The organism is Lentzea sp. NPDC051838 (assembly GCF_040681245.1).
GTDB lineage: Bacteria > Actinomycetota > Actinomycetes > Mycobacteriales > Pseudonocardiaceae > Lentzea.
Genome location: NZ_JBFAYI010000001.1, coordinates 742351 through 800021, shown reverse-complemented (window position 1 = coordinate 800021; position 57671 = coordinate 742351). Strand labels below are relative to the sequence as shown.

Below are 57671 nucleotides of genomic sequence, written 5' to 3'. Positions count from 1 at the left end.
GCCGCACGTGTCGAAGCTCGCCGACGACGTGGTGATCCGCACCGCGCTCGGCTGCTCGTCACCCCCGACGAGCGGGCTCGACCTGTCGTGGAACGGGCTGGGCGCGGTCGAGTGCAGCCGGGAGGAGTTCCTGGCGATGAAATCCCCGCCGTACGCGCCGCGCCTGACCTTCAACTGGAGCGGGGAGATCACCGAGATCGCCGGCCGCTATCACCCGTAACGGAAAAGAACGCGCTTTCCGGACTACTGCCGTGCCACGGTCGCCACATGGAAGATGAGCTGGACGAGATCGCCCGTGCCAACGACTTCACCGGTGTGGTCCGGGTGGAGGAGGACGGGCAGCTCTTCGAGAAGGCGTACGGGCTCGCGCACCGCGGCTACAACATCGCGAACACCGTCGACACCAGGTTCGCGATCGCCAGTGGCGGCAAGGGTTTCACCGCGCTGGCCGTGGTGAGCCTGATCGAGGACGGCACCCTGGACTACGACACGAAGGTGCGTTCGCTGCTCGGCGACGACCTGCCGTTGATCGACGACGAGGTCACCGTCGGGCACCTCCTCGCGCACAGGTCCGGTATCGGTGACTACTACGACGAAGAGGTCTTCACCGACCTCAACGACTACTTCCTGTCGATCCCCGCGCAGAACCTGCTCGACGTCGAGCAGTACCTGCCGATCCTCGGCGGTTTCCCGCAGAAGTTCGCGCCCGGCACCCGGTGGGCGTACAACAACGGCGGCTACGTCGTGCTGTCGATCATCGCGCAACGGGCGAGCGGTGTGCCGTACCAGGACCTGGTGCTGGAGCGGGTCTGCAAGCCGGCGGGCCTGAAGGACACCGACTTCCTGCGGTCCGACTCGCTCGGCGAACGCACCGCCATCGGCTACCTGCCGAAGGACGGCGAGTGGCGCACCAACGTGTTCCACCTGCCGATCCGCGGTGGCGGTGACGGCGGCATCTACACGACGGCGGCCGACGTCAGCGCGCTCTGGAAGGCGTTCTTCGACGGACGGATCGTGTCGGAGAAGTGGGTCGCGGAGATGGTCAGGCCGCACAGCGAGATCCCCGAGGACAAGCTCCGCTACGGCCTCGGCTTCTGGCTGCACGGGTCGAGGCACCAGGTCCAGTTGGTCGGGCAGGACGCCGGGGTGTCGTTCAAGACGGTGCACGAGCCCGACTCGGGCATCACTCGCACGGTGATCGGGAACACCTCGGACGGAGTGTGGCTGGTCGCACGGTTCCTCAACAACCGAGGGTGATCCGGTATCCATGACCGCATGGATCTCACGGCGGTTCCGCTGGTGTCGTTGCGGGTGTTCCAGGAGGTGGCCGAGCGCGGGACGCTGAGCTCGGCGGCCTCCGCGCTGGGTTACACGCAGTCCGCGGTGTCCCGGCAGATCGCCGCTCTCGAACGGGTCGTGCGCGCGCCGTTGCTCGACCGTCAGCGCGATGGCGTGCAACTGACCGATACCGGTCACGTGCTGCTGCGCCACGCGGGTTTGGTGCTCGCACAGCTCGACGCGGCCAGCCGGGAGTTGTCCGGACTCCCGGCCACCGCGGGCACCGTGCGGCTCGGCTGGTTCGCGAGCGCGGGCGGCTCCCTCGTTCCGTCGGCATTAGCCGCGTTGAGGCGCAGTCATCCGGCGTTGACCGTCACCACGCGCGAGGGCACCACTGCCTCTCTCACGCGCGCCTTGCGAGCCAGAACCGTTGATCTCGCGGTGCTCGCCTCTCCGTCCCCGCTCGACGACGAGACGCCCGCACTGCGGGTCAAGGTGCTCGACGAACAAGAGCTGCTGCTCGCCGTGCCGTCAACGCATCCGTTGGCACACAGGGACTTTGTCGACGTGGCAGATCTGCGCGACTGGGCGTGGATAGCGTCGCCACCACCTGGCCTCGGGGTGTGGCCGGGCCTGGACGAACGCCAGGCCGTCGCGCACATGGCCCGCGACTGGATGGCCAAGCTTCAGCTCGTGGCGTCCGGCGCCGGCATCACGACGTTGCCGGAGTCTCTCGCAGCGCCCGTTCCTCAGGGCGTGCGAACTCTACGAGTGCGTCCGCGGCAGAAGCATTGCGTCGTCGTCGCGTGGCTGAACCTCTCCGAACCGGCGTCCGTGGTGGTGGACGCGCTCGTCAGTGGTACTCACCCGTGAGCATCGCCGTGGCCAGCTCCACCCGTGACCGATAGCCGGTGCGCTGGAACAACCGCGTCAGCTTCGCCTCGACGCTCTTCTCCGTCGTCCTCAGCACCCCCGCCAGCTCGCGGTTCGTCAGCCCTTCCGCGACCAGGCACGCGAGCAGCCGTTCCTGCTCGGCCGTCGTCGCCGACCGCCCCGGCACCGCGACGCCATGCTCGCGCATCATGTGCCGCAGCAGCGCGCGAGGCAGCAACGCGTCCATGATCCCGAACAGCTCGTAGGCCTCGCGGAGCGTCCGCGCGTCACCGAGCCCGTGCGACGCCAACGCGGTCAACGTCAGCGCGATCTCGTGCGGCTGATCCCGTTCGGTGACGATCCTGCGCACCTCGGCGGCCGCCTGCTTGTCGTGCCACGTCACCGCGCGGGCAAGCAGGTGGTTGCGGTGCGCACGGCCGGTGTCCATGGTCTCGGCGATGTCCGCCAGCCGTTCGACGCGGAACTCGGCGTCCTCGCGATCGCCGTCCTCCAGCGACATCACGGCGAGCCGCATCTCCAGCTCGTCGGTGCCGATCACGATTGCGTACTGAGAGGCGAACGCGAGCCCGCGCTGCAACGCACGGCGGCTCTTGTCGCGCGCGCCCAGCACCAGTTCGAGATCGGACTCCGGTACGTCGAGCAGGTGCGGCAGGACGTTCTGGCCCGCGCGCGCGTCAGCGATGACCTCGCGCGCACGGGCGAGCTTCGCCCGTGTGACGAGCATGGTGGCGAGGTCGTGCGCCAGCGCTGTGTGTGCCGCGACCTGGCCGAGCGTCGAACCGGTGACCAAGGCCTTGCGCGCGTGGCCGAGCGCTTCGTCCCACCGGCCGTCCGCGGCTTGCAGCAGCGCGAGGTCGGCGGCTTCGAGCTTCTGGCCGACGAGCATCCGTTGCGCTCGCTTCATCTCCCCCGCGAGCATCAGGCAGCGTGCCATCGCGGCCTGCAGTGCCGGCCGGTTCCGGTCGGCAGCGAACAGCGGGCACAGACCAGGATCGCTCACGACGCGTTCGAAGTCGGCCATCCGCCCGGACATCAGCGCCGCGCTCATGCCGAACAACTCGCCGAACGTCACCGTCGCCGCGTTGCCGAGCCGCCACATGCCACGCGTGCTGGCGAGCAACGTCGCCGCTTCGTCCCATCGGTCTGTGTAGCACATGGCCACCGCACGGCCGATGAACCGCGCGGCCGTGCCACCGGGCAGAGAACGCCAACTGCCGTCAGCGACCTTGCGCAGTGCGGCCCTGTCCCCCGCCGCACACATGCCCACGAGCCGGATGAGGTGCATCTCCTGCATCTGGTCCGGCGTGAACTCGTCCGGCAGCTCCAGCGCCGCCTCGACGCTCGCCATCGCGCTCACGAAGTCGTTGTGCGACGCACAGGCGACGGCGTGCATGAACAACGCCTCGGCCTGCTGCGTCGGGGTCGTGGCCCGATCGGCGGCGGCGCGCAGCCAACGTCGTGCCGACGGGTCGTGCAGGACCACGGCTTTGCCCGCGGCGAGGAGCTGGTTGCAGGCCTTCTCCGCGTCGGCGAACCCACCCGCGTCGATCAGCCGGTCCGGAAGGTAGCTGGGGTTCGCGCAGAACGCCCTGCCCTCCCAGATCGCGCTCACCGCACGCCATCCGAGGTCGTGCCGCTCGTACGGGCCGAGGCTGGCCGCCAGCGCATGGGCGAGCACGGGCGCACGGAACCGATAGCCGTCGTCGTGCCTGGTCAGCACGCCTTCGGCCTCCAGTTCGGGCAGCCCGCGGGTGTCGCCGAGGAGTTGTTCGGCGGCCGGTCCGAGCGGGTGCAGGATCGCCATGGCCTTGGCGGTCTGCCACGCGGCCTCACCGAGCAGCCGGATCCGTTCGACGGCGGGATGACGGTGGCCGGTGCCGCGCGGTTCGTCGACCAGGTAGGCGGTGCGGTCGATGATCCGCAGCGCGCCGCCGCGCAGGTAGCCGTCGACGGCGAGATCGACCAGACCGGGCACGCCGCGGCTGTCCTTGTGCAGCCGGCGTGCGAGGTCCGGGTCCGCGGACACGTTGAGCAGGCCGGTGAACATGAGGCTGACCTCGGACCTGTTCAACGGCGTGAGAGGCACGATCTCGGTGAGCGCGCTGGTTTTCAGCGCGTCGGCGAGATCGGTGTGTTCGAGACGCACGGGCGTGCGGTAGCTACCGACGACACACGTTGCCAGTTGGGGCAACGCGTCGAGGAGCGCGCGCAGCACGTCGTGGTTGAGGCGATGAAGGTCGTCGAGGAACAGCACCGGCGGCCGTGACCACCGTGCGAGTTCCTCACGCACACGGGCGACCACAGCCTGGGGGCGGTTGCGGTCGGCGCGCAGCAGTGGCACGTCTGCTGTGCGCACACGCTGATGTTCGAGCGTGTCCCGGACCTCGTTGAGGAGCGCGGTGCGGCCGATGCCCGCGGGCCCGGTGACCAGCACCAGCCGCGTGGTCCCCGACAACAGCGGCCACACCACGCTCGTGTGTGCGTCATCTCTGGCGATCAGGTTCGAAGTGGGGGTGTCGGTGTGGTCCAGAGTTCCCGTCATCCGGTGGCTCCTCGATCATCGAGCCTGCCTGCGAGGCTCGCGGCGGCCAGTTCCACGCGCGACCGGACGCCGGTGCGCAGGAACAGGCGGGTCAGGTGGTGCTCGACGGCCTTCTCGCTCGTCTCGAGCTCCGTGGCGATCTGGCGGTTCGTCTGCCCGGCGCGCACCAGTTCGACGATGCGCAGTTCGACGCCGGTGAGCTCGCCTGGGCTCTGCTTGGTGCGCGGTGCGGCGACGCCGAACCTGCGCATCAGCGCGGAAACCCTGGCGGGCAGCAGGAAGGACGATCCGCCCTCTCTCTCGATGGCGTGCAGCTCCCGCACGACCAGGCGCGGGTCGTCGCAGAACTGGGCGAGGATGTGGCACGCCCACAACAGGTCCGGGCGGTGTCCTCTGCTCCTCACGACGTCGGCGCCTCTGGCCGCCTCCGCCGGGTCGTTGTGGAGAAGTCCCTTGGCCAGCAACAGGACCTGCAGCGTGCAGCGGCAGTCGCCCCACCGGTGCAGCTCGGTGATCTCGGTCATCACCGCGCGCGCGATGTCGAGGTCGTTGTTCCTCATCGCGATCTGCAGTGCCTGCAGCATCAACCGGCTGGTGCCCGTCCGCACGCCCGCCTGCTTGACGCGCTGAAGCGTGCGCCAGGCGAGGTTGACCGCGGTCTGGGAGTCGCCCGCGCGGTGCAACAGGCTGCACTCGACCATGGCGCGCGTCGGCGCGTAGCGCACCGCTCGGCTGACCTTCGCGAGCCAGGCGAACGCCTGGCGGTGCTCGCCGCGCGCGGAATGCATTGCGGCGGCGAGGATCCGGCCGTGGTGGTGGGCGGGCATCGGTCGTTTCGTGAGCTCCAGCTGGCGCACGGTCTGCAGCGCGGACGTGAAGTCCGCTTTGGCGTAGTCGCGGACCATGCGTTGGTAGAGCCTCAACGGGCCGTGGTCCGGAGTGCGGTAGCGCGAACCCAGAACGAGTTCCAGGACCGTCGCGACGTCTCCGGCCGTGCTCGCTTCGATGATGTCGTCGAAGCGTTCCCGCGCTTGCTCGTCGCGGACGAACCTCAGCGCCGTGCGGCAGGCCTGCACGTCCGAGCGCAACGCGTGGTAGATCGCGTTCAGCTCGGCGTTGGTGACGACGGCTTCGTCGTCGCTCGTCCTCATCGGCAGCGGCGTCCAGTCCGGAGGTCCGCCGATCCACCACCGGGCGAGCGCCACGGCCGGCCCACCCCTGGTGTCGTCGTCTTCTCCGTTGAGCAGCAACAACATCCGGACGGCGTCGGTGTTCGCGTCCTCGGTGGTGCACTCGGCGAGGACGGTGCGCATCAGCTCGTCCTGGCCGGTGGCGACGAGGACGGAGAGCGCGCGGAAGTAGAGGCGTCCGCACGGGCGTTCCTGGGTCATCCTGACCGCGGCGGCGAGCCAGCGACCGGCGCGTTCCGGGTCGGTGGCCTGGATGTCGAACGCGCGGTCTGCGAGCCAGCGGGCCTTGCGGGGCGCGTCGGGCAGATCCGGGCCGGCCAGTGCGACGAGGTCCGGGTCGGCGGTGTCGGCGGCGAGGGCGACGTGCATGCGGCGCACCTCGTCCTCGCCGCTCTGGTCGATGATCGCGTTGGCGAGCGCCGGGCAGAGAACCTTGAGGTCTTTGGTGAGCAAGCCCCGTTCGACGAGGTCGTCCAGCGCTCGGCCGCAGTCCTGGAGGTTTTCCTTGAGCAGCTTGAGATCCGTGACCTCGATGCCCTGACGGACGACGCACAGCAGCGCGACCTTGTGGGCGAGCCCCTGGACGTGCTCCAGCAGCCGGTGGTGCTTCGGCAGGCTGATCCGGTCGCCGGCGACGAAGAGGCGGTCGCCGACCCACGTCAGGTTGAGCTCGTTCAGCGTCGAGAGGACGGTGCCGGGGTTGCCGTAGAGCGGTCCGAGCGCGGTCCTGAGCGCTTCGACGACGCTGTGGTCGAGCGGGTCGCGGGTCGTGATCAGCTCGGTGACGACGTCGGGTGACAACGTTGGCAGGTCGATGACGACGTCCGCGAGCTCGGCCAGTTCCGCGTGGTCCTCGCACACCGCGACCACGAGGCAGCCGGGCATGCGCATGACGGACGTCGTGAGGACGGGATCGGGCAGCTGGTCCGCGTCGTCGATCAGCACGACCGCGCGCGATCTGGGGCGGTGGCTGACGACGGTCACGCCCTCCGCGCGCCACATCAGCGCGGCCTGCCTCAGCAGTTCGGAGCGTCCGCTCCCCGGCTCGCCGCGCACCACCGCGAGCCGTCCGCGGGAGGCCGAGGCCTCGAACGCGGCGCGCAGTGCGGCAAGCTCCCCATGGCGTCCGCGCAGCTGTTCCTGCACGTGACGACTCCCCTCGCTTGGACGGGGTTCGGCGGGCCCCTGCCACCCGCCGAACCCCGGAGGTGGCCGCGCCCGGCATGGGCGGCGGCGAAGCTGGACCGGGTCGGCCACTGGAACGAGATTATGTGAGAGCGCGACCGTCGCGAGTGGACGCGGGGAAACCCCTCAGATGGCGCGCATGACATCTGTCATGGGTTTCTGGTGTGTCCTCGCACTGCTCTTCGCCGGTGTTTGCCGAGATCCTGGGCTTGTGACAGCGATCTCGGTGCGGGGACTAACGCGTCGGTACAGCGGCGGATTCGAGGCTGTACGGGGCGTCTCATTTGATGTGGAGCGGGGCGAAATGTTCGCTTTGCTCGGTACGAACGGGGCGGGGAAGACGTCCACGGTCGAAGTTGTGGAAGGGCTCTCACGTCCTGCGTCGGGAACTGTGTCGGTTCTGGGGCACGATCCGTTTCGGGAGCGCTCTCTCGTTCGGCCTCGAGTCGGCGTGATGCTGCAGGAAGGCGGCTTTCCGCCCGATTTGACTGTGACCGAGGCCACAAAGATGTGGGCGGGGACTTTGACTTCGCCGCGCCCTTTTGACGAGGCGTTATCTCTCGTTGACCTGACGCATCGGGCGTCGGTGCGGGTGAAGCAGCTGTCCGGCGGCGAGCGCCGTCGGCTGGACCTGGCGCTGGCGTTGCTGGGACGGCCCGAGGTGCTGTTCCTCGACGAGCCGACGACGGGGCTGGATCCTGAGTCGCGGCGCAACACGTGGGAGCTGATTCGTTCGTTGCTGCGCGAGGGCGTGACCGTGCTGCTGACGACGCACTACCTGGAGGAGGCGCAGGCGTTGGCGGACCGGTTGGCGATCATGCACCGAGGCCGGATCGTGGTGCAGGGAACGGTTTCCGAGGTGGTGGACGCGTATCCGTCTCGCATTTCGTTCGTGCCGCCTCTGGGGGTTTCGTTGCCTTTCGTCGCGGATCCGGATGGCGGCCGAGTCACCGTGCGAACGAACAATCTGCAGGAGACCCTGCACGAGCTTCTTGCGTGGGCTCATGTCAACTCGGTGGAACTGTCCGGTTTGGACGCTCGGTCGGCGTCGCTGGAAGAGGCGTTCCTGGCAATCGCGGAGGAGGCGGCATGAGGGCCGTGGCTGTGGGGCAGGCCGAGCTGAGGTTGTTCTGGCGCAACAGGATGGCGCTGTTCAACTCTCTCGTGATGCCGTTGCTGATCGCGCCGGCGTTGATGGCCGCGGACGCTGACGGCGTGCCGCTGGTCATCGGTCTCGTCGGCTTCGTGCTGCTGATGGCGGTCTACTACAACCTCGTCACCACGTTCGTCGCACGCCGCGAAGAGCTTGTTCTGAAACGGCTTCGCGTTGGTGAGCTGACGGATCCGGAGATCCTGCTCGGCGCGTCCCTGCCGTCCGTCGTGGTGGCGCTGGGACAGATGGCGTTGTTCGCGATGATCGTCGGGGTGCTGACCGGGATCTCGTTGCCGTCCCAGCCCTGGTTCCTGGTGCTCGGCGTCGTGGGCGGTGTCTGCGTGTTCGTGTTGTTGGCGGCAGCGTCGTCGGCGTTCACGCGCACGGTCGAGATGGCGCAGATCACGTCGTTGCCGGTCTTGGTCGCGTGTCTGCTCGGGTCGGGGCTGTTCTTCCCGCTGTCGGTGCTGCCCTCCGGTGTGGCCTCGGTGGTGCGCCTGCTGCCGTTGACCCCGGTGCTGGACCTGCTGCGGGCGGGCTGGAACGGCGGCGCGGTGGTGCAGCCGATGATCGTTCTGGCGGTGTGGATCGGGCTCGGGATCTACGCTGTACGACGCTGGTTCCGCTGGGACCCTCGGAGGTGAGCTTGCTCGGCTGGTGGCGGTCCCGTGGCAACGCGGCGCGGTTCGACTTCTACGTCCGCGTCACGTTCTACGGCAGTTTCGCCGCCTTTCCCCCGTTGCTGCTCATCAGCTTGTCCGCCGAGGTCAGCACTTTGGCCCTGGTCGTGATCACCGGCGTCACCGCGGTGCACACGGCGCTGAGCATCCGGCTGGTCCACTTCGGCATCGAGCACCACCTGGGCAGGGGGCCGTTCCCCCGCCGCCTGCTGACGATCCTCGTGGTGCTGACCGGTTGTGTGCTGGTCGCGGGCCTGCTCGCGTACCCGCACCCGACCCCGGACCACCAGGACGGTCCCGCCGCGGGCATCGCCGTGCTGTTCCTGGTCCTGACGATCACAGCCCTGTCCGGCGTCGTCCGCCCCCGCACCGTCGTCCTGGCGGCCGCGGTGGGCGGAGCGTTCGTGTTCCTCACCTCGCCGTCGGGCTACGCGCTCTTCATCCTGTTGTCGTTGCAGTTCGTGGCTTTCGCCTTCCGCACCACCCTGTGGATGCTGGGCCTCGTCTGGGAGCTCGACCAGTCGCGCGAAGTCCGCGCATCGCTGGCCGTGGCCGAAGAACGCCTCCGCTTCGCCCGCGACCTGCACGACGTGGTGGGCCGCAACCTCTCCGCCGTGGCTCTGAAGGCCGACCTCGCCGCGCAGTTGGCGCGCCGGGGCCGTTCCGAGGCGGTGTCCGAAATGCTCGAGGTCCGCCGAATCGCGCACGACTCGTTGGACGAACTCCGTGCCGTGGTCAGTGGTTACCGAACCGCTGACCTCTCCGTGGAACTGGCGGGCGCGCGCTCTCTGCTGGCCTCGGCGGGCATCGACTGCCGCGTGATCGGCGAAGTCAGCATCTCCGGCGAGCCCGCGGGCGCGTTGGGATGGGCGGTGCGCGAGGGCGTCACCAACGTCCTGCGGCACAGCTCGGCCAGCTCGTGCACGATCACGTTGCGCGGCAACGTACTCACCATGTCCAACGACGGCGCTTCCTCTGGCGCCTTCCGCTTCGGCAGCGGCCTCACCGGCCTGCGCGAACGCATCTCAGCCCTGGGCGGCTCCGTCTCCGCAGTGCCCGAGCCGCCGAACCGTTTCGTGCTGACCGTGGAGCTCCCGTGATCCGCATCCTCCTGGCCGACGACGAGCACCTGATCCGCGGCGCCATGGCCGCCCTGCTCTCGTTGGAAGACGACCTGGAAGTGGTAGCGCAAGCAGCCACCGGCGCCGAAGCCCTGGCCACCGCCCGCGTGGTCCGCCCCGACGTGGCCGTGATCGACCTGCAGATGCCAGACCTCGACGGCGTCTCCGTGGCCCAAGCCCTGTCGTCCGAACTCCCGTCCTGCTCCACGATGATCGTCACCAGCCACGGCCGCCCAGGCCACCTGAAACGCGCTCTGGCAGCCGGCGTCCGAGGCTTCCTCCCCAAAACGGTGTCCTCCGACGTCCTCGCCACCGTCGTCCGCACCGTCTTCTCCGGCGGGCGCTACGTAGACCCAGCCCTGGCCGCCGAAGCCATCAGCGCAGGCGACAACCCTCTGACCCCACGCGAAGCCGACGTCCTGGAACTGGCCCTGGAGGGCGCCCCGGTAGACGAAATAGCCCGCCGCGCCTCCCTCTCCCCAGGCACAGTCCGCAACTACCTGTCCTCAGCAGTGGGCAAAACCGGCGCGTCCAACCGCCACGAAGCAGCCCGCTTCGCCCGCGCCCGAGGCTGGATCTAACCCCACCACTCCAACACCCTCATGGCATAGAACGTCAACCACTTCGACGGCTCCCCCGCCTCGACATCGGTCTCGAACCACACCTCGCCGGGATGCCTCCCCGCCTGCAACCACGTCCCATCAGCCTGCCTGGCCGCCCGAATCATCTCGATCGCCTCGGCCATCCGCGGATCCTTCCTATCGGCGTCCCGGAAGTAGTCGGCCGCGTTCAGCACGCTGTACCCCCACCGAACCGGCGACCGGAACTGCCCAACCCACTCAGCAACAGGTTCTTTGGTGGACAGCCGCTGGTAAAGCCTCCGCTCCAGCAGGTACTCCTCACCAGCTTCTCTAACGCCGCTCGACTTTCCCGTCGCCCGCTCGTAAATCAACAACCCTTTGAGCGCGTTCAACGTCGAGTGAAACGACGACCGCGTCGACCCCTCAACCCACTCACAATTCCACCCACCATCCCCAAGCTGGTGCTCGACGAACCACCCGGCGATCCCGTCGACATCAGCCCCCAGCCACACCCCGTTGGCCAACGTCCACGAGTTGATACAGACATCAACCTCACCACCCCAATAGGGCAGGTCCTCGTACTCCCACCTCGAGTTGGCCGCAAGCAGCTCAACCGTCCCGTCGAGCACGGTCGCGTCAAGCCCCCACTCCCTGAGCGAGTTGAGCGACCACGTAGTAGCCGTCCAAGGCTGCCCGGGCCCCTTCCCCTGATACCCCGCAGGAAAGAACGCCCCGCCACCCCACATCCCGTCGGCCCCTTGCTCAGCCAGCAGCCGCGCCCCAAACCCCTCCTCAGCAACCCGCCGGCGCGTAGCCTCCCAAACCCCCTTCGGCTGCTTGACGATGTCCCGCTCAACCTGCCACCGCAGGGCCGGATCCGAGTCGAGCAACCACCCAGTCAGCTCACTCATCCGCCGACTCTAACCCGGCCCACCCGACCAACCCGCGGCGTGCAACCCGCACGGCACCCCAACCCCACCAAGCGCCAAGCCGTCCTAGCCCTGACCGGCACCATCACCGCATGCGGCGACCACCTCAACGACCTACCGATCTTCACCGTGGCATCCCACAAACCTGATCCCAGCCAACGCCCACCCCAACAGTCCTGGCCACAGCCCCCACGATCACCGCCCCAACACCACAGCCGGCGTGATCCGCCACATCCGAGCCCACCACGTCTGACCAGCCAAAACCTTCCGCCATCACCCCGATTTTGGCCCACAGCGACGATCATGTAATCTATGCACACACCACGGCGCGAGCCGAGGCAGAACTAAATACGTCCGGGTGGCGGAATGGCAGACGCGCTAGCTTGAGGTGCTAGTCCCCGAAAGGGGGTGGGGGTTCAAGTCCCCCCTCGGACATTCTCTTACCCCACGGGATCGACCACAGTCCCGTGGGGTATTTCATTTATTGCCAGCCATCTTCCTTCCGCTCCAATCCAACGCGAGCGTCGGCTGTACTCGGCGGCGAGCAGACTCCGCAGCTTTTACAACCGGCGGTGCGGATCGCAGGCGCAATCGCTGGTCGCCGTATTCGATTTGCAAGCCTTGCCCACGGACTTGATAGACCAGCTCCGCGCACATGTCCTGCGTCACTGGTCCGGTGGGGTGTTCGAGTAGACCTGGCAAGGCTTCAAGCAGGTGATCCTCTCGGACGTAGAAGTTGCGCGGCGCCTTGTCAGGACGGCGCCTGGCGCTGGTGAAGCCATGCCGGCACCGGTAGCCCGCTCGCCCATGAACCCAATGCCCGTCCATCCGCCGACCACAAAGCCCACACACCACGAGCCCCGCCAACAGGTAATGCCGGACCTCACCGTCCTTCGCCGGCTGCGCCACCCGCATCCCCTGCACCGCGACGAACGTCTCGTCATCAACAAGCGGTTCATGCGCGATCCGCTCGGACACCTCCCATTCACTGACCGGATTCCATCGCGGCGCTCCCGAACCACGGCCACCGGCACGCCCGCCCGACCCGTGACCAGTAGTGCTGGTCCGGTTCCACACCTGCCGACCGGTATAGCGCGGATTTTCCAGGATCATCGCCACCGTTCGGACAATCCACCGATCCCCCGATCTGTGCTCATTCCGCTCGGGATCCGCACCCGACGGACACGCCACACCACGCTCATTGAGCTCCCGAGCCAATGACGCCACGGTGCGCCCACGAGCACGTTCGGAGAACATCCACCGCACCCATGGCGCCGTCATCGGATCCGGCGCCAGCACCTGCACCCGCCGGCCCCACCGACCGTGCACCGGATTCGGGTGCCTGCCACCGTCAACCAACCGATAGCCGTAGGGCGGACGGCCGCCCAGAAACCGGCCTTGCAGGCGAGTTTGCGCGCGCATCGCCGCCAGCACTCGCTGCCGCGCCCGTGCCACCTCACGTTGCGCCTGCGCACCGAGCAACACCATCAAGGCCTCATGCACCGGACTGCCCAGCTCTACCGGGCCACCGGCCTCCGGCAACCACACCGCAACACCCAACGCGTTCAGCCGAGAGAAGACCTCACGGAACTGATCACCGTGAAACGCCCGCTCGTACTCGCCCACCACGACGGCGTCGAACTCACGATCCGGCGCCGCGGCCGCCGCCAGCAACGACGCGGCTTCCGGACGGTCCTGCCACGACCACCGCCGCGACACCCCCACGTCGAAGTACTCCGAGACCACCGCGCCGACGCCCTCGATCAGCTCATCGGACACCGCACGCTGCCACGCACGCGACGTCTGCACATCCTGGAAGGTGCTCGTGGACATCCGGCCGTAGAACGCAAAGCGCAGTCCAGCATCCCCAGGTCGCACCGCAGGACCGCGATGTCCCGTCAGCGCAGCGAGCAGGTCCGCATTCGTCAGCATGGCCACGATCAGCTCCCTCGGTCACCATCCAGACCAGAGAACCGGACGCGCCATGACGGCAGCCCAAACGACCTCCACCCGAACAGCCCAACATCACTTTGAAGCCCTGCAAGTGCGCCACAGCGACTGCTTGCGGAAGGCGCCAGGCATCAACGTGTTCGTCGGCGCCGCCCCGTTCCTGCCACTCTCCTTCTCATCGGGCGGTGCACCGCTGTGCCGCAGAGCAGGTTCAGCGTCGCGAGCGCGACAAGATGCAGGTCGGGGACCACACCGTCCGATCGGCCGAACGCCGCGTCGCGCTGCGGCCCCAGCAGCTCGGTCGCACCGGCGGCAACAACTGGTACAGCCCGGCGAACGGGATCCTGGTCTCCGACTCCACTCCGGACGTGCCCAGCACACGCAGCCCTTGCTCGGCCGGCACCCGCCGTACCGCGGAGACAAGGCCATTCACCAGTGTCGTCTCCTCCGGTCGCCCGAACAGTTCGCACCTATTCCACAGGCGACAGGACCTCGGTCGAGTTGTGCTCACGGACGATTCGCCACCCGCCCGGCGTGCGGTGCCAGACCAGCGAAGACGTGGTCCGGATGTCCGTGACGCCCCCGAGCGTGACGATCCTGGCCAGAAACCGCAGAGTGGACGCGGCCAGGTCGTCACCAGCGATGACATGCGGGCCATCGTCGACAACGTGATGCGCGGACACCATGTCGCCGAAGGCGGGCTCCCAGATCGAGCCGTAGCCGGCGGCGGTCGTCGCTACCCGGTGTTCAGGGTCGAAGTCGTCGTAGAGCCGGACATCCGGTGAACTGAAGTCGTAGAACTCGCCGAAGGTGCCAGAGAAGTCGAACGGCGCGTCCCCTTCGCGGCGGTCCCAGCCGAACACCCACCGCGAGTGCAGATCCATGATCACCTGTTGGTCGTTCACGATCTCGACGCTAGGTCCGGCCATGCGCTTGCGGGAGGGTGCGTCACACCCTGGCAGCCCTCGCGGGACTCCGTGCTGCGGGGTGATCGAGACCGCTGGCCTGACGAAGCACCACGGCAATGTCGTCGCCGTGGACGAAGTGACGCTCCCGGTCCGGAGGCTGCTCTGCATGGTCAGGCCGACCCGAGGGACGGTTTCGGTGCTGGAACCAAGGTCCGGGCCGGTGAGCACGCGTTGTGGTCGCGGGTCGGGTTCTCGTCGAGACTCCGTCGGCCTATCCCGAGCTGACGGTGGCCGAGAACCTGCGCGTCGCCGCGCGGTTGCACCTCATCCGGAGCCGGCATCCAGTGGATGACGTGATCGGGTTGTCCGGGTTCTTGAAGACCGGCAGGGTGGTACGCAGCGCGGACAGCGGAAGCGGAAGCACGCCTTTGATCTGAGCGGCGTCGATCGCACGCGGTCGTCGGGTGCCACGAGGTCCGGGCGCGGTCAGCCTGAAAGCGCCCGGACCTCCTGGTCACTGAGCTCGAATGACAACGCTCCCACGTTCTCGGCCGCCTGCCTGCCGTTCTTCGCGCCGGGAATCGGGATCACTCCCGGTTGCTGGACGAGCCAGCGCAACGCGACCTGCGCTGGCGTCCTCTGATGGGTCTCGGCCAGACCGCGCAGCATGGAGTTGACCCGCCCCAGCTCAGCCAGCGCGGCCTTCCCCCGGAACGGCGCCCGGTATCGGCGCCAGCCCGCGGGCAGGTGGGTGGCGTCGTACTTGCCGGTGAGCGCGCCCGAGGCGAGCGGCATGTACGCGATGAGCGTGACCCCCAGCTCGCGGCACGCTGCCAGTACGCCGTCGGTCTCGGGCTCTCTGTGCAACAGCGAGTACTGGACCTGGTTGGAGGCCAACGGAATGCCGCGTTCGGCCAGCGCGGCGTGTGCGGCGCGCAGTTGGTCCGCGGAGTAGTTGCTGACCCCGACGGCCCGCACCTTGCCCGCCTCCACCGCGTCAGCCATCAGATTCATGAGGCGGGGAATCGCCATCCAGCGCACCGGGAAGTGGACCTGGTACAGGTCGATCACCTCGCGCCGCAGCCGGGTGAGGCTCGCGTCGAGAGTTTCGGGCAGGCTGTCGGCGCGCGAGAAGAACCTGCCGGGGAACTTGGTCGCCACGAGCACGCGGTCGTTGCCTTCGGCGAGCTCGCCGAGACGGCGCTCGGACACGCCGTCGCCGTACATGGCCGCAGTGTCGAAGAGGTTCACGCCCGCCGCGACACAGACCTCGTACGCGTCGCGCTGCTCGTCCAGACCGCTGGTGGGGCCGTAGGCGTTGCGGGCCGGGTTCATCCGCGGCGACTGCGTCATGTCGCCCCACACCATGACACCGACGCCCAGCGCCGGTACTCGCACGCCCGTATGTCCCAGCTCCCGGGCCGGGACCGGGCCGCTCTCGGTCATCAACACAGTGTGCGCCCCGGCAAGCGTCCTCGCCTCGCCGGCTTTCCCCAGGTGGTGAGCGGCTCGATACTCCGCCCCGTGCGCAAACCTGTCCTGCTACCGGCACGACGACTTGACGCAGCGGGCAACCCGGTCGGGATCGATCTCGTTCTTCTCGAGCAACCGTCGCACACCAGGATTGTCCAGCAGACACAGCAGGAGACGGCACGCGTCCAAGTCCCGTTGGGGCGTCGGCCGAGGATCGATCACGAGAGGTGGTGCCTCATCGCCCCGCGCCCACACCGCGAGGGTGCGCAGCTCCTCGCGCGTGAACGCCGTTCCTCGCAGATCCGAGCCCCACGCACGCACCAGGATTCGGTACACACCTGACGCAGCCGTAGGCACCACCGCGGTGAACACCCCCGGCTCGGCCTCACCGAGCTTCAGAACGCTTCGCGTGCCATCGGGTGCCGTGACGACGGCCTCAAGCGAAGCGCTGGACGACAACGGCACACCGCTGTCGGTCAGCACCGCGCGCAGCTCTCCCGGTGTTCCCGGCAGGCGAGACTTCTGGCTCACCGCGACGGTGAGTCGCAGCGCGCTGCGGGCTTGCACGGTGAGGCTGTACGGCACGCCGTGGCCCTTGATGCTGCGGAGGATCTGCTCGAAGAGGCGGTCCGTGCGCTTGTGGTCGGGCTTGCCCAGGCGCTCACGCAACCCGCGAATCCACAGGTCCAGCTCCCGCTTGTCGATGGACAGGACTGCACGCCACTCCCCCGCACCAGCGCCCGGCGCCAGCACGTCGGAGGGAACCACTCGCAGCACTCGGTAGGTGTCCGTCACGACTTCGACCGCACCGGCCCCACCGGTCAGGGATGTGCCGTCGGGGGCGATCAGCTCGACCTCGAAGACCCTCGCCATCTCGCCGAGGATCAGGACGTCGGCCCGGATGTCCGCTGTGGTGAGGCGGAAGGGGACGACCGCCTTGCCGCCCACCGGGACGAAGCCGTCCGGGTCGACGACGATCGCGGAGTTCGTGACGCCCGCGAGGACCTGCGCGAAGTACTTCTGCAGCAGGAGCTGGTCGTCGGGGCCGGAGTTGCCGGTGAGCAGCAGGTAGCCGCCCGTGCCGTTGGCGATGTCGGACAGCGCGCCGGGGTTGAGCTGGTCGGCCGTGCCCAGGCCGATGGCGAACACGCGGCTGTTCACCGAGGAGGCGGCCGCGGCGATGGTCTTGTCGGCGGTCTCGTGGCCGTCCGTGAAGACGATGGTCGCGGTGTTGTCGTAGTCGGCGGTGACAGGTGCGAGTTGGGCGGCGGCGCTTTCGAGCCCGTCGCCGATGGCGGTGAGCCCGCCGGGGTTGGTGAGGGTGTTGGTGATCGCGGTCGATGCGGCGAGGCGGCCTCCACCGCCGATCATCGGGCCGGCTTCCTGGACCGGTGCGGCTTCGGCGGCGTCGGTGTCGAACCGGACTACGCCGACGCCGTCGGTGTTGTCGAGCAGGGACACGAACAGCGGCGCTGAGTCGTGCAGAACGTCCATGCGGGCCTTCGAAGGCACGCCGGAGTCGAGGCTCATGCTGCCCGACTGGTCCAGCACGAGCGACGTGCCGACCGTCGGGTTGGGGACCACGGTCGCGGTGATGGGCACGTTGAACACATCACCGGTCTCGGCGATGGTGACCGCAAGGGTTCCAGACTCCGACGAACCTGCGGCGCCTGGCGTGAACAGCACCCACACCAGCAGCTCCGTCACCTCGAAGCCATCGGGCTCCGGTGAGGTGACCGAGGCCGAGAGCACCGTGAACGGCGCAGTCACCGTGGCGCCGGCGGTCACCGTCTGGCAGCCGCGGACGCGCAGCCGGAGCGCGCGGGCGGTCGGCAGGAACTCGACGACATCGAGGAACTGCAACGGATCACCAGGTGCCGGCGCGACCTGCTCGACGGTGAGCGGCAGCGTGTCGTAGCAGGGCGGCCGGACCACCGACGGGTGGCGGCAGTCCTTCGACTCGATCAACGGCGACGTGCCGACCCACGGCTCGATGGGTGCGCCGAACTCGACGGTGCCGTCCCACGGCTGCAACGGGTTCAGGATTCCAGCGTCGTTGGACTGATCGCCGTAGACTTGGGCCGGGTCGAGACGCCAGTCGTTTCCCTGCTGGGTCTGCCACATCGCGAAGAGACGATCCACGTTGCTGTGCAACAGGAACACGAACGGATCCTCGAACGCCTGGTGCAGCTGGCCGATGTCACCGCCGATGTAGCCGTGCGTGTCGTCATGGGCGCTTTCCAGGGCCTGCCGGAAGGCTGTCCACTGTTGGGCCTGCGGTTGAGCATCGCCGCTGGTGATGATCGTGGCATCGTCCGCGGCGGGTGGCGCTCCCGCGGATGCCGACCGCTGAACCGATTGTGGTGGATCTGCCGGATTCCCCGTGGCTTCGCGGCTTCCAGCGAGCACGCCGCCGTTGTGAAGGCCCGCGAGCGCGCCGTTCATCATCCCGTTCATCGTGCCGAACAGGGTCGTGTCCGAGAGGTCGACGGTGCCGCCCTGGCCGTCGGAGGCGGCGCGAGGGTCTTCGGTCCAGTCCCAGTAGTGCAGCGCGACGTCCGGATTGGACTGTTGGAGCAGCGCTTCGTAGCGGTTGACCAGTTCGCGGTGCCAGGGCACGAAGGAGTTGCCGCCGTGGTTGTGGGTGCTCTGGTGGATCTCGTCCTGCTTGTCCCAGTACGAGACCCCGTCGCTGAACGTGTGCAGGTCCGCCTGCAGCACCGCGTCGATGTAGGCCTGCCGCTCGGCTGCGGTGAGATGGGCGATGTTGCGTCTGACTGGTCCGGACATGGTTCGGCCCCCTTCGGCTCGATACTCCGAAGAGGGCCGAACACCGTCAGGAAATACCGGTTATCCGTTGTAGCGGAACACGTACAGACCGAAGTCGCGGTCACTGCCGAGCACGTACTTCTGCCCGTTCTCGTCCTTCCACACCTCGACGCCCCAGAAGTTGTTGCCTCCCTGGTCGATGAAGGCGCCGACTTCGCGGATTCCACCCGGTCCGTACTCGACCACGCGGAAACCGCCCGCGTAGTACGAGATGTAGGCGATCTTGCTGTCGTCCGGGTCCATCGCCACCTCGTGCACCGAGAGATCACCGAAACCGCGCGCGTATGCCGGGTCCTGGGCCTCTGGAATGGCATAGGTGTCGATCTGGCTGATCGAGCCGGCCTTGCCTGCCTGGTTCGGAATGTTCACGCCGAACAGCCGGACGTAGCCCCAGCCGTCGAAGACGGCCTGGATCGTGGTGGTCACCGGGACAACGGCTGATGCCGGTGTCGCTGTGGCGCAGGCGGTGGCGTCGGTGACACCGGCGACGCCGAGCAGCTTCAACCCGGTGCTGCGGTTGACGAACACGAACGGGATCGGACCGGCCGCGAGCATCGTCAGTTGCTCCAGGCAATCGGCCCGGACGTTCTGGAACACGATGCCGGACGTGTAGCCCTTGGCGATGATGTTGTCGAGCTTGACCTGGAACGTGCAGGTGCCGCGCTCGACGAGTGCGGTGCCGGTGCCCGCCGGGACAGCTGCCGCGTTGCAGGCGTCCCCGACGAAGGTGACAGGTCCGCTGATGGACGTGTTCTCGTCGATCCGCGGTGTGTCGCTGGCCTGCGTGGCGGTGTAGCTCGTGCCCGCGTACGGGCCGGAGTCGATCTTCGCGGTCACGCGGAACGGGTTGAAGTCCTCGTCGGTGCCGAGCAGGAACTTCTTGTTCGGCGAGAGCTCGGACTGGTGTGCGTTGCCCTCGGGTGAGATCTGCTGGCCGCGCGCGAGCCGTTCCTCGTCCAGCAGCGCGTAGTCGCTCTCCGCGATCAGCTTGACCTTGCCGGGCCGCGGGTCGGTGACGTCGAGCAGGACGTAGCCGCCGTCCCAGTAGTTCATGTTCATCACGTAGCGCTGGCCGACCTTCGTGATCATCATGTCGTGGCTGAAGATCGACGTCAGGTTCGACGGTGTGGCCTGGTCGACGCCGAACAGCTCGACCAGGTCGAGGCTGTCGTTGACCATCACCGGGTGGTACGGGTCGGTGATGTCCATGATGTCCACATCGGTCAGTTCCTCGTCGTCGACCAGCACGACGTAGGTGCGCTTGTCGAAGGAGTTCGTCCACATGCGCATGCTGTGCGTCTGGTTCGGTGAGGCTTCGAGAGCACCGTTCGGCGCGGTGAAGTCACCGGTGTGCAGCGCGACGGGCTGCGGGTGCCGTGGATCGGTGACGTTCCAGAGGGAGATGCCACCGAGGTTCGGAGCGGGCGGCGTCTCGCCGGGGCAGGTCTCGTTCTGGTGGGCGAGCAGGTCGCCCTTGAAGAAGGCGTTGTCGATGTGTTCGACCTGGATGCCCTCGCCGGCGTACGAACCGTCGCTGGTCGGGATGAACGCGCTGGTGACCTCGACCGGGTGCGCGGGATCGGAGATGTCCATGACGTGCACGCCGGTCCGCTCGCACGTCGGTTCCCGGAACGCGGTCAGATAGGCGTAGTCGCCGAACGCCGTGACGTCCGCGACGCGGCCGGTGTTGCCGTCGCCGGACGGGTTGGTCACCTGACCCTTGCCTACGAGGGTGACGTTGCGGTTCACCGGCGGGAGATGGCCCTCGTCGCCGTTGTGCTGTTTGTAGATGCCGTCGGCGACGCCTTCGCCGGGAAAGTCCTCGCGGCCGCCGCCGTGGTCGGGGTGGGCGGTCGCGAGCCCTGCGGTGAGCCCGCTGAGTACCAGCGCGGTCACGCTGAGCAGGGAAATGCGTCGTCTTCGTTGACTCCGCATGGGTGCCTCCGGGAGGTTTGGGCGGTCCCCCAGCGGGCGCACCCTACGTCCGGAATGCGGCATTCGGAAGATGCCGTTCGTCCTCATGCCCCGTTCGGCCGCGCCGGTTGGATGCCCGCGACGAGGTTGAAGGCTCCGGTCAGCAGGTTGAGGGACACGACTCCGACCACATCGGCGATGACTCGGTCGCTCCAGCCGTGCGCTCGCAGGCCGGCGACGTCGTCGTCCGAGATGCCGGATGGTTCCGCGAGCACTCGCACGGCGAATCCGATCAACGCCGCCTCGCGCGGATCGACGGCGGTTCCCTGGCGTGCGAGAACGATGTCGCTGTCGCTGACTCCGTTCGCGCGAGCGGCTTCGGTGTGCGCGGCCAGGCAGGTTCCGCAGCCGATCCATTCTTGTGCCGCAAGGGAAATCTTCTCGCTGAGCGCTCGTGGCAGCTTGACGCGCTTGAGGGCTCGGGAAAGGTCGAGGTAGCCCTGCAGCAGCGCGGGCGAATGCGCCATGGTGCTCACCATCGTCCCGGCCGAGCCGTTCCTGGCGATGATGTCGGTGAGCAGTTCGCGGGACTTCTCCGGCGCGTTTGCCGGTTCGAGGGCGGGAAGTCGCATCTCGAGCTCCTGAACGAACGGGGTGGCCACCCGCCATCGCGGGTGGCCACGGGACGGAAGGTCAGACGTTGACCGGTTCGCGCTCGGCGTCCGCAGCGGCCACGCGGCGGCCGCGCAACGTGCCACCTGCGATGAGCGCACCCACGACCGCGATGCCGGCGGCACCGATGAACGCGGCGGAGACGCCGCTGGTCAGGGCATTGACGTCACCGAGCTGGCCAGCGCCGTAAGAGGCCGCCAGAGCAGTCATCGCGGCCAGTCCGAGTGCGGACCCGATCTGGTAGCTCGTGTTGACGATGCCCGAGGCGAGCCCGCCCTCCTCAGGGCGTGCGCTGGAGATCGCGGTGCCCAGCGACGGGATGAACGCCAGGGCCATGCCGGTGGCGGCCACGAGCGACGCGGGCAGCACGTCCACCCAGTAGTTGCCGTCGGGACGCACCAGCGCCAGCCATCCGAGACCTGCGGCGAGCAGGACGAGCCCGCTGACCACCATCGCCTTCACCCCGAACCGCGCCGTCAGGCGAGGCGCGACGACCACCATCAGCAGCATGATCGCGGTGGTCATCGGCAGCAGCGCGGAACCGCTGGCGAAGGCACCGAGGCCCAGCACCTGCTGCAGGTAGAGGTTCAGGAAGAACCACATCGGGATCCACGCGCCACCGAGCAGCAGCTGCGCGATGTTCGCGGCCCCGAGCTGCGGGGTGCGGAAGATGCCGAGCCGCACGAGCGGAGCCTTCCGCTTGGCCTGGACCAGCAGGAATCCTCCGAGCAGCACCACGGCGGCAATCAGGCCGGCGACGGTCTCGGTCGAGGCCCATCCCGCTTCAGGGGCACGGACGACCGCGTAGACAGCCATTGCCAGGCCTGCCGTCATGGTGATCGCGCCGAGCAGATCGGTGGAGCCGCGCTGAGCGGCACCCGCGGGCATCAGCGTTCGGATGACGATCAGGGCGATCACTGCGATCGGCACGTTGATGTAGAAGACCCACGGCCAGCTCAGGTACTCGGTGATCACGCCGCCGAGGAAGACGCCGGCGGTGCCACCGGCCGGAGCCGCGGCGCCGTAGACCGCGAGCGCCTTGCCCAGCTGCGCGGGTTCGCTGCCGAACAGCATCATCAGCAGGGTCAGCGCCGAGGGAGCGATGAGCGCGGCTCCTGCGCCCTGCACCGCGCGGCCGAGCAGCTCGACCCAGATCTCCCCCGCGGCGCCGGCCACGACGGAGCCCACGAGGAGCACGAGCCAGCCGGTGGCGAACATGCGGCGAGCGCCGAGCAGGTCGGAGAGCCGGCCGCCGAGCAACAACAGGCCGCCGAAGGCGACGACGTAAGCGTTGAAGACCCAGGACAGGTTCTCCTGGGAGAAGCCGAGATCCGCCTGGATCCGCGGCAGGGCCACCCCGATGATCGAGGTGTCCATGATCACCATGAACTGGGCGGCGGCGATGAGGGCGAGCGCCCACCACCTGCGACGATTCCCCTGTTCCACACTGGACATTGGCATACTCCATACCGGTAGGAGGTATCAGCAAGACAAACGTGTGCCACGACTGCAATGCGCATACCCCAGCAAGACAGAAGAACTAGGAGGGTGGCCGCGAACTCCTCGCGGCCACCGTTCGCTCAGTGCTGGTGGTGGCCTTCGTGGCCCCCACCGTGGTACTGGTGCACCACCGCATGCCCCTTGCCACGCGAGATCAGCCAGCGGTTGACCGGGACCGTCACGACGAACGCCACGGCCAGTGAGAACGCGAGACTCGCCCAGAACAACCAGCTGGCCAGACCCGCCTCCATCGCACCGGGAACGAGGACCATCACGCCGTTGTCGACGATCTCCATGACGGCGATCGACACGGTGTCGGCGGCGAAGGCCACGCCGATCGCGGCCCGCAATGGCAGGCCCGACTTGAGCACCGGGCGGATGGTCAGCGAGTAGCCGAACACGAAGGCCAGCACGACCGCGAGCACGATGGTCGCGAGGTTGGACCAGCCGAGCGCGGTACCGATGATCATGCCGAGCACCTCACCGATGGCGCAGCCCGTGAGGCAGTGCAGCGTGGCCGAAATGGCCAGTTTGGTCAGACTCTGCTGTGCGCTGCCGTGCTCCATGACTTTCCCCTTAAGTCCTTGGTACCCCTAGGGGGTATCTCGGCGAGCACGTTACGCCCATACCCCCCAGGGGTGTCAACACCGATTTGTGCGTTCAGAGATGAACCGGCCGCGACAGTGACCCGTAAGCGTCGGTGATGGGATCTACTAGGTACGGTAGTGGCGTGAGCGGGAGCATGCAGCGGACAGCAGCCCAGTGGGCGCTGCTCTGCCTGCTCTTCCTCGGCGTGGTCGGGATGCACCACGTCAACGTGGGCACCGAGATGCCCGGTGGGCACGCGGTCATGTCCACCGCTGCCGACCTCCACCGCGACCACATGCCGGACGAACCAGAGCCCGCACCCGCGCACGACATGCTGCATCTCTGCATGGCGATCCTCTGCGCGGTGGTGCCCCTGCTCCTCGCAGTCCTGCTGCTGCGCGTGATGCGCCCGGACGAGGACGGTGCAGCCGCCACCCCCGCGTGGCCACGTGCGCCGGAGCTGCCACCCCCGTTGAGTGGCCGCAGATTGCTGAGCTCCGTGTGCGTGCTGCGGTTGTGATCGACACCGGTTTTCACGGTCGGTCACATTCACAGCACAGAAAGTTGCACATGATGAGGAAGTCCCTGATCGGTTTCGGTGTCGCGACCGTCGCGGTGGCCGCGCTCGTCGCAGGCTGCGGCAGCAACGACATGTCGGGCATGCAGCACAGCTCGTCCACCGCGCCGCCGGCCGCGGCGGGCCAGCAGGACGGTCACAACGAGCAGGACGTCAAGTTCGCGCAGGACATGATCGGACACCACCAGCAGGCGCTCGACATGGCCGCGATGGTGCCGGGCAAGAGCACGAACCCGAAGGTCACCGACCTCGGCAAGCGCATCGCGGCGGCGCAGGACCCCGAGATCAAGAAGATGACCGAGTGGCTGACGAAGTGGGGCGCCGCGCCGGCCTCGACGTCGATGCCGGGTATGGATCACGGCTCCGGCCACGGCTCGATGCCGGGCATGATGACGGCTGAGGAGATGACCAAGCTCAACGGTGCCACCGGTGCGGAGTTCGACCGCATGTGGCTGGACATGATGGTCAAGCACCACCAGGGCGCCGTCGAGATGGCCAAGACGCAGCAGCAGAAGGGCTCCAGTGCGGACGCCAAGAAACTGGCACAGGACATCATCACGGCCCAGCAGGCTGAGATCACCGAGATGCAGACCATGCTGAAGGGCTGAAGCCCGAGAACGCCGGACGGAGTCGCACTTTCCTCCGTTCGGCGCTTCTCGCCGACGCGGGGAACATCGGCGAGGCGACTGGGCTGGGGGTATCCAGTCGCGCCTACTATAGATCGTAGTAGGAAGTTTGTTGTTACGTGCCGTATCCTGGCCGCCCGGAGGGATGATGCACGGACTGGGCGAGTTGGAAGCCGCAGTGATGGACGTTCTGTGGTGCGAGCATCCGCTCAAAGTCCGCGACGTCCTCGAACGGCTCGAAACGCCGAAGAAGCTCGCTTACACCACCGTGATGACGGTGCTGGACAACCTGCACCGCAAAGGCTGGGTCAGGCGAGAACGCGACGGCAAGGCCTACGACTACGTGCCGGCCATGAGCCGCGCCGAAGCAGCCGCACGGGCTGTGCGGGACGTGCTCGCCTCGTCGGGCGACCCCCGATGCCGTGCTGATGCATTTCGCCAAGTCCGCCACACCCCGCGAGTCCGAACTGCTGCGCCGAGCGCTGCCTCGGCAGAAGCGGTCGCCGCCCTCATGACGGTCGCCATCTCGTTCCTGATCGGCGCCGCGCTCGTCGGGCAGTTCGCTCCAGGTTTTCTGGCCCGCCTGGTAGTAGGCGGAGCCGACCCGCTCGCGACCCTCGTGGCGTGGCTCGCTTCGGCCATCGCGGTCGTCCTGACCACCGCAGCGGGCGTCGTCGTGCTGCTGCTTCCCGACCACGGCCTCACCGCACTGCACGCGTGCTGGTCGTTGATCCAGCACGGGACCACACCCCGCATCGAGGCGGTTGGTGGCATCGCAGGCACGAGCATGGTGATCGCGCTGGCATACCGGCTGGTTGCCACCACCCTCCACACTGTCCGCCGACGAGCCCGCGCCCGCGCGGAACACCTCGAGACGCTGCGGATAGCGGCCCGCCGTGACGGTTCGACGTTGTGGCTCGCGCGCGAAGAGCCGCTGGCTTTCAGCCTGGCGGGCAAGCCCGGCGTCATCGTCGCCACCGAGGGCCTGACCGAACACCTCAGCCAGGCTCAGCTCAACGCGGTGTTCGCTCACGAACGCGCGCATCTGACCGGGCGGCATCACCTGCTCGTCGCGTTCGCCGACGCGTTGGCGCACGCTTTGCCGTTCGTGCCGCTGTTCAAGCTGTCTCCCGCTGTGCTGCGCGAACTGGTGGAGCTCGCCGCCGACTCCGCGGCCGCGCGGGCCTGCGGTCCCGACGCCGTGCGGGCGGCTCTGATCAAGGTCTCCCAGCACGGTGTACCCACAACCGCGCTCGGCATGAGCGGTTCCTCGATCGACCTGCGACTGGCCCGGCTGCGCACGGGCCGCTGTCCCGCGGGCCGCGCACGCCAGCTGCTGACGTGCACTTTCGCCGGAGCAACAGCGCTCGCCTTACCCGCTGGTGCCGTGCTGTCCGCGATCGCGCTCACCTGCCTTGCGTGAACCTACTATCCAGGTTCGTAGATATGCCATGCTGTCATCACGATGAAACAGCAGTTGCGTCAAAGGCCGACCAGAACGAGCGGCCAACCGCTCGTCGCACGCCTCAACCCGGTCGGCCACAGAACGAGACGGCCGACCACCAAACGACGCAGGCGGGACTGGTTGACCGCCGTGTTGGCGGTGCTCACACTCTGCGGCGTCAGCGCTTTCGCCGTGCGCGACGCGATGAAGCCTGAGGCAGCAGAGACACAGCAAACCGCAGACCCCTCCACCACGCCGCACGACGAGAGTGGACACTCGATCGGAAGCCGCACGCCACCCGCCCCCAACCCGGACCCCAAGACGTTCGGAGCGGCGACCGCCTCGGCCGAACTACCTCCCGGCGGCGAGTTCACCGCACAGGGAAACCGCAGGTGGACGGTCATACCCGGCGCCAGCGGGCCTGTCGGCGGACCTGACCGCGTCACCTACACCGTCGAAGTCGAAGACGGAATCGCGCTCGTCGGCGGACCTGCGGGATTCGCCTCCGACGTCAGCACGATCCTCGCCGACCCGCGCGGCTGGATCGGCGACGGCAAGCACGGCTTCCAGCGGATCGACGCCGGCAAGCCGGATCTGCGCATCCGGCTGACCTCGCAGCTGACCACGCGCGAAGTGTGCGGGTTCTCGATTCCCTTCGAGGGCTCGTGCGTCAGCGGCACGAACGTCACGATCAACGTCGCGCGGTGGGTGCGCGGCGCGGTGTCCTTTCAGGGCGCTCTGGTCGAGTACAAGCAGTACGTCGTCAACCACGAGGTCGGCCACGGGCTCGGGTACGACCACAAACCGTGCCAGGAGAACGGCGCTCTCGCCCCCGTGATGATGCAGCAGTCGTGGGGCGTGTCGAACGACTACCTGGCCGCTCTCGGCACCGATCGTGTTTCAGCAGACGGAAAAGTGTGCAAGCCCAACGCCTGGCCGTACCCGACCGGACACTGAGCGCGACGTCACAACAGATACCCCCCACCTGTATCGACCGAACCCTTGCTTACGGGTACCCCCCATGGGTATAAAAGCGGCAAGCGCCCGCCGTTCCCCCGGTCATCCACGACCGGCCGCGCGGCGGACCGATCGACAGGAGCGGTAGATGCACGGCTACACCGACAACAAGGAAGACCACCTGCGGCGCTTGCGGCGCATCGAGGGTCAGGTGCGCGGACTGCAGCGGATGATCGAGAACGACGACTACTGCATCGACGTCCTCACCCAGATCTCCGCCGCGACCAGGGCGTTGCAGTCGGTGTCGCTCAACCTGCTGGACGAGCATCTCAAGCACTGCGTCAGCCAGGCCATCACCGAGGGCGGCACGACCGCGGACGACAAGATCGCCGAGGCCAGCAACGCCATCGCCCGCCTGGTCCGCTCCTGAACCTCGACGTTTCGAACCACATCTGAGGAGCACCCGATGTCCGAGTCCGTCTTCACCGTCAGCGGCATGACCTGCGGGCACTGCGTCAGCTCGGTGACCGAGGAGATCAGCCAGATCGACGGCGTGCAGAACGTGGCCGTCGAGCTCGACAGCGGCAAGGTCACCGTCACCAGCGCCCAGCCGGTCACCGAGAACGACGTCCGGGCCGCCGTCACCGAGGCCGGCTACACGCTGGTCACCAGCTGAGGGAGAGCCTGATGAACACCGCCACGAAGGTGGCCGCCTACGCGGGCGCGCTGGCGATCGTCTTCGGCGGCGCTTGGGCTGCCGGCGCCGCCGTCGGACCGGTCGGCGGGGAGACCAAGCCGGACGCGATGGAGCACGGCGTCGAGCAGCCCGCCTCAGCCGCGAGCAAACTTCCACCAGGACTCTCCGTCGCGGACAACGGTTATGCGCTCAACCTGGCGCAGACCACCTTACCTGCGCAGACGCAGCAGAGCTTCAGCTTCAAGATCGGAACGGCTGCTGGCGGCACGGTGACCGAGTTCGCCGTGGAGCACGAGAAGAAACTCCACCTCGTGCTGGTGCGCCGCGACGGATCCGGGTTCCAGCACGTACACCCGGAGATGGCCGCGGACGGCACGTGGTCGGTCCCGCTCACCCTTCCGGCAGCCGGAAGCTACCGCGTGTTCGCGGACTTCAAGCCCGAGAACGGCGCGAAGACCACGCTGGGTGCGGACATCCAGGTCGCCGGAGCGTACGAACCGAAGCAGTTCGACGAGGACACCCGCGAATCCGCAGTGGACGGTTACGTCGTCCGGCTGGCCGGTGACCTCACCGCGGGCGCCGAGTCCTCCGTGACCGTCACGGTCACCAAGGACGGCAAGCCGGTGACCGACCTGCAGCCGTACCTCGGCGCGAACGGCCACCTGGTCGCATTGCGCGCAGCCGATCTCGCCTACCTCCACGTGCATCCGCAGGACGGCCCCGGCGCAGGCCCGGACGTGAAGTTCATGGTCGAGGTGCCGACGGCGGGCCGTTACCGGTTGTTCCTGGACTTCCAGCACGAGGGCAAGGTCCGCACCGCGGAGTTCACCATCGCCACGGCGGGCACGGCCGCACCGCAGCCCACCGGCACGACAACACCGAAGGAGGAGGACGGCCATGGCCACGGCGGCTGACGTCCACACGAGTCAGATCGAACTCTCGATCGGCGGCATGACCTGTGCCTCCTGCGCCGCGCGCATCGAGCGCAAGCTGAACAAGCTCGAAGGCGTCCAGGCGACCGTCAACTACGCCACCGAGAAGGCACGGGTCAGCTTCCCCGAGTCGCTGACCGCCGAGGACCTCGTCAAGGTCGTCGAGAACACCGGCTACACCGCCGAGCTCCCCGCTCCCCCGAAGGCCGACGTGGAGGTCGAGGAGGAGGACCCGACCCGACCGCTGCGCCAGCGGTTGATCACGTCCATCGTGCTGAGCGTGCCGGTGATCGCACTGGCGATGATTCCGGCGCTGCAGTTCACCTACTGGCAGTGGTTGTCGCTCACGCTCGCGGCTCCGGTCGTGGTGTGGGGCGCGTGGCCGTTCCACAAGGCGGCGTGGACCAACCTGCGGCACGGCGCCGCCACGATGGACACGCTGATCTCGCTCGGTGTCGGCGCGGCGTTCCTGTGGTCGCTGTACGCACTGTTCCTCGGCACGGCAGGCGTTCCGGGCATGACGCACGGCTTCGACCTGACCGTCCAGCGCATGTCGGGTGCGGGCAACATCTACCTCGAGGTCGCGGCAGGCGTCACGACCTTCATCCTCGCCGGCCGCTATTTCGAGGCACGCTCCAAGCGCCGCGCCGGCGCCGCTCTGCGCGCCCTGCTCGAACTCGGGGCCAAGGACGTCGGCGTCCTGCGGGACGGCGAGGAACAGCGCATCAGCGTGGACGACCTTCGGGTCGGCGACCGGTTCGTCGTCCGTCCCGGCGAGAAGATCGCCACCGATGGCGTCGTCGAAGAGGGCAGCTCCGCGGTCGACATGAGCATGATCACCGGCGAGTCCGTGCCGGTCGAGGTGACCACCGGGGACAGCGTCGTCGGCGCCACGGTCAACGCGGGCGGACGACTGGTCGTGCGGGCGACGAGGGTCGGCGCGGACACGCAGCTCGCGCAGATGGCCAAGCTCGTCGAGGACGCGCAGAACGGCAAGGCCGAGGTCCAACGCCTCGCCGACCGGATCTCCGCGGTCTTCGTGCCGATCGTCATCGCGCTGTCCGTCGGCACGCTGGCCTTCTGGCTCGGTGCCGGGACGGGTGCCTCGGCGGCCTTCACCGCGGCTGTGGCCGTGCTGATCATCGCTTGCCCGTGCGCGCTCGGTCTGGCCACGCCGACGGCGTTGCTGGTCGGCACCGGTCGCGGCGCCCAGCTGGGCATCCTGATCAAGGGTCCCGAGGTGCTGGAGTCGACCCGGCGCGTCGACACGGTCGTGCTCGACAAGACAGGCACGGTCACCACCGGCCAGATGAACCTGGTCGAGGTGCACGCTGCCGAAGGCGTCGACGAGGAGCAGGTGCTGCGCCTGGCAGGTGCCTTGGAGCACGCCTCCGAGCACCCGATCGCCAGGGCGATCGCCGCGGGGGCGGTGGAACGAGTCGGGGAACTGCCCGAGGTCGAAGGCTTCCAGAACCTCGAAGGCCTTGGTGTGCAGGGTGTCGTCGGCGAGAACGCCGTTCTGGTGGGCAGGGCCCGGTTGCTCGAGGAGTGGAGCGTCAAGCTCGGCGAGGACCTAACGACCGCGAAGAAGGAGGCCGAGGACAAGGGCCGCACCGCCGTGCTGGTGGCGTGGGACGGCGAAGCACGCGGCGTTCTCGTCGTGGCCGACACGGTCAAGCCCACCTCGGCCGAGGCGATCGCGGGACTCCGTGAGCTCGGGCTGCGGCCTGTGCTGCTGACCGGCGACAACGAAGCCGTCGCGAAGGCGGTGGCCGCCGAGGTCGGCATCGACGAGGTCGTCGCCGAGGTCCTGCCCAAGGACAAGGTCGAGGTGGTCAAGCGGCTGCAGGGCGAGGGACACGTGGTCGCGATGGTCGGCGACGGCGTGAACGACGCCGCCGCTCTCGCCCAGGCCGACCTCGGACTCGCGATGGGCACCGGTACGGACGTCGCCATCGAGGCCAGCGACCTGACGCTGGTGCGCGGTGACCCGCGTGCGGCCGTCGACGCCATCCGGTTGGCGCGCCGGACGCTCGGCACGATCAAGGGCAACCTGTTCTGGGCCTTCGCCTACAACGTGGCCGCCCTGCCGCTGGCCGCGCTCGGTCTGCTCAACCCGATGATCGCCGGGGCCGCGATGGCGTTCTCGTCAGTGTTCGTCGTGAGCAACAGCTTGCGCCTGCGAGGTTTCCGCAGCGCGAACAAGCAGACCGTCTGATCCGGTGGTCCGGCTCGCACCCGCGAGCCGGACCACGTCCACACTGAGGGGGCAGTGATGCAGGACAGGCATGTCACCAGGGCCGGCGCGCAGATCGCGTACGAGCTCACCGGATCCGGACCGACGCTCGGCTACGCGCACGGTGTCTTCCTCAGCCGCGCGGCCGTGCGGCGGCTTCATCTCCTCGACTTCGACGCTCTGGCGGCCGGGCGCCGGCTGCTGACCTACGACCAGCGCGGCCACGGCCATTCGACGGGCCGCCCGCTCGCCGACGACTACAGCTTCGAGAACTTCACCCTCGACCTGCTCTCCCTGCTGGACGAACTGGACCTCGACGAGCCGATCGACTTCATGGGCTCCTCGCTGGGCTGCGACGTCGCCTTGCGCGCCGCCATCACCGCACCCGAGCGCTTCCGCCGCCTCGTGCTCATCATCCCGCCGGTGGCGTGGGAGGAAGGGCCTGACCAGGCGCGGCAGTGGTACACCGACAGCGCCGAGGCCATCGAGTCACGTGGCGCCGCGCAGTGGCGAGAGGAATGGGCTCAGAAGCCGCCGCTGCCGATCTTCGCCGACTACCCGGCGTTCAACCTGGCCCCGGACATCCCGGACGAGCTGCTCGCTCCGATCCTGCGGGGCATCGGTGAGTCGGATCTCCCCGCTCAGGACGCGATCGCGGGTTTGCCGCATCCGTCGCTGATCCTCGCCTGGGACACCGACCCGCTGCACCCCGTGTCGACCGCGGAACAGCTCCACGAACTGCTGCCCGATTCAGTCCTGCACGTGTCGACCACCGTGGCCGACGTGCAGACCTGGACCGACCGCATCACGGACTTCCTGGCTCGCTAAGCAGGTAGCCAGAAGTTCTGTCCGCAACCGGTGCGACCGGCTGGTGCCGGTGCGTTCGCACACTGCGGGGCTCGTGTTGATCTTTATGAAGGGAACCTTCATCCACCACAGGTCGATGAAAGTTCCCTTCATCGACGACGACTCGATCGCGGGCACGCTCTCATCGGGCAGATCGGGCGGGCCGAGACACCCTTGCCGAGCCCTGCCTCTCGACGTCTATGAAGGTTCCCTTCATAGAGATCAACTCTCGGGAATGTGGCCCGCGGAACACCCCGCGAGTAACGGACACAACTTCTGCCCACGTGCTTAGGACGCGAGCTCGTCATCATCGCTCTTGGTTCGGTCGAGCACCTTGTCCGCGAGCTCGTCGGGCACCGCGACCCTGCCCGGCCCACCTGCGGCCACCCACTCGACCACGTGCCGCGTGGCTTCGTCACCGAGCACGCCACCGAACCAGACCGGCCTCGCACCGTCCGCCCTCGCGGAGGGCGACGGCCGCACCACCACGACGTTGGAGAAGTCACACGAGTCGAGGCAGTCGGCGACCTGTACCTGCTTCTCCCCCACCGCTTCACGCAACGCACGCAGCTGGCCTTCGTGGTCGAAGCCGGGGTGCTTCTTCTCCGTGCCACAACAGCATCCACGGCACACGGTCAGCCTGCTCGAGTCACTCACGTGCCCGGATCCTACAGGCACGAGATCTACTAACCCCGATAGTAGACATGCGCCACAGCGCTCCGTAACCTGGCCGCGAACTTCCAGTCTTGATGAAGGAGGAACACGCGACGTGGTGCCGGTCCCTTTGAGACGTACGGTGCGCGGAACCGTGGTGGCTGCGATCGCCGTGGCGGCGGCAACTCACGTGGCTCCGGCTGCGGCCGATCCACCACTGCCTCCGAACGCCTCAGAAGCGCTGAAGAAGTACACCGAGCTGGCCGGACAGGCGGAGAAGCTCAACGAAGAGCACCTGCGCGCGCAGGACGATCTCAAGGCCAAGGAGGCCGAGCTCGGCACCGCCAGGCAGGCGGAACAGTCGTTGCGCGGGCAGGTGGACGCGCTGACCGAGGCGACGTTCAAGGGTGCGACGTTCAACCAGCTGTCCGCACTGCTGGTCAGCGACTCGCAGCAGGACTTCCTGAACCGGATGTCCGCGCTGAACATCCTCGCGGCCGACAACGCGGAAGCACTCGGCAAGCTCGCCGAGGCGGTCGCTCAAGCCGACAACGCCGCGCGCCAGGCTCAGGAAGCCGTGGCGACCATCGCCGCGCGCAAGTCCGAACTGGACGGCCAGGTCACGTTGGCCCGGCAGCAGTACAACCAGCTCAACGCCACCGAGCGCGGCGTGCTCAGCAACGGCGGCGACATGTCGAAGATCTCGGTACCGGCCGGGACCGCGGGCAAGGCGCTGGAGTACGCCCTCGCACAGCGCGGTGACCAGTACGTGTTCGGCGCCAACGGCCCTGACGCGTGGGACTGCTCCAGCCTGATGCAGGCCTCGTACCGCACAGCGGGTGTGCAGATCCCCCGCACCACGTACGGCCAGGCCGGCGTGGGCCGCCCGGTGTCGCGCAGCGAGGTCAAGGCCGGTGATCTGATCATCTACTACGCCGACCAGCACCACGTCGCGATGGCCGTGGACAACTTGCGCGCGGTGCACGCTTCGACCGAGGGCGTTCCCGTGAAGATCGCGGACATCGACTCGATCGGCCCGATCAGCGTCATCCGCCGTCTCGAAGGCTGAACGCTGGTGTGGTGGGCGGTGCAATGCCCACCACACCAGCGGCGATCAGGACATCAGCGAAGCCTTGTAGCCCAGCTCCTCGATCGTCCGGACGACGTCATCCGGAGTGCTCTGGCTCGCGTCCAGCTCGACGGTGGCGCGTCCTTGCTTCACCGTGGTCTGGGTGCTGAGCACACCGGGCAGATCCTCGAGTGCGTCGTCGATGAGCAACGCGCAGCTGCCGCAATGCATCCCGCTGACTTCGAACACGTGCGTCGTGGCCACTGTGGACTCCTCTCTCAGACGACGTTGATGACGCCGGTGTACATGCCCATGCCACAGGCGTAGTCCAACCGCCCTGGTTGCAGCACACCGAGTTCGATGCGGGTCTCGCCGGTGGCCGGCAGGACTTTCTGCACATCACGGACCACAAAGGACCGAATGCACCCCTGTGCCTGGTCCGACTTCACGACCAACGTGGTCGGCAAGCCGGACTTCGCCTCCACGTTGTCGGGGCTGTAGGCCCCGGTGCGAGCGGTGATCACGACCGTCTGCTTCCCGTCCACGACGCTCACCGCCGAGGTGTCAGCAGGGGTTTCATCGATCGAAGCCGCCTCGGCGATGCGGCTGGCGGAGAAGGGCGCGCCGGCCAGCTCCAGGCCACCGTTGAGCGTGTACAGCCCCATCGCGACGACGACGATGCCGGTCACCACGCCGAGTCGCCCTTTCCAAGCCGTGGCGGCCTTGCGGGCGGCGTATCCGAGGATCGCGAACAGCGGCGCGGTGCCGAGCACGAACACCGCCATGGTGGCGGCCCCCATGAGTGCCGAGCCGGACGTGAGCGCGAGCGCCTCGACCGACAGCGTGACGCCGCACGGGATCAGGATCGTGACGAACCCCAGCACCGCCGGGGCCAGCGCCGACTGCGAGCGCGCCTGGCTGCGGACGACCTTCATCCACGAGATCGGCGGCTCGATCACGATCCGGCGGAAACCCGGCACACCGAGCTGTGCCAGGCCGAACACCACGACCAGGACGCCCGCGCCGATCTGCAGCCAGGTGCGGACGCCGACCGAGATGTCGACGGCACTGCCGAGCGCTCCGAGCAACGCGCCGAGCAGGGTGTGGGAGACGAGCTTGCCGGCGAGAAACCCACCGACGGGCGCCAGGTCATCGCCGAGCTGGCCCCGCCAGTCGCGCTGGGCCGTGTCACCCGCGGCGGCGCGCTGGCGCGTGATCAAGCCGGTGAGCAGGCCACCCTGCACCGCGGCACACGACACACCACCAGCGAACAGACCAGTGGCAAGGACAGGAACGAGGTTCACGAACAACTCCTGCGAGAAGGGAAGAGGGACGAAAATCCGCAGGTCCAGCAGCCGCGACGACCGCGACGCGGACAGACCTCTCCCCTAAATCCGCAGCAGGCAGAGCCTGGCCAGGCTCGGAGCACGCGCCTGCGTGCTCTCGGACCTCGCCGCTGAGCCGGGCGAATGCGCCACGACGGATGTCCGCACAGCTGGCAGTGTGAGGACGAATGCCGCCGCCGCAACCGCAACCATGAGGACCAGGCACATGGTGAGCGACTCACCTGTACCTGTGTCCGGGCTGGGTTCGTGGTCGGCCATCGGCATCGCCATCGTCGTGCTGTGCGACATAGGCATCGCGATGTTCATGCCGTCGGTGCACTGCACGCCCACGATGACCGCCAGCCCGGCGAGCACGGCAACGACGACGAGCCGGGCGAGGTGTCCCCGCCCGGCTCGCGCGCCGATGCTCGTCATGGCGGGCATCCTACGGAGCCGGATGTCAGGCTCTTGTCAGGACCTACTACCCGCAGCAGTAGTTAGTTCTGCGGAGGCAGGCGCAGGCCCTTGAGGGCGAGTGCGTTCACCGCGACGATGACGCTCGAACCGGACATCGAGAGTGCGGCGATCTCCGGGCGCAGCATCAGCCCGAAGGCGGGCTCGAACACACCGGCGGCGATCGGCAGGGCGATGGTGTTGTAGCCGATGGCCCAGCCGAGGTTCTGCCGCATCTTGCGCAGCGTCCCGCGTCCGATGCGCAATGCGGTCGGGACGTCGAGCGGATCGGAGCGCATCAGCACCACGTCGGCGGTCTCGATCGCCACGTCGGTACCGGCCCCGATCGCGATGCCGAGGTCGGCTTGAGCGAGCGCGGGGGCGTCGTTGACTCCGTCGCCCACCATCGCGACCTTGAGGCCGGAGCGCTGGAGCTCGGCCACCTTCGTGGCCTTGTCGCCGGGCAGCACCTCGGCGATGACGGTGTCGATCCCGAGCTGCGCGGCGATGCGTTCGGCGGTGGCCTGGTTGTCGCCGGTCAGCATCACGACCTCCACGCCGAGGTCGTGGAGCGCCTCGACAGCGGCCACTGACGTCTCGCGTGGTGCGTCGGCGATACCGATCACTCCGGCAGCCACGCCGTCGACCGCGGCCAGCACAGCGGTTCGACCGGTGGCGGCGAGCTCGTCCCGGCGTGCAGACAGTGATCCGAGGTCGATGCCCTCCCGCTCCAGCAGCCGCTGGTTCCCGACCACCACCCGCCGTCCGCCCACGTGGGCGACGGCACCGTGCCCTGGCACGTTCTCGAACCGCTCGGCACGCGCACCGTCCAGGTCACCGGCCCGACGAACGATCGCCTCGGCCAGCGGGTGTTCGGACTCGCGTTCGACGGCCGCGACCAGCCGCAGCAGCTCCGACTGGCCGAAGCCGTCGGCGATGACGTCGGTGACCTCGGGCTCGCCCTTGGTGAGGGTGCCGGTCTTGTCCATCACCACGACGTTGATGCGCGCGGAGGTCTCCAGCGCCATCGCGTTCTTGAACAGCACGCCGCGTTTCGCGCCCAGCCCGGTGCCGACCATGATCGCGGTCGGAGTGGCGAGGCCGAGCGCGTCCGGGCAGGTGATCACGACGACCGTGATGGCGAACAGCATCGCGGTGGCGAACGACGCACCCGACAACAGCCAGACGCCGAGCGTCAGCGCGCCGCCGACCAACGCGACCAGGACCAGCCAGAACGCCGCCCGGTCCGCGAGCCGCTGACCTGGCGCCTTGGAGTTCTGCGCCTCCTGCACGAGCTTGACGATCTGGGCGAGCGCGGTGTCGGCGCCGATCTTGGTCGCGCGGACCCGCAGCGTGCCGTTCGCGTTGATCGTGGCGCCGACGACGGCTGATCCGGGTGCCTTGTGCACCGGCAGGCTCTCGCCGGTGACCATGGACTCGTCGACCTCGGACTCGCCTTCCTCGACGACGCCGTCCACCGCGATCTTCGCGCCCGGCCGGACCAGAAGCAGATCACCGACGACCACCTCGGCAGTCGGCACCTCGACCGGCTCGCCGTCCCTGATGACCACCGCCTTGGGCGGCGCGAGGTTCAGCAGCGCCCGGATCGCGTCGTTGGCGCCGCCGCGGGCGCGCATCTCGAACCAGTGTCCCAACAGGACGAACGCCGCAAGAACCGTTGCAGCCTCGTAAAAGACTTCTCCCCCGCCGGTCAGCGTGATCACCACGGAGTAGATCCAGCCCGCTCCGACCGCGACGGCGACGAGCACCATCATGTCGAGGGTTCTCGCCCGCAAGGCACGCCACGCGCCGTCGAAGAAGATCCAGCACGAGTAGAAGATGACCGGCAGGCTGAGCAGCATCGACCACACGTCCGCGCGCATCCCGAACGGTGTGGGCAAGTGCAGGCCGAACACCTCGGTGCCGATCGGCGACCACAGCACGATCGGGATGGAGAACAGCAACGCCACCAGGAACCGGTTGCGCATGTCGGCCACCATCGCCGCCATTGACATCCCGGCGTGCCCGCCGTGGCCCATCATCTCGTGCGGCGAGTGCTCGGCACCGGGTTCCGCGGTCGGGTCGCAGATGTGGTGCGGTACGGACTGGCCGGCGCAGTGGTAGCCGCAGTCGACGACCCATTGGCGCAGGTCTGCCACCGACGTCACGGCCGAGTCGAACTGCACGGTCGCGGTTTGCGCGGTCGGGTTGACGTCGACGTGGTGCACACCGGGTTGTCTGCCGAGCTTGGCGTTGACGACGTTCTGCTCGGACGCCCAGTGCAGTCCGCTGACGTCCAGCACCACGGTGTTCATCGAGGCCTCCCACCTCCGTGCCCACCCATCATGAACATCATCATCAGAGGGCAGGCCACGACCAGCAAACCGAACAACATCGTCTGCACCGGAACGCCCACGAGCCCAAGAACGGCAAACAGGATCGCCAGCGCGACCGCGCACCACGCGAGGTGCTGACGCTTCATGCCGTCCTCCTCTCCACCTGGACGTCTTCGAGCCTCGCCGCCCGCGCCGGCGATTATCAGAGCAGCACGTCTCGACGAACGATGCCCGAAGGTCCCGGCCGGACCCGGCACAGGTCCTTACTACCCCACGTAGGAGGAAGTCGGCCGCAATCCGTCGAAAGTGACAGCAACGAGCCGTCCGATCGCGGCCTTCGACGGCAATGTTCCGGCTGCGGCTAGTGCGTGGACGCAGTACGTCGCGAGCTCGGCAGGCGCCACGTCGCTCCTGATCTCGCCCGTCTCGGCCGCGTCGACCAGCAGGTCGCGGACCATGTCGCGAACCTGGTCCTGCGCGTGGGCGACTTGTCCGTCGCGATGGAGAGATGCGACGAGGTCGGTGCCGAAGTGGCCGCGTGAACTGTGCGAGATGGCAGCGAACGCTTCGAGTACGGCTTCCAGGCGTTGCAGAGGTCCGCTCGCGCGATCGCGGACAGCGGTGAGGTGTGCGAGGTGATGCGCGATCTGCTCGCCATGCCACGCGTGCAGGATCGCCTCGACGTCCGGGAAGTACTTGTAGAGCGTCGCGCGGCCGATGCCGGCCTGCTCAGCGATCTGGGACATCGTCACGTTGCGGAGGCCGTGCTCACTCACCAATGCCGCGGTTTTGGCCAGGATCGCGTGCCGCACCTCGCGGCGGTGGGTCTCGATCGTGTCGTTCCACAGCTTCGGCACAACCACATCCTACGGGATCGAGACACAGTGTCTTGATAAATACACTATGTCTCGTAAACTGCCGGGCATGGCAGACACACCGCGCTGGGTGAAGGCCATGGGGATCGTCCTGGCCGTGCTGATCCTGCTGGTCCTCATCGTGCTCGCGCTCCCCATCGAGCACGGACCGGGCATGCACCAATGACGCCACGACTGCGCAAGCTCGCCCTGACCGCGCACATCGCGTCGTCGGTGGGCTGGTTCGGCGCCGTGCTCACGTTTCTCGCGATGGCGATCATCGGCGTGACCACTCAGGACGATCACGTCGTGCGAGCAGTGAACCTGACCGCAAAGCCGGTTGTCTGGTACGTCGTCCTGCCGTTCGCCGTGGCCTCGCTCCTGACCGGGCTGATCTCGTCGCTCGGCTCGGCGTGGGGCCTGCTGCGGCACTACTGGGTGATCTTCAAGCTGATGCTGAACATCTTCGCCACCGCAGTGCTGCTCATCTACACGCGCACAGTCGACCGCTTCGCCGCGGTAGCCGCGGATCCTGCCGCAGATCTGACCCTGCTGCGGACGCCGACGTTCGTGCTGCACGCCGCCGGCGCACTCGTGGTGCTCGCCGTGGCGATGGTGCTCGCGGTGTACAAGCCGCGAGGCGTGACCGGCCTCAGGATTTGAGGGCGGGCAGCAGGGTCGCCTCCAGCACGTCGGCTGCGTCCTCCGCCTTCAGCTGTCCGGCGTTCACGTCCTCGGCGGCCGCGTGCAGCAGGCTGTAGACGGTGGTGACGAGCCAGTTCATCGGTAGGTCGGACCGGATCACGCCCTCCTCCTGCCCGCGTGTGAGCAGTCCCTCGACATGGTCAACGACCTGGCGGTGCCGTTGCCGCAGCTGGACGGAGCCGAGTTCGCGCTGTGCCAGGTCGAACAGCTTGCGGTGCTGGTCGAGCACGTGCCACGACGTCCGCAGGAGCCGCTGGAGCGCCTCGATGGCGGATCCTTCCTCCGGCTCCGCCTTCTTGATGACCTCGCCGGCCTCCGCGATCGTCCGATCCAGCACCGCTTCCAGCAGCACCTCGCGGGACGGGAAATGGGCGTAGAGCGTGACCCGGCCGACGCCGGCGGCGCGCGCGATCGCCACCATGCTCGACTGCGGCTCCTCGGTGAAGGCCACCAGGGCGGCGTCGAGAATGGCGGCGATGTTGCGTTCGGCGTCGGCGCGGCGCCGGGTCTCCGTGGTGGCCACGACCGAAAGCCTACGGCCGATCAGTGCGCGAACACCGGACCGTCGGTCGCGGGCGGGCGGCCCGCCGGAACGAGCAGCGTCCCTCCGACCGACGCTACAGCCGCCACGATGGCGGTGGCGGTGAAAGCGGCGCCAAAGCCGCCGACCTGGCCGCCTCGCACGTTCATCGCAGCGACCGTCGACACGAACGCGATGCCGAGCGTGGCGCCCAGCTCGTGTCCGGTGTTGATCAGCCCGGACGTCGTTCCAGCGTCGTGCGGTCCGGCGTGAGCCATCGCCGTGGTCGTCGCCGTGACGAACGTGGCGCCAAGGCCCAGTCCGGAGATCAGGAAGCCGGGCAGGACCGCCAGCACCGCGTTTCCGGAGGCGGGCACCTGCGCCAGGAGAACCGCGCCGACCGCTGCGAGACCGAAGCCGACCGCGACAGCAGGTCGTCCGCCGAACCGGCTCACGACGCGAACCCCGATGTGGGTGCCGAGGCCGATCACCAGCGCAACCGGCAGGAAGATCAGGCCGGTCTCGAGCGCGTCGAGGCGCAGGACGTGCTGCAGGTACTGGGAGTTGAGGAAGAAGTTCGCCAGCAGCAGGCCGGACGCGGCCAGCATGACCAGGTTGCCCGCCACGATCGGCCGCCGGGTCAGCAGTTCCAGCCGGACAAGCGGCTCGGCGACCGTGCGCTCCATAAGCACGAACAACCCGAGCAGGATGAGGCCCGCAACCAGGACGTACGGCGTACTCCCACCACCCCATCCGGTCTCACCCGCTCGCACCAGCGCGTAGATCAACGCGCCGACGGCAGCGACCGCTGTCAACGCTCCCGGAACGTCGGCCTTTCCCCGCGACTGTCCACTTCGGCCGGACGGCACCAGCCGTGGCAGCAGCACGGCCACGAAGACGCCGACCGGCACGTTGATGAAGAAGACCCACTCCCAGCCGGGTCCTGCCGTGAACACGCCGCCGAGCAAGACTCCGACCGCGGCACCAGCTCCGGCGATGGCCGCCCACACACCGAGAGCTCGATTCCGCTCCGGCCCGTGGAAGGTCGTGGTGACGATCGACATCGCCGCCGGGGACAACAACGCCGCCCCGATGCCCTGGACAGCCCGTGCCGCCACCAGCGTTGTCGCGTTGTCCGCAAGCCCCGAGGCCAGCGAGGCGAGCGTGAACACGGCCAGCCCGGTCAGGAACACACCTCGTCTGCTGACGGCGTCGGCCAGCCTGCCGCCGAGCAGCATCAGCCCGCCAAAGCACAGCGTGTAGGCCGTGACCACCCACGTCAGCTCAGCACGATCCAGGTCGAGCTCCGTCGCGATCACCGGCAACGCGACGTTCACAACCGTCACATCCAAGATCACCATGAATTGGGCGAGGCACAGCAGTACCAGTACCCACCAGTTCGTCCGCACGGCCGTCTGGCTCATGCCCCCTCCTTAAGTCGAACACCAATGTTCAACTTAAGCTACGCCAGGCCTGACCATAAGTCGAACAACAGTGTTCGGTTTATGGCGCCGTCCGCGCCGACAGGCATACTTCTCGTTCAGCTGGAAGGGCGTGAGGATGCACGGACTAGGTGAGCTGGAAGCCGCGGTGATGGACGTGCTGTGGCACGACGGAGGGCCGCTCAAGGTGCGCCAGGTGCTGGAGCGGCTGGACACCGGCAAGAAGCTCGCCTACACCACCGTGCTCACCGTGCTGGACAACCTGCACCGCAAGGACTGGGTGACGCGCGAGTTCGAGGGCAACGCCTACCGGTACCAGCCCACGATCAGCCGCGCCGAAGCCGCCGCGAAGGCCGTGCGGGACGTGCTCATCGCCTCCGGAGACCCGGAGGCCGCGTTGCTCCACTTCGCACAGTCCGCCACCGAGGAAGAGTCGGCGGTGCTGCGCCGAGCCCTGCGCAAGAAGGCCTCTGGACGATGACGGTCGCGCTGGCGCTGCTGCTCGGGTCCGCCTTGGTGGGCTGGCTGGCGCCGCGCGTGCTGTGGCGGCTCAACGACCCCGTGGTCGCCCTCGTCGCGTGGATCAGCGCTGTCATCGCGGTCGTGGCAACCTCGACAGTCGCCGCGGTACTGCTCGTGTTGCCCGAGCACGGCCTCGGCGTCCTCGATTCTCTGCACCACTGCTGGGACTCGGTGCGGCACGGCACCACTCCGACGATCGAGGTCATCAGCGGCCTGACCGGTGGTGCGCTGTTGACGGCGCTCCTCGTCCGCCTGGCGATCGTCGGCGTGCGCAGTGCCCGGCAACGCGCCCGCGCCCGCGAGGAACACCTCTCGGTCCTGCGTCTCGCCGGCCGTCGCGAGGCGGGCTCGCACCCGACGATGTGGCTCGACCACGACCGCCCGTTGGCGTTCAGCCTCGCCGGCAAGCCTGGCGTCGTCGTCGCCACGGAAGGGCTGCACCGCCACCTGACCCCCAGTGAGGTCGGCGCCGTCCTCGATCACGAGCGGGCACACCTCGACGGCCGCCATCACCTGCTGGTTGCCGCCGCGGACGCCGTGGCGGCCACGCTGCCGATCCTCCCGTTGTTCAAGCGAGCGGCGACAGCGATCCGTCAACTCGTCGAGATGGCCGCCGACCTGGCCGCAGCGCGCACGCACGGCGTGGAGACGGTCCGAGCCGCGCTGATGCGGGTGTCGTCTCACAGCCTCCCGAGTTCGGCGCTCGCGATGAGCAAGGACGCGCTGGGGACGCGGTTGGACCGCCTGCAGCGACGCCGCCGGATGCCGAACCGCACTCGCAGACTGTTCTCCTGCGGCATCGCCGGTGCAGCCGCCATGGCGCTGCCCGTCGTCACCGCGTCCACGGCGCTGATCGCTCTGATGCTGCTGACCTGCTCGCCGAAGTGACCAACAGGGTCATTCGGCCGTAGGAAGGACACGCGGACGGACCTAAGCTTTGGGCGGGTCGGGGCAGGCACCTGGAGGATCCGCCATGCGCCGCACCCGTTTGTTCGCCCTGACCGCCGTCGTTTCGCTCGCGGCCGTATCCCCCACCGTCAACGCCGCTGCAGCACCCGTTGCAGGAGCTGCCGCGAGGGCGGTGTTCTTCGCCTCGGACGGCATGCGGCCCGACCTGGTCGACAAGTACGCGGCCGCGGGTGCCATGCCCACGTACGCGAAGCTGATGACCGACGGCGTCAAAGGCGTGAACGGCATGGTCCAGGCGTTCCCACCGAACACCGGCGTGGGCTGGTACACCCTGGCGACCGGCGCTTACCCCGCCGAGCACGGGTCGACGAACAACACCTTCCACCGGACCGGTGAACCGAACTTCAACAACCGCACGTCGTTCTCGGGCGCCGGAGTGCTCCAGGCGGACACCCTGGCCGCCAGCGCCGAACGCGCGGGCAAGAAGGTCGCGCAGATCGACTGGGTGGGCGGTGCGCCCGCCAAGATCGCGGGCCCGACAGTGGACTTCGCCACCTTCTTCTCCACCCGCGGTGTGCTGACTTCGCCAGTCGTGCCCGACGAGCAGGCGGGCGCGGCGACGTTCGGGGTCTCGTACCAGGTCGCGGCGTTCAGCCCCGCCGACAGCTGGACGAACGTGCCCACCGGTGACCCCGTCGCGCCGCCGAAACAGACCACCCTGACCATCGCGACGACGTTCGCAGCGCAGAACCCCACCCGCACCTACGACATCTACGTGTTCGACTCGAACACCAACGGGACCCCGGCGTACGACCGAGTGCTGCTGACGCCGACGAGCGCGGGCAAGAACGCCTCGCAGGCCGTGACGCTGGCACAGGGCGACTTCAAGGAGATCAAGCTGCGGGGACCGGACGGACTCATCGGTGCCCGCGCCGGGCAGGCCGCGGGCTTCTACACGAAGCTCATCGGCCTCGCGCCCGACCTGTCGTCGTTCAAGCTCTACTTCACCTCGGTCGAACGCCTGATCGCCACGTGCTCAACGGCGGCGTGCAACGCCCTGCCCGCAGGTGGCGCCGGGGAGGACCGGCTGGAGAAGTACCTCGCCGAGAACATGCCGACCGCGGTGGCCGCGGACTTCGCACCGTTGGAAGCCCGGATCATCGACGAGGACACCTACGTCCAGCAGGGCCTCAACCTGGAGAAGGCATACGGCGACGCGGTGCTCGAGTACGTCCTCGGCACGCTGCAGCCCGACACCCAGCTCGCGCAGGTCGGCTACCCGGTGACCGACGAGTTCTCGCACCAGTTCCTCGGGCTCACCGTTCCCACTGACATGGACGGCGCGGCGAACCCGTACTTCGACGACCTCAACGGCGACGGCGTGAAGGACAACCGCCTCGCGATCCGCGAGGGCTACCTCCGCGCGGCCTACCACGAGGCGGACGCCAAGCTCGGGCGCACGCGCACGTTGATGGGCGGCAACCCGACGACGATGGCGGCCAGCGACCACGGGTTCGCGCCGCAGTGGTACGCGCTCAACGCGGGCAAGGTGCTCGCCGACGCCGGCCTGCAGGGCGCCGAGCAGTCCGGCAACTGCCGGGCCGCGGCGAGTGGCACGACCAAGGCGAAGGCCTGCTACGCCGGCGGCACCGCGCAGATCTACATCTCGCTCGCCAGCCGCGATCCGGGCGGCACGGTGCCCGCAGCCGACTACGAGGCCGTGCGCACCCAGATCATCAACGCCTTCAGCGGCCTGACGCACAACGGCAAGCAGGTCGTGCTGAAGGTGATGAAGAAGGAGGAGCTGCGCAACGTCGACGGCTCCGACTCACTGCACCCGTCGCGCTCCGGCGACGTGGTCGTGGTGACCCGGCCGCCGTACCAGTTCGACGCCGCGACCCCCGGCCAGCTGATCGCGCACAGCCAGTTCTGCGTGAACATGCACGCGGTCTTCATCGCCTCCGGTCCCGGCATCCGCAAGCAGAACCCGCTCGCCGGCGTCCGGGCGATCGACCTGGCGCCGACCATGGCGCTGCTGCTCGGCGTGCCCGGCCCGCAGAACGCGCGCGGCCGCATCCTGTACTCGCTGTTCCCCCAGCCCGGCTCGGTCAAAGAGCTGACCCTGTTGAACATCAGCGACTACCACGGCCAGCTGGTGCCGCTGGCCGAAGCCGCCGACACCGTCCCCGGAGGCACCGACCCGGTGTTCGGCATCGGCGGTTCGGCGTTCCTGAAGCCGTGGTTCGACGTGTACCGCGCGGAGGCCACCAACGGCTCGATCACCGTCGCCGGTGGTGACTCCGTGGGCGCCACCCCGCCGATCTCCGCGTTCTTCGGCGACAAACCGACCATCGAGCTGATGAACGCCATGGGCTTCACGTTCGACGCGCTCGGCAACCACAACTTCGACAAGGGCCAGGCCTACCTGCGCCAAACCCTCATTCCGTTGGCGCAGTACAAGTTCCTGTCCGCCAACATCGCCGACTCCACGGGCAGGACCCCGCCCGAGTGGGCACCGTCAGCCGTGGTGGACGCCTTCGGCGGCGTGAAGCTCGGTATCGTCGGCTTCTCCAACGATGATCTGCTGGAGCTCACCGCACCTGGCGCGATCGCCCCGTTCCAGCTGAGCAACTCGACGACCGCCGTGAACGCGGAAGCCGCACGGCTGAAGTCCCGTGGTGTCAACGCGATCGTCGCACTCGGCCACCTCGGCGCCACGGCAGGCACCATTACCGCGCCTACCGGCCCAGTGGTCAACCTGGCTGACAACCTGTCCAACGTGGACGCTGTTCTCGGCGACCACACGGACTTCCAGGTCGTCGCGACGCGCTCCAACGGCGTGCTGGTGACGGAGAACCGCAGCAAGGGTATCCGTTTCACCCGCGTGCGCCTGGTCGTCGACACCAGCGCCAAGAAGGTCGTCTACAAGACCGCGGACTTCCACAAGCCGTGGGACATCGGCATCACCGCGGACCCCGTGATCCAGGGCCGCATCAACGACCTCAACGCCCAGCTGGCGCCGGTCCTCAGCACGGTGATCGGCAGCTCCACCCGTGTCATCCCGCGCGCCGACGCGTGCGGCAACGCCCAGGGCCGCACATGCGAATCGTTGGTGGGCAACACCGTCACCGACGGCATGCGGTTGAAGTACGGCACAGATTTCGCCATCACCAACTCCGGCGGCCTGCGCGCCGACCTGACCTGCCCGACAACCGACAACCCGAACGACTTCTGCCCGGCCTTCACCCCGCCGCCGTACCTCATCACGCGCGGCCAGGTGCTCGGCGTGCTGCCGTTCGGCAACGTCGTGACGACGCTGACCATCAACGGCGCGGAGCTCAAGACCATGCTGGAGAACGGTGTCTCGCAGATGCCAGCCGTGAACGGCCGCTTCCCGGAGGTGTCCGGGCTCTGTTTCACCTACGACATCTCGGGGCCCGCAGGATCGCGAGTGACGTCAGCCGTGCGACAGGCAGCCGACGGTTCGTGCACGGGCGCTCCTGTGGACCTGACCGCCGCGGCAACATACTCGTTGGCGGAGAACGACTTCATGGCCAACGGCGGCGACGGCTACCCGAACTTCGCCAGCCGCACGACCACCAGGGAGATCATGGACCAGGTGCTCGCCGACCACCTCGCCGCCAACTCGCCGGCCAGCCCGGCAATCGTCGGCCGGATCACCTGCACGACGAGCGGTGTTACCGCGTGCCCGGTGGTGGTGCCGTGATCCGACGTCGGGACGTCAGCGCCTGCCCACAGCGACACCAGCCGACTCACACAGAACATCTCGCGAAGTCGCTGCAGGTGCGAGTCGTCATGCCCGCGCTCACGAACTGCTCTCCGCCGTCGACTTCATGCACCGGACTACCGAGTTCCACCGGGCCACCCGCTTCTGGTAGCCACCCGTCGATACCCAGTGCATTGAGCGCTGATACGACGTCGCGGAACTGATCACCGTGAAATGCCCGCTCCCACCGCTCGATCAATCGCAGAACAACGAACATCCGCTCATGCCGCCGACAGCACGTTCTGCAAATCACCCAGCCAGCGAAACGTCGTCGCGATGTGCATGCCGAAAAGCACGTCCGCACAGGTCAAGCGGCATGCCGATACTCATGAAGGTCTCCACCGAGACGGTCCCGCTGAGTGCCGCTAGGCGTTCGATTCGTTCAGTCTCAAGGGGTTGAAGTCGGGCTCGTAAGGGTGCTGCGGCGGCGACGGTGTGCCTGGCAGCTGGAAGACTTCGACCGCTGCTCACGGGAGGAGGCGCGCAAGCTTCGCCGGGGCGAGCTCGCGGTAGCTCTCGGTCAGCAGCTCCTTGATCTCGGTCCAGTCGGCGTCAGGTTCGATGATCATCCCGACGACCTGGGTTCCCCAAGCGGCGCGGAAGAACGGGTGGCCGGCACCGACCAGCGAATCGAACTCCTCGGCCTGGGCCCGGAACGTCATGACCACCGCGGGCTCGGTCAGTTCGGCGGCACGGCTGAACGCGCCGGTACTGCCGGGATGTGCGGTGAAGACATGCAGGACAGTGCGTTGCCGGATGCGCCATCTCGTGCCGACCCAGGCCGGTTCCTCGTAACTCTCGGGCAGGCCGGCGCAGATGCCGCGCAGGGCGGCCAGCACCTCGGGTGGCACGTCGGCGCGGTCGGTCATGGTCGGCAACGCTAGCCGGTGGCTCGGAAACCGTTGCCGTCACTGGCCTCGGTGGGCGTGCGCGCCGTGTTCCCGGGCTCCTTCGACCCCGCCATCCGCGGCCACCTCGCCGTGGCCCTGTGCGTGCCGAAACTACGTCCGTGCAGGTCAAGCGGCGTGGTGATACTCGTGGATGACTCCGCCGAGACGGTCCTGTCTGTCGATGGCGAGGCGTTCGATCTGAGCGGGTTCGCCAGGCTGAGGCCGGCCCCGCAGGGATGCCGCGTCGGCGAGCAATCGGCTGGCTCGGTGCTCGCTGTAGGACCGCTCGTACTCACCCAGCGCCTAGCGCAGATGGGCCTGATTCCAGATAAGCGGGCGGTCGAAGAGGTCGCCGCGAAACTTTCTTGCTCCAGTCGATACAGATCAGCCCGAAAGATTGAACAGTGCCAACTGGCCCTCTATACTGAGTTTGAGCTATCCAATGGCGCATGAACACACGAACTGCGCACGCTTGCTACACGTGGGGGGTCAAGTCCCCCCACGGACATTGGCTTTATCCCTACCAACGGGCCGGATGCTCGCATCGAGTATCCGGCCCGTTGCGTTGTAGACGATTTCTACGTTCAGCGCCTCATAGAGTCTTTGCAGGTCGTCGGGGTTTGCATGCCTGATTACCTTCTTCACGTCGCCGAGCCAATCAATCATCGCGCGGATCTCTGCGGCACTTCTTCCGACGCGTTTCGGGACCCCGCTCAGCTCGGCTTGAGCCGCCGCGCGCTTCTCCTGCGCCTCGTTCATTGCCTCGACGAGCGCGGACGGGTCGATCCCTGCCGCGATGGCGTCCTGGAATCGACGCAACTTCGCTTCTGCATCGGACTCCTGTCGTTACAACTCCTGGAGCCCGACCAACAAGCCAGTGCTACGGCGAACGCTCATCAGACATCAGACTTCGCTCACTCAGTCCAGAGCACCGGGCCACCATCTCCTTTGGGAGTCCTCAAGCTCTGGTGCAACATGAAGGCTCGCCAGCTGCCGACGCCGTCGGTCCGGCTGCCACAACGACGGCGTGACGCTCCTCAACGCACACGACCCGTGGGGTTCGACAGGTACCGCTGACCGGTTAACATCGTCGCGGTGGCAATGCCCCGATCGGAGGTCGTGTGCGACGGGATTTGGCCAGCCTAGGCGCGACCGTTTTGGCCGAGCGGACTGCACTTGTGGTCATCCGCACCCTCACCTCGTTGGTCCGGCTCCAGGACGTGCTGCCATTGATCGACGCCGACCGCCGAGTCATGCTCCGATATACCCTCGACGAGGGGTCGCGCTTCACCGCTGGACTGCGTGCACACCTCACCGCCCGCAACATCCCGTTGATCAGCTGGGCCGAGGCGTCAAATACGAAGTTCGACCTGGTGCTCGCCGCACACACGAACGCCTCGCTCGCCGAGCTCGACGGACCACTGATCGTGATGCCTCACGGAGCCGGGTACAACCGGGTACTGCCATCGCGAACGGCAAGCGACACTGTCCCCGTTGGACTGTCCAGGCAAGAGCTGACTAGCCACGGCGAAGTCTTCCCCACCGTGATCGGCCTGTCACACGAGCGGCAGATTGATCAGCTGCGAAGTTCCTGCCCGCCGGCCGTCAACCACGCTGTCGTGATCGGTGACCCGACTTGGGACCGGCTGGTTGCGAGCCGGACTCGCAGGGACAGTTACCGCAGGCACCTCGGTGTCACCGCCGACCAGCGTCTCGTCGTTATCAGCTCCACTTGGGACGTGAACTCACTACTCGGCCAGCCGGAACGGCTTGTAGAGCGCCTAGTCGCGCAGTTGCCGATGGACGAGTTCCGCGTGGCCCTCGTGTTACACCCGAACGTGTGGGCGCACCATGGTGTCAACACCATCCTCGGGTGGTTCCGCGACTGCCTCGACAGCGGCCTGATGCTGATCCAGCCGCACGACAGCTGGCAGGCCACATTGATCGCCGCAGACGCTGTCGTCGGCGACCACGGGTCGGTCAGCTTCTATGGGGCGGCGCTCGGACATCCGTTCCTCAAGGCGGGCAACGGCCTACGGGATCTAGCCGAGGAGTCCACCACGGCCGCGTTCATGCGCGGCGCGGACCCCATCGACCCGCTCGGCGACCTGCGTGCCCAGATCGAGTCGTGCTTCGTCACCCACGATCCCGGTTACTTCCGCGCAATCACGGCTCAGGCGCTTGGGCGAAAGGGGGAGTCGTGGTCGGTCCTGCGACGCGTGCTCTACAACCTGATGGCGCTCGAACCACCTGCCTCCGCCCCGCGCATGCTTCCACTCAACGCGCCCATACCGTTGCGCGGCAACGACGTCACCGCCTGCCATGTCACCTCGTCGCTACGCGACGGCCGACTCCAGTTGGAACGATTCCCCGCTGTGCTCGAGCAGTTCCGCCGCGCCACCGATGTCGAGGAGTACTTCCTCGTGGCGGACGACGAGGAAACGGACCATCGCCTGCGCGCCAGCGCGGAGATCGTCATCCGCTCCACACCGCTGCCAAAAGACCACGCCCTCAAGTGGGCCCGCACCACGCTCGCCGAGTGCAGCGGCGCCACCGTGGTTGCTGTCGCCACCGATGATCACTGCTTGGTCGTGCTGCGCAGCGGGGAGGTGCTGCGCAGCCAGGACGTACTCGGGTCTGCGGCCGCGCTCTATTCGTGGCTCGCTACCGGTGGCGTGCTGGGCGACGAACTCTCGCTCGAACTGTGTCGGCACGGTTCGACGACTCAGCTCACCCTACGCAGGCTCGGCGCGGCAGCTGGCTAAGCACAAGTCCGTCGTGGTTATCGGCACCTATGCCCACGACTCGCCGCCCGCCAGTATCCCAAAACTCCCAACAACACGGCCCATGACGGCCCGTCGGACTGTCCAACCACTGACGTGCACCGGGGCACGATGTGCACATCGACACCAAAACAAAAGCCAAAACCCGAGTGCTGCAAGAGAACCAAAGTCGGGCAATCCACGACCCACGCCGAACAGGTTAAACTCAAGCTAGGGACCGCTGAGTTCGGCCAGGCGTGCCAGCGTTTCTTCCAACAGATCCGATTCACCACGCTTGCGCGCCACCTCGGCCAACGTCCTGAGTGCCTCGGCCTCCTTGTTGTGCTGCCCTCGCGCCCGCATTGTGCTCGCCGCCGACAGCAGCACGCCTTGGGCCTGCTCATCTAGACCGTTCGCCGCATGTGCCGCTCCCAGCACGATTTCCGCGCGTGCGGTGGCGAGCACGTCGTCCATCGCACCGAGCACATGCACAGCGCGCAACAGCAATTCGGTCGCGGCGACCGGGTCACCGACGCGCAGCAGCGCGTCACCTAGGTGATAGCACTGCAGGCCTGTGCCGCGGTCGTCGCCGATCCGCTCGTTCAGCTCCAGCGACGCCCGAAAACAGGTGACACTCACGGCGAGATCTTCTCGAGTGCGGTGCAGCACCCCCAACGACTCCAACACGGCTGCCTCGGCTCGGAAGTCACCGCACGTCTCGGCCGCCCGCTTGGCCATACCAAGATTAGTCTCTGCGGCCTGGAACTCGCCGAGTTCGATCTGCGCACGAGCGAGTTGGTTCAGCATCCTCGCTTCGGCGACCCCGTTGCCGCATCGCCGCGAAGCCGCGACCGCGAGTTCATGTGCCGCGACAGAGTCCGCATAGTGCTTCTTGCTGTGGTAGGACGCCCACAACGACTCGCACAGCTGCCAGACGAGGTCGTCCCAGCGCTGGTGCGCGGCTGTCTGCACGGCCGCAAGCAGGTTCGCCCGCTCGGTCTCGAACCACTGCATCGCCGTTGCCGCATCGAACGACAACGTGGCGCTCGCGGGATCCGATGGCGCGAGCCTCCACCGCTTCTCTCCCATTACTGCCAGGTCCGCAGCACCTGCCGTGACGCGATACCACCCGACGATATTCACCAACACCTCAGCGGGACGCACGTCGTCGTGCTGGATCGTGTTTCGGGCATGGAGCTTGATCAGGCCGTGCATTCGGTACCGACCAGACGTGATGGCGCGCACCAGGTTGGCCTCGCACAGTTCCTCGATGCCTTCCTCGACGTCGTCGACCGGCATGCCAGTCGCGGCGGCCACGACGTGTGGCTCGAAGTCCGGTCCCGGATGCAGTCCGGCCACCCGGTACAGCCGCCTGCCCGTGTGCGTCAGCTGCGACGCGACCGCGTCGAACAGGGCCTGCAACGGGTGCGCGCCCGGCAGTCCAAGCCTTCGCAACCGTCGTCCCTCGTCAGAGAGGTAGTCGACCAACCGCGACGGCGGCCAATGTCTCGGCTTGTGCAGCAACGCGCCCACGACAACAAGTGCGACTGGCAGCCCGTCACACAGGCCTGCCAGCGCCTGTAACTCGTCCTCAGCCGCGCTTCGAACGGCTATCGAGAGGTCGCGCAGCAGCGCCACGCTCTCGGCGACACCGAACGGTTCGACGTCAATGGTGGCCGCACCATGCACGACCAGCCCGCTCAACCTGGCGCGGCTCGTGGCAATCACTGCACTGCGCGACGACGCGGGCATGCACAATCGCACCTGGGCAACGTCATCGACATCGTCCAGCACCACCAGCACCCGCGCGTCAGCCGTCATCGTCCGGAACAACGCAACCCGCTCCGGCAGCCGCGGCGGCGGCGCCAGCACGCCGAACGCCAGTAGGAAGCTGCCGAGCACGTCGCTCACTTCGACCGGGCCGCTCGTGCGGTAGTCCGCCAGGTCGGCATAGAGCTGCCCGTCCACGAACCTGACCTTGTTGCTATGCGCCCACGTGACCGCAGCCGCCGTCTTACCGACACCGCTGATACCGCTCAGCACGACCACCGCGGGACGGTGCTCGGTGTCGTCCACTCCTGTCAGCCGTGTCAGCTCGGCCAGCACGCTGTCCCTATTCACGAGCCTTGTCGGCGGCGCGGGCAGTTGCCGAGGCACTGCGCGGGTCGGTTCCGGCGGCATACCGACGTTCATCGTGCCGACGTGCCCTGCCTGGACCGCGGCCGCCACCGGCGCGCCTATCAGATTGCTGGTCTGGCAAGCAGCAGCCGGCTCAGGTGAACTAGCCTGCTCTGCTGCCATCGGCCCATTCCCCCGGACGGTCAACCTTGGAAGTCGTCCAAACGATATTGGCACAGCCGATGGGGCTGCTCACCGCACACGACCGCTGGAAGTTCGGCAGCGTGGCTACGTGAGCTACGTGAGGACCGCCGACGTTCACGTCGCCAGCGTCGTGCTGCACCGCAATCCAACTCCGCCGCCGTCAAGGCGGTACTCGGCTGAAGAATCAACCGCAGTGTCGAGATCCTCGGCTGGTCGACGCGGTGGCAGCCGGTCACCCACGCTGTCGACCTGTCTTCGGTCATCGGCAGGCAAGGTCGTGGCCTTCATGGAGAGAGGCGGCCGTCCCGGCGACGTGGGACTCACAAGACCCGTCTCCGAGACGCAATCTTCGACGATAGGACACATGCGGCTCAAGGTGTCCCCTCGTCCTGCCGCGCATAGGTCTGCAGCTAGCGACCCACAAACACTAGGTCTGAGGCCCGTCCCATAGGGACGGGCCTCGTGTGCCGAACGGGCCAGGCAGAACTACTTAGGGCCAGGCAGGGCTACGTGGGTGAATAGTGTGCGACTTCGTCCTCGGACACCACGTTATTCACCCCACGGGGTTGATGGAAACATCAGGCTCGTGGGGGTTTTGCTTGTAGCGGACGTACAGGTCTATCGCCTCATACTGCTCTTCCAGTCTCGTCGGTGCGTGGCCTGGCAGCGCCGCGCTGACATCTCCAATCGAGTCGATCGCCGCGTAGATCTCGGCGACGTCCACCTTCACCGGTGCTGGGACGTTGTCCAGTGTTGCTCGTGACGCGAGCCTCTCGGCTTGTGCCTCGCTGATCGCCTCGACCAGTGCCGCAGGGTCCACACCGGCCATGATGGCGTTCTGGAACCTGGTCAGCTTCGCTTACGCCTCAGAGAGCCGCTTCTTCGCAGCATCGCGACCGATCTGGATCACCGGCTCCTGCGGATCCATCAACGCGGCAACGGGTCGATCGCGGTTCTTCCGATCAAAGACATGCCCCAACCAACCGTTCACCGCGTCCTGAAGAGCGTCCTCTCTCAAATAGACCGCGCCAGGATGTGACGCGAGCACTGGAGATCCCGGAGCCAATGTGCGCGCGGGACACTGGTAATACATCGCCTTCTTCCGCGGTCTGCCCTCAATCTTCCGCCCACAGATGTCGCACCGGATGCGACCAAGGAACAGGTAGCCATGCGTCAGCGCACGCCCGGACCGCTCCGACTTGCGCGCGCTCCACCATGCCCTCGCCCTCTTCCGCGAACTGGGCGAGCGAACAGGCGTGGCCAGCGCGCAGAACGGCCTCGGCGAGGCCGGCGTGGACGCCCTGCACCACCACACCGCCGCCCTGGCCGTCGCCATTCAGATCAGGGCCGGTAACACGAGCGCCCGCTTCGGCGCGCGGCTTCTGTCTGTGGCGTTTCCAGTGCGCGCTCAACGTCGAACGCGCGCCTTGCCGTTGACGAGTGGAGACCATCGGGAGGCCGGGCGATGCGCTGTCCACAAGGGACGGACGGGTCAAGGGCAGCGCGTCCAGGTGAAGCGATGTTCGGTCGAGAACGCGTCGGTGGCGAGATAGCTGTTTCTCTTCGGGTCCGCGCTGCCGAGACTGACCCGTACGTCGGTCACGATGGTCACCAGCTTCGCCTGCCCGCACGGCAGCCCCGGCCCTTCGGGGTCGGCACGTTCCCAGTAGTCGTCGTCCGGCCCGCTGAAATGGTGGGTGCTCTCGTGCGGCATCTCGCCCTGGAACGTGTGCGTGAACCGGACCGTCGCCGTCGCGCCCGGTTCGAGGTGCACCCAGCCTCGGTACGTGGTGGGCGCGAGTGCGTAGGTGTAGCCCTGCGGTGGGGTGATGCGGAGCTGGGCCCGGCAGATCTTCCGGGCGTCTGCCGGTTTCGCGGCGCCGCCGACCCAGCCGATGACCTCGCCGTGGTCGAGGGTGAATCGGGAGTTGTCCGGCTGGACCGACACGCTGGAGGATCCGGCGCGGCATCCCGTGCCGGCGACGGTCACGATGTCGATCGTGACACGTCCGGGGGGAGGCGGATCACCTTGCGGTGTGACGAGTGTGGCGAGCGCGAGCGCCGAAACCACCAGTAGGTGCATGACACGCCCTTCTGCGTCACGCGGCGGTGGCTCCAGCGTATCGCCCGGCAGCGCCACGGGTACCGGCAACGCGCGTACCCGTTGATCGTGCGAAGCGATTGTTTGGTGATCGCCGAACCAGCGTGTCAATGCAACCCGATCGGGTGATCGCGAGTCTCTTTAGTGTGAAGTGGTGGTGGGGACGGTTGACCACGGGGGTGGCGCTCGCGCTGACCCTCGTGCTGCTGCTGGTCATGGATTTCGGCGCCAAGCAGAAGGTGGCCGATTCGGCGGCGACGTCGTCCGCGCAACCTCCACCCTCCTTTCAGTCGAGCGGCCCCTCCTCGACGGAGCCCGCGCCACCGAAGCAGCCGGCCTGGATGCGCAAGCTCGCCGCGGGCGAGAAGCCTCCGCAGTTCGTTCTCTTCTCGTTCGACGGCGCGTCGTCCAAGAAGCATTGGGACCGCGTGCTTCCACTGGCGCGGAAGAACAACGCGCATGTCACCGGTCTGCTTTCCGGCGTGTACCTCGTCCCCGACGAGGACAGGGCGACCTACACCGGACCAGGGCACGCGCCGGGACGCTCGTCGATCGGTTTCGGCGGCAGCAGGCAGGACGTCGCGGAGCGCATCCAGTACCTGAACACGGCGATCGAAGCCGGGCATGAGATCGGCACGCACTACAACGGCCACTACTGCGCGGGCGACGAACCCAGTGTCGGCCGCTGGAACACCGAGCAGTGGAAGGCGGAGCTCGACGCGTTCAAAGCGATCCTCGACAAGGCTCGGGCCGCCGGGCTGAAGCTTCCGGCGGAGGCGATCCGCGGTGGTCGCACGCCTTGTCTCGAAGGCGACTGGCAGCAGGCGTTCCCCGCGATGGCCTCGCGCGGCCTGGTCTACGACACCAGCCACGTGAGCCTCGGCGTGCAGTGGCCGTCCATCCAAGATGGACTGTGGGAGTTCCCGATGCCCGAGGTGCGGGTGCCCGCGCTGGGCAGGCGGGTCGTGATGATGGACTACAACTTCTGGTACGTGCTCAACGGCGCCAAGGAGGAACCCGCGCGGGCAGCCGAGTTCACCCAGATCGTCGTCGACACCTATCGGTCGGTTTACCAGACGGCGCTGAACAGCAACCGTGCGCCGCTGGTCATCGGCAACCACTTCAACGACTGGTCCGGGTCGGCGTTCTCGAACGCGATGGAGCAGTACCTCGGTGAGGTGTGCGCACAGGCCGAGACCGTCTGCGCGACCTATGGCGAGGTCATCCAGTGGATGGCGCTGCAGGATCCAGCGATCCTCCAGCAGTTCCGGCAACTCCCCGTACCCGTGAACTGATCACCGACGGGAGCTCGCGCAGTTGCCGCTCGACGCGATGGGCGTCGTGGTCGTCGACGACGACACAGCGTGCGCCGCGCTCGTCGTCGGGCATCTCGCCGAGCTCGGGCACCGGCGCATCGCCCACATAGAACACCTCGAGACCGACCCGGCCCGCCTCGCGCAGATGCCCAACGCGGTGCGGGCGGAGGGCTACCGGCAGGCCATGCGCACGCATGGACCGGATGGCCGACCTGAGCACGTCGTCGGCTCAGGTCAAGCTGTCGCCGACGTTGGTCGTGCGCAACACCACCGCTCCCCCACCGCGGTGATCAGGACCCGAAATCGCGCAACAACCCCGCGTACCGCTTCGGCGGCGGGGTAGCGAACTCGCCTCGCTTGCCGGTGCGCAGCCCCATCTCCACCAACGCCTGCACCGTGAGGACGGCGGACTGAAGGCCGTCGACCACGGGCACACCGATCGCCGCAGCGATCGATGTCGCCCAGTCGGTCATGCCCGCGCAGCCGAGCACCACGACGTCCGCATCGTCCACCTCGACGGCGCGGGCGCAGGCGGTCGTGACGAGATCGAGGGTATCGGAATCGAGCTCCAGTACGGGTACTTCGCATGCGTGCACGCCCCGGCACAGCCCGCGCATCCCGTAGCGGTCGGCGAGTTCCCACGCACGGCCGCGCGTGCGAGCCAGGGTCGTCACGACGGTGAAACCCCGCCCCAGGTAGGCGGCGGTGCGCATGGCCGCTTCGGCGATGCCGACAACAGGGCCGCGAGCCAGCTCCCGCGCGGCGTCGAGCCCGGGGTCGCCGAAGCACGCCACGACGTAGCCGTCCACACCGGACTGTTCGCCCGAGGCGATCTCCGTCAGCAACCCCGGCACGCTCAGCGCCTCGTCGTAGTGGCTCTCGATCGACTCGGGCCCCATCGCCGGGCTCAGCGCGTGAATCGTCGTTCCCGGTGCGGCGACGGCCTTGGCCGACCTTTCCACCAGCGCGGTCATGTCCGCGCTGGTGTTGGGGTTGACGACCTTGATGATCATCGGGCGGGCCGGGACGCGAGGGTGTGCACCGCCAGGCCCACGGCCATGCCGATGAACCAGGTGTACTGCGCGGCACCGGAAAGCGCGGGCACCAGGACCGGGACCACCGCGATGACCGCGCCGGCCGCCGTCGCGGCGATCGCCTTCGGGTTGTAGCCCTTGCGGTAGTGGTAGCTCCCGTCCTGGGACATGGTGAACAGGTCGTCCACCACCACCTTCTGCTTGCGCACCAGGTAGTAGTCGGCGATGAGCACGCCGAACAACGGGCCGATGAAGGCGCCGAGCACCTCCAGCGTGTAGTGGATGACCTCCGGGCTGTTGTACAGGTTCCACGGCGTGATGAGCACCGACCCGATGGCCGCGATCATGCCGCCCGCGCGCCAGCTGATCCGCTGCGGGCTCACGTTGGAGAAGTCGAACGCGGGCGAGATGAAGTTCGCCACGATGTTGATCCCGATCGTCGCGACGCTGAACGTCAACGCTCCCAGCACGATGGCGAACGTGCTGTCGACGCGCGCGACCGTCGCCACCGGGTCGGTGATGAGCTCGCCGAACACCGGCAGGGTCAGCGACGTGGTCACGACGACCAGCACCGAGAACACGAGGAAGTTCACCGGCAGGCCGAGCAGGTTGCCGCGCTTGACCGCGGCGAACGAGCGGCCGTAGCGGGAGAAGTCTCCGAAGTTCAGCATCGGGCCGGAGAAGTACGACACCACGAGGGCGATCGCGCCGAGCATCACGGGAATCGAGGCGAGGCCGGTGTGGCGGACCTCGCCGAGGCTCAGGTCGATCGCGCTCCAGCCGGCGCGGTAGATCAGATAGCCGGTGAGCAGGAACATCACCACGTACACGGCGGGGCCGCAGAAGTCGATGAACCGCCGGATGGTCTCCATGCCGGTCCAGAACACCGCCGCCTGCACTAGCCACAGCAGTGCGAACGAGCCCCAGCCGAGCAACGGAAGCCCGAGGAACCCGTACTGCTGCACGTC

General features: G+C 67.7%; 53 protein-coding genes, 1 tRNA gene and 1 pseudogene (2 of these 55 only partly in view). 26 read left to right on the top strand and 29 right to left on the bottom strand.

Going from position 1 to position 57671, the window contains the following annotated elements:
* The 3 genes in view from AB0M24_RS03460 to AB0M24_RS03450 are tightly spaced (at most 47 nt apart) and all read left to right on the top strand, a layout consistent with a single transcriptional unit that may run on beyond the window.
* On the top strand, positions 1-220 hold the 3' portion of the coding sequence (locus AB0M24_RS03460; protein ID WP_363760396.1) for a hypothetical protein. Its footprint begins 191 nt before the window's first position; the window shows 220 of its 411 coding nt (coding positions 192-411); its start codon lies beyond the left edge, outside the window; its stop codon occupies positions 218-220.
* A gap of 47 nt (positions 221-267) precedes the next feature.
* Positions 268-1257, top strand: a complete 990-nt coding sequence (locus AB0M24_RS03455; RefSeq protein ID WP_363760393.1) for a serine hydrolase domain-containing protein — start codon at positions 268-270, stop codon at positions 1255-1257.
* Positions 1258-1275: 18 nt separating this feature from the next.
* Positions 1276-2151: a LysR family transcriptional regulator gene (locus AB0M24_RS03450; RefSeq protein WP_363760390.1), complete on the top strand. Its 876-nt coding sequence runs from the start codon at positions 1276-1278 to the stop codon at positions 2149-2151.
* On the opposite strand, the gene AB0M24_RS03445 is transcribed toward AB0M24_RS03450, so the two are convergent.
* Positions 2132-4714 carry a LuxR C-terminal-related transcriptional regulator gene (locus AB0M24_RS03445; protein ID WP_363760387.1) on the bottom strand — a complete coding sequence of 861 codons (2583 nt, stop codon included), beginning with the start codon at positions 4712-4714 and terminating at the stop codon, positions 2132-2134. The genes AB0M24_RS03450 and AB0M24_RS03445 overlap by 20 nt on opposite strands.
* Positions 4711-7050: a LuxR family transcriptional regulator gene (locus AB0M24_RS03440; protein WP_363760384.1), complete on the bottom strand. Its 2340-nt coding sequence runs from the start codon at positions 7048-7050 to the stop codon at positions 4711-4713. The genes AB0M24_RS03445 and AB0M24_RS03440 overlap by 4 nt, the downstream gene beginning before the upstream one ends.
* Before the next feature lie 169 nt (positions 7051-7219).
* Here AB0M24_RS03440 and AB0M24_RS03435 point away from each other — a divergent pair, with 169 nt between their 5' ends.
* From AB0M24_RS03435 to AB0M24_RS03420, 4 genes are read left to right on the top strand one after another with little or no spacing between them, the layout of a single operon-like run.
* On the top strand, positions 7220-8182 hold the full coding sequence (locus AB0M24_RS03435) for an ABC transporter ATP-binding protein (protein ID WP_363760381.1): 963 nt from the start codon (positions 7220-7222) through the stop codon (positions 8180-8182).
* The gene (locus tag AB0M24_RS03430) at positions 8179-8886 is read left to right on the top strand and encodes an ABC transporter permease (RefSeq protein WP_363760378.1); all 708 of its coding nucleotides are present in this window, start codon (positions 8179-8181) and stop codon (positions 8884-8886) included. The genes AB0M24_RS03435 and AB0M24_RS03430 overlap by 4 nt, the downstream gene beginning before the upstream one ends.
* Entirely contained in the window at positions 8883-10022 is a 1140-nt protein-coding gene (locus tag AB0M24_RS03425; protein WP_363760375.1) for a histidine kinase, read from the top strand. The genes AB0M24_RS03430 and AB0M24_RS03425 overlap by 4 nt, the downstream gene beginning before the upstream one ends.
* The gene (locus AB0M24_RS03420; RefSeq protein ID WP_363760372.1) at positions 10019-10624 is read left to right on the top strand and encodes a response regulator transcription factor; all 606 of its coding nucleotides are present in this window, start codon (positions 10019-10021) and stop codon (positions 10622-10624) included. The genes AB0M24_RS03425 and AB0M24_RS03420 overlap by 4 nt, the downstream gene beginning before the upstream one ends.
* Here AB0M24_RS03420 and AB0M24_RS03415 read toward each other — a convergent pair.
* Positions 10621-11535, bottom strand: a complete 915-nt coding sequence (locus AB0M24_RS03415) for a squalene cyclase (protein ID WP_363760369.1) — start codon at positions 11533-11535, stop codon at positions 10621-10623. The genes AB0M24_RS03420 and AB0M24_RS03415 overlap by 4 nt on opposite strands.
* Before the next feature lie 370 nt (positions 11536-11905).
* Between AB0M24_RS03415 and AB0M24_RS03410 the strand changes: the two genes are divergently transcribed.
* Positions 11906-11988, top strand: a tRNA-Leu gene (locus tag AB0M24_RS03410).
* A 42-nt stretch (positions 11989-12030) separates the two neighbouring features.
* Here the strand turns inward: AB0M24_RS03410 and AB0M24_RS03405 are convergent.
* The 8 genes from AB0M24_RS03405 to AB0M24_RS03370 form a co-directional block, all read right to left on the bottom strand.
* Positions 12031-13485 carry a recombinase family protein gene (locus AB0M24_RS03405; RefSeq protein ID WP_363761560.1) on the bottom strand — a complete coding sequence of 485 codons (1455 nt, stop codon included), beginning with the start codon at positions 13483-13485 and terminating at the stop codon, positions 12031-12033.
* 488 nt (positions 13486-13973) lie between these two features.
* Positions 13974-14408 (bottom strand): nuclear transport factor 2 family protein, encoded by a 435-nt coding sequence (locus tag AB0M24_RS03400; RefSeq protein ID WP_363760366.1) that lies wholly within the window; start codon positions 14406-14408, stop codon positions 13974-13976.
* A gap of 489 nt (positions 14409-14897) precedes the next feature.
* Complete coding sequence (locus AB0M24_RS03395) at positions 14898-15857, bottom strand: aldo/keto reductase (RefSeq protein ID WP_363760363.1); 960 nt, start codon at positions 15855-15857, stop codon at positions 14898-14900.
* Between the two features lie 96 nt (positions 15858-15953).
* On the bottom strand, positions 15954-18674 hold the full coding sequence (locus AB0M24_RS03390) for a tyrosinase family protein (RefSeq protein ID WP_363760360.1): 2721 nt from the start codon (positions 18672-18674) through the stop codon (positions 15954-15956).
* A gap of 60 nt (positions 18675-18734) precedes the next feature.
* Positions 18735-20609, bottom strand: a complete 1875-nt coding sequence (locus AB0M24_RS03385) for a PA domain-containing protein (RefSeq protein WP_363760357.1) — start codon at positions 20607-20609, stop codon at positions 18735-18737.
* A gap of 122 nt (positions 20610-20731) precedes the next feature.
* Positions 20732-21259, bottom strand: a complete 528-nt coding sequence (locus tag AB0M24_RS03380; RefSeq protein WP_363760354.1) for a carboxymuconolactone decarboxylase family protein — start codon at positions 21257-21259, stop codon at positions 20732-20734.
* A gap of 61 nt (positions 21260-21320) precedes the next feature.
* Positions 21321-22754 (bottom strand): MFS transporter, encoded by a 1434-nt coding sequence (locus tag AB0M24_RS03375; RefSeq protein ID WP_363760351.1) that lies wholly within the window; start codon positions 22752-22754, stop codon positions 21321-21323.
* A gap of 125 nt (positions 22755-22879) precedes the next feature.
* A complete protein-coding gene (locus AB0M24_RS03370; RefSeq protein WP_363760348.1) occupies positions 22880-23365 on the bottom strand; it encodes a DUF4396 domain-containing protein in 486 nt (161 codons plus the stop codon).
* Positions 23366-23529: 164 nt separating this feature from the next.
* Here AB0M24_RS03370 and AB0M24_RS03365 point away from each other — a divergent pair, with 164 nt between their 5' ends.
* From AB0M24_RS03365 to AB0M24_RS03320, 10 genes and pseudogenes are all read left to right on the top strand, one after another.
* A complete protein-coding gene (locus tag AB0M24_RS03365; protein WP_363760345.1) occupies positions 23530-23907 on the top strand; it encodes a hypothetical protein in 378 nt (125 codons plus the stop codon).
* Positions 23908-23960: 53 nt separating this feature from the next.
* On the top strand, positions 23961-24572 hold the full coding sequence (locus tag AB0M24_RS03360) for a DUF305 domain-containing protein (RefSeq protein ID WP_363760343.1): 612 nt from the start codon (positions 23961-23963) through the stop codon (positions 24570-24572).
* Between the two features lie 166 nt (positions 24573-24738).
* A pseudogene (locus tag AB0M24_RS03355) lies at positions 24739-25105 on the top strand (BlaI/MecI/CopY family transcriptional regulator).
* Positions 25102-26013: a M56 family metallopeptidase gene (locus AB0M24_RS03350; protein WP_363760340.1), complete on the top strand. Its 912-nt coding sequence runs from the start codon at positions 25102-25104 to the stop codon at positions 26011-26013. The pseudogene AB0M24_RS03355 and the gene AB0M24_RS03350 overlap by 4 nt, the downstream one beginning before the upstream one ends.
* A gap of 180 nt (positions 26014-26193) precedes the next feature.
* Positions 26194-26991 (top strand): DUF3152 domain-containing protein, encoded by a 798-nt coding sequence (locus tag AB0M24_RS03345; protein ID WP_363760338.1) that lies wholly within the window; start codon positions 26194-26196, stop codon positions 26989-26991.
* 148 nt (positions 26992-27139) lie between these two features.
* Positions 27140-27421, top strand: coding sequence for a metal-sensitive transcriptional regulator (locus AB0M24_RS03340; RefSeq protein WP_363760335.1), 282 nt, complete (start codon positions 27140-27142; stop codon positions 27419-27421).
* Positions 27422-27457: 36 nt separating this feature from the next.
* Complete coding sequence (locus AB0M24_RS03335) at positions 27458-27667, top strand: heavy-metal-associated domain-containing protein (protein ID WP_363760332.1); 210 nt, start codon at positions 27458-27460, stop codon at positions 27665-27667.
* Positions 27668-27678: 11 nt separating this feature from the next.
* On the top strand, positions 27679-28602 hold the full coding sequence (locus AB0M24_RS03330; protein WP_363760329.1) for a hypothetical protein: 924 nt from the start codon (positions 27679-27681) through the stop codon (positions 28600-28602).
* On the top strand, positions 28586-30838 hold the full coding sequence (locus tag AB0M24_RS03325) for a heavy metal translocating P-type ATPase (protein ID WP_363760326.1): 2253 nt from the start codon (positions 28586-28588) through the stop codon (positions 30836-30838). The genes AB0M24_RS03330 and AB0M24_RS03325 overlap by 17 nt, the downstream gene beginning before the upstream one ends.
* Before the next feature lie 57 nt (positions 30839-30895).
* A complete protein-coding gene (locus tag AB0M24_RS03320) occupies positions 30896-31684 on the top strand; it encodes an alpha/beta hydrolase (protein ID WP_363760324.1) in 789 nt (262 codons plus the stop codon).
* 306 nt (positions 31685-31990) lie between these two features.
* Here AB0M24_RS03320 and AB0M24_RS03315 read toward each other — a convergent pair whose 3' ends face one another.
* Positions 31991-32359: a hypothetical protein gene (locus AB0M24_RS03315; protein ID WP_363760321.1), complete on the bottom strand. Its 369-nt coding sequence runs from the start codon at positions 32357-32359 to the stop codon at positions 31991-31993.
* A gap of 154 nt (positions 32360-32513) precedes the next feature.
* On the opposite strand from AB0M24_RS03315, the gene AB0M24_RS03310 reads away from it, so the two are divergent.
* A complete protein-coding gene (locus AB0M24_RS03310) occupies positions 32514-33425 on the top strand; it encodes an NlpC/P60 family protein (RefSeq protein WP_363760318.1) in 912 nt (303 codons plus the stop codon).
* Positions 33426-33470: 45 nt separating this feature from the next.
* On the opposite strand, the gene AB0M24_RS03305 is transcribed toward AB0M24_RS03310, so the two are convergent.
* The 6 genes from AB0M24_RS03305 to AB0M24_RS03280 form a co-directional block, all read right to left on the bottom strand.
* Positions 33471-33689: a heavy metal-associated domain-containing protein gene (locus tag AB0M24_RS03305; RefSeq protein ID WP_363760315.1), complete on the bottom strand. Its 219-nt coding sequence runs from the start codon at positions 33687-33689 to the stop codon at positions 33471-33473.
* 14 nt (positions 33690-33703) lie between these two features.
* Positions 33704-34729: a sulfite exporter TauE/SafE family protein gene (locus tag AB0M24_RS03300; protein ID WP_363760312.1), complete on the bottom strand. Its 1026-nt coding sequence runs from the start codon at positions 34727-34729 to the stop codon at positions 33704-33706.
* 84 nt (positions 34730-34813) lie between these two features.
* The gene (locus AB0M24_RS03295) at positions 34814-35185 is read right to left on the bottom strand and encodes a hypothetical protein (RefSeq protein ID WP_363760309.1); all 372 of its coding nucleotides are present in this window, start codon (positions 35183-35185) and stop codon (positions 34814-34816) included.
* A gap of 62 nt (positions 35186-35247) precedes the next feature.
* Positions 35248-37518 (bottom strand): heavy metal translocating P-type ATPase, encoded by a 2271-nt coding sequence (locus tag AB0M24_RS03290; protein ID WP_363760306.1) that lies wholly within the window; start codon positions 37516-37518, stop codon positions 35248-35250.
* Positions 37515-37685, bottom strand: coding sequence for a DUF2933 domain-containing protein (locus tag AB0M24_RS03285; protein WP_363760303.1), 171 nt, complete (start codon positions 37683-37685; stop codon positions 37515-37517). Before AB0M24_RS03285 ends, AB0M24_RS03290 begins: the two co-directional genes overlap by 4 nt.
* Before the next feature lie 120 nt (positions 37686-37805).
* Positions 37806-38396, bottom strand: coding sequence for a TetR/AcrR family transcriptional regulator (locus AB0M24_RS03280; protein ID WP_363760300.1), 591 nt, complete (start codon positions 38394-38396; stop codon positions 37806-37808).
* Positions 38397-38576: 180 nt separating this feature from the next.
* On the opposite strand from AB0M24_RS03280, the gene AB0M24_RS03275 reads away from it, so the two are divergent.
* The gene (locus AB0M24_RS03275) at positions 38577-39056 is read left to right on the top strand and encodes a DUF2269 domain-containing protein (RefSeq protein WP_363760297.1); all 480 of its coding nucleotides are present in this window, start codon (positions 38577-38579) and stop codon (positions 39054-39056) included.
* On the opposite strand, the gene AB0M24_RS03270 is transcribed toward AB0M24_RS03275, so the two are convergent.
* Positions 39046-39621: a TetR/AcrR family transcriptional regulator gene (locus AB0M24_RS03270; RefSeq protein WP_363760294.1), complete on the bottom strand. Its 576-nt coding sequence runs from the start codon at positions 39619-39621 to the stop codon at positions 39046-39048. The two genes, AB0M24_RS03275 and AB0M24_RS03270, sit on opposite strands and share 11 nt — an antisense overlap.
* Positions 39622-39641: 20 nt before the next feature.
* Entirely contained in the window at positions 39642-41042 is a 1401-nt protein-coding gene (locus AB0M24_RS03265) for a DHA2 family efflux MFS transporter permease subunit (protein ID WP_363760291.1), read from the bottom strand.
* A gap of 136 nt (positions 41043-41178) precedes the next feature.
* Here AB0M24_RS03265 and AB0M24_RS03260 point away from each other — a divergent pair, with 136 nt between their 5' ends.
* From AB0M24_RS03260 to AB0M24_RS03250, 3 genes are all read left to right on the top strand, one after another.
* The gene (locus AB0M24_RS03260) at positions 41179-41541 is read left to right on the top strand and encodes a BlaI/MecI/CopY family transcriptional regulator (RefSeq protein WP_363760288.1); all 363 of its coding nucleotides are present in this window, start codon (positions 41179-41181) and stop codon (positions 41539-41541) included.
* Complete coding sequence (locus tag AB0M24_RS03255; protein WP_363760285.1) at positions 41538-42470, top strand: M56 family metallopeptidase; 933 nt, start codon at positions 41538-41540, stop codon at positions 42468-42470. The genes AB0M24_RS03260 and AB0M24_RS03255 overlap by 4 nt, the downstream gene beginning before the upstream one ends.
* Before the next feature lie 85 nt (positions 42471-42555).
* Entirely contained in the window at positions 42556-46218 is a 3663-nt protein-coding gene (locus AB0M24_RS03250; RefSeq protein WP_363760282.1) for a 5'-nucleotidase C-terminal domain-containing protein, read from the top strand.
* Between the two features lie 527 nt (positions 46219-46745).
* On the opposite strand, the gene AB0M24_RS03245 is transcribed toward AB0M24_RS03250, so the two are convergent.
* Positions 46746-47147 carry an MmcQ/YjbR family DNA-binding protein gene (locus AB0M24_RS03245; RefSeq protein WP_089962278.1) on the bottom strand — a complete coding sequence of 134 codons (402 nt, stop codon included), beginning with the start codon at positions 47145-47147 and terminating at the stop codon, positions 46746-46748.
* Positions 47148-47657: 510 nt separating this feature from the next.
* Positions 47658-47987 (bottom strand): hypothetical protein, encoded by a 330-nt coding sequence (locus tag AB0M24_RS03240; RefSeq protein WP_363760278.1) that lies wholly within the window; start codon positions 47985-47987, stop codon positions 47658-47660.
* 359 nt (positions 47988-48346) lie between these two features.
* Here AB0M24_RS03240 and AB0M24_RS03235 point away from each other — a divergent pair, with 359 nt between their 5' ends.
* Positions 48347-49933: a hypothetical protein gene (locus AB0M24_RS03235; protein ID WP_363760275.1), complete on the top strand. Its 1587-nt coding sequence runs from the start codon at positions 48347-48349 to the stop codon at positions 49931-49933.
* A 228-nt stretch (positions 49934-50161) separates the two neighbouring features.
* On the opposite strand, the gene AB0M24_RS03230 is transcribed toward AB0M24_RS03235, so the two are convergent.
* The 5 genes from AB0M24_RS03230 to AB0M24_RS03210 form a co-directional block, all read right to left on the bottom strand.
* Positions 50162-52231 carry an NB-ARC domain-containing protein gene (locus AB0M24_RS03230; RefSeq protein WP_363760272.1) on the bottom strand — a complete coding sequence of 690 codons (2070 nt, stop codon included), beginning with the start codon at positions 52229-52231 and terminating at the stop codon, positions 50162-50164.
* A 574-nt stretch (positions 52232-52805) separates the two neighbouring features.
* Positions 52806-53081 (bottom strand): hypothetical protein, encoded by a 276-nt coding sequence (locus AB0M24_RS03225; RefSeq protein ID WP_363760269.1) that lies wholly within the window; start codon positions 53079-53081, stop codon positions 52806-52808.
* 30 nt (positions 53082-53111) lie between these two features.
* Positions 53112-53372, bottom strand: coding sequence for a hypothetical protein (locus AB0M24_RS03220; RefSeq protein WP_363761558.1), 261 nt, complete (start codon positions 53370-53372; stop codon positions 53112-53114).
* Complete coding sequence (locus AB0M24_RS03215) at positions 53368-53664, bottom strand: hypothetical protein (protein ID WP_363761595.1); 297 nt, start codon at positions 53662-53664, stop codon at positions 53368-53370. Before AB0M24_RS03215 ends, AB0M24_RS03220 begins: the two co-directional genes overlap by 5 nt.
* An 80-nt stretch (positions 53665-53744) precedes the next feature.
* Positions 53745-54335 (bottom strand): DUF4360 domain-containing protein, encoded by a 591-nt coding sequence (locus AB0M24_RS03210; RefSeq protein ID WP_363760266.1) that lies wholly within the window; start codon positions 54333-54335, stop codon positions 53745-53747.
* Positions 54336-54520: 185 nt separating this feature from the next.
* On the opposite strand from AB0M24_RS03210, the gene AB0M24_RS03205 reads away from it, so the two are divergent.
* Both AB0M24_RS03205 and AB0M24_RS03200 read left to right on the top strand, forming a co-directional pair.
* A complete protein-coding gene (locus AB0M24_RS03205) occupies positions 54521-55648 on the top strand; it encodes a polysaccharide deacetylase (protein ID WP_363760263.1) in 1128 nt (375 codons plus the stop codon).
* A gap of 22 nt (positions 55649-55670) precedes the next feature.
* On the top strand, positions 55671-56012 hold the full coding sequence (locus tag AB0M24_RS03200) for a substrate-binding domain-containing protein (RefSeq protein WP_363760260.1): 342 nt from the start codon (positions 55671-55673) through the stop codon (positions 56010-56012).
* Here the strand turns inward: AB0M24_RS03200 and AB0M24_RS03195 are convergent.
* Positions 55960-56682 (bottom strand): aspartate/glutamate racemase family protein, encoded by a 723-nt coding sequence (locus AB0M24_RS03195; RefSeq protein ID WP_363760257.1) that lies wholly within the window; start codon positions 56680-56682, stop codon positions 55960-55962. The two genes, AB0M24_RS03200 and AB0M24_RS03195, sit on opposite strands and share 53 nt — an antisense overlap.
* A protein-coding gene (locus tag AB0M24_RS03190; protein ID WP_363760254.1) for an NCS1 family nucleobase:cation symporter-1 crosses the window boundary here: on the bottom strand, positions 56679-57671 show its 3' portion. Its footprint extends 453 nt past the window's final position; only the last 993 of its 1446 coding nucleotides appear in the window; its start codon lies beyond the right edge, outside the window; its stop codon occupies positions 56679-56681. The genes AB0M24_RS03195 and AB0M24_RS03190 overlap by 4 nt, the downstream gene beginning before the upstream one ends.

What these genes read in the sequence shown, in the direction of transcription:
- AB0M24_RS03445 (WP_363760387.1), bottom strand. Translation starts at nt 4,714, where the DNA reads ATGACGGGAACTCTGGACCACACCGACACCCCCACTTCGAACCTGATC.
- AB0M24_RS03195 (WP_363760257.1), bottom strand. Translation starts at nt 56,682, where the DNA reads ATGATCATCAAGGTCGTCAACCCCAACACCAGCGCGGACATGACCGCG.
- AB0M24_RS03430 (WP_363760378.1), top strand. Translation starts at nt 8,179, where the DNA reads ATGAGGGCCGTGGCTGTGGGGCAGGCCGAGCTGAGGTTGTTCTGGCGC.
- AB0M24_RS03360 (WP_363760343.1), top strand. Translation starts at nt 23,961, where the DNA reads ATGAGGAAGTCCCTGATCGGTTTCGGTGTCGCGACCGTCGCGGTGGCC.
- AB0M24_RS03390 (WP_363760360.1), bottom strand. Translation starts at nt 18,674, where the DNA reads ATGTCCGGACCAGTCAGACGCAACATCGCCCATCTCACCGCAGCCGAG.
- AB0M24_RS03290 (WP_363760306.1), bottom strand. Translation starts at nt 37,518, where the DNA reads ATGAACACCGTGGTGCTGGACGTCAGCGGACTGCACTGGGCGTCCGAG.
- AB0M24_RS03250 (WP_363760282.1), top strand. Translation starts at nt 42,556, where the DNA reads ATGCGCCGCACCCGTTTGTTCGCCCTGACCGCCGTCGTTTCGCTCGCG.
- AB0M24_RS03275 (WP_363760297.1), top strand. Translation starts at nt 38,577, where the DNA reads ATGACGCCACGACTGCGCAAGCTCGCCCTGACCGCGCACATCGCGTCG.
- AB0M24_RS03340 (WP_363760335.1), top strand. Translation starts at nt 27,140, where the DNA reads ATGCACGGCTACACCGACAACAAGGAAGACCACCTGCGGCGCTTGCGG.
- AB0M24_RS03225 (WP_363760269.1), bottom strand. Translation starts at nt 53,081, where the DNA reads ATGGCCGGTGTGGACCCTGCGGCACTGGTCGAGGCGATCAGCGAGGCA.
- AB0M24_RS03285 (WP_363760303.1), bottom strand. Translation starts at nt 37,685, where the DNA reads ATGAAGCGTCAGCACCTCGCGTGGTGCGCGGTCGCGCTGGCGATCCTG.
- AB0M24_RS03245 (WP_089962278.1), bottom strand. Translation starts at nt 47,147, where the DNA reads ATGACCGACCGCGCCGACGTGCCACCCGAGGTGCTGGCCGCCCTGCGC.
- AB0M24_RS03370 (WP_363760348.1), bottom strand. Translation starts at nt 23,365, where the DNA reads ATGGAGCACGGCAGCGCACAGCAGAGTCTGACCAAACTGGCCATTTCG.
- AB0M24_RS03435 (WP_363760381.1), top strand. Translation starts at nt 7,220, where the DNA reads ATGGCGCGCATGACATCTGTCATGGGTTTCTGGTGTGTCCTCGCACTG.
- AB0M24_RS03210 (WP_363760266.1), bottom strand. Translation starts at nt 54,335, where the DNA reads ATGCACCTACTGGTGGTTTCGGCGCTCGCGCTCGCCACACTCGTCACA.
- AB0M24_RS03265 (WP_363760291.1), bottom strand. Translation starts at nt 41,042, where the DNA reads ATGAGCCAGACGGCCGTGCGGACGAACTGGTGGGTACTGGTACTGCTG.
- AB0M24_RS03230 (WP_363760272.1), bottom strand. Translation starts at nt 52,231, where the DNA reads ATGGCAGCAGAGCAGGCTAGTTCACCTGAGCCGGCTGCTGCTTGCCAG.
- AB0M24_RS03260 (WP_363760288.1), top strand. Translation starts at nt 41,179, where the DNA reads ATGCACGGACTAGGTGAGCTGGAAGCCGCGGTGATGGACGTGCTGTGG.
- AB0M24_RS03295 (WP_363760309.1), bottom strand. Translation starts at nt 35,185, where the DNA reads ATGACGAGCATCGGCGCGCGAGCCGGGCGGGGACACCTCGCCCGGCTC.
- AB0M24_RS03320 (WP_363760324.1), top strand. Translation starts at nt 30,896, where the DNA reads ATGCAGGACAGGCATGTCACCAGGGCCGGCGCGCAGATCGCGTACGAG.
- AB0M24_RS03450 (WP_363760390.1), top strand. Translation starts at nt 1,276, where the DNA reads ATGGATCTCACGGCGGTTCCGCTGGTGTCGTTGCGGGTGTTCCAGGAG.
- AB0M24_RS03415 (WP_363760369.1), bottom strand. Translation starts at nt 11,535, where the DNA reads ATGAGTGAGCTGACTGGGTGGTTGCTCGACTCGGATCCGGCCCTGCGG.
- AB0M24_RS03395 (WP_363760363.1), bottom strand. Translation starts at nt 15,857, where the DNA reads ATGACCGAGAGCGGCCCGGTCCCGGCCCGGGAGCTGGGACATACGGGC.
- AB0M24_RS03335 (WP_363760332.1), top strand. Translation starts at nt 27,458, where the DNA reads ATGTCCGAGTCCGTCTTCACCGTCAGCGGCATGACCTGCGGGCACTGC.
- AB0M24_RS03330 (WP_363760329.1), top strand. Translation starts at nt 27,679, where the DNA reads ATGAACACCGCCACGAAGGTGGCCGCCTACGCGGGCGCGCTGGCGATC.
- AB0M24_RS03380 (WP_363760354.1), bottom strand. Translation starts at nt 21,259, where the DNA reads ATGCGACTTCCCGCCCTCGAACCGGCAAACGCGCCGGAGAAGTCCCGC.
- AB0M24_RS03405 (WP_363761560.1), bottom strand. Translation starts at nt 13,485, where the DNA reads ATGCTGACGAATGCGGACCTGCTCGCTGCGCTGACGGGACATCGCGGT.
- AB0M24_RS03455 (WP_363760393.1), top strand. Translation starts at nt 268, where the DNA reads ATGGAAGATGAGCTGGACGAGATCGCCCGTGCCAACGACTTCACCGGT.
- AB0M24_RS03375 (WP_363760351.1), bottom strand. Translation starts at nt 22,754, where the DNA reads ATGTCCAGTGTGGAACAGGGGAATCGTCGCAGGTGGTGGGCGCTCGCC.
- AB0M24_RS03350 (WP_363760340.1), top strand. Translation starts at nt 25,102, where the DNA reads ATGACGGTCGCCATCTCGTTCCTGATCGGCGCCGCGCTCGTCGGGCAG.
- AB0M24_RS03255 (WP_363760285.1), top strand. Translation starts at nt 41,538, where the DNA reads ATGACGGTCGCGCTGGCGCTGCTGCTCGGGTCCGCCTTGGTGGGCTGG.
- AB0M24_RS03325 (WP_363760326.1), top strand. Translation starts at nt 28,586, where the DNA reads ATGGCCACGGCGGCTGACGTCCACACGAGTCAGATCGAACTCTCGATC.